This is a genomic window from Arthrobacter rhizosphaerae (genome assembly GCF_023062595.1).
Taxonomy (GTDB): domain Bacteria; phylum Actinomycetota; class Actinomycetes; order Actinomycetales; family Micrococcaceae; genus Arthrobacter; species Arthrobacter rhizosphaerae.
This window is the reverse complement of record NZ_JALLAN010000008.1, coordinates 57,139-114,809: the sequence shown is the minus strand read 5'-3', so window position 1 is coordinate 114,809 and position 57,671 is coordinate 57,139. Positions and strand designations below refer to the sequence as shown.

At 63.0% G+C, this 57,671-nt stretch carries 47 protein-coding genes (2 of these 47 only partly in view); 30 read left to right on the top strand and 17 right to left on the bottom strand.

Annotated elements, in window-relative coordinates:
- Positions 1–112, bottom strand: the beginning of a protein-coding gene (locus MU551_RS12595; RefSeq protein ID WP_247045001.1) for a leucyl aminopeptidase. The gene continues 1,415 nt to the left of window position 1, outside the view; only the first 112 of its 1,527 coding nucleotides appear in the window; the start codon lies at positions 110–112; its stop codon lies off the left edge, out of view.
- A gap of 304 nt (positions 113–416) precedes the next feature.
- Between MU551_RS12595 and MU551_RS12590 the strand changes: the two genes are divergently transcribed.
- The 4 genes from MU551_RS12590 to MU551_RS12575 all read left to right on the top strand — a co-directional run bounded on the left by MU551_RS12590 (position 417) and on the right by MU551_RS12575 (position 5,760).
- Positions 417–1,355, top strand: a complete 939-nt coding sequence (locus MU551_RS12590) for a proteasome assembly chaperone family protein (RefSeq protein ID WP_247044992.1) — start codon at positions 417–419, stop codon at positions 1,353–1,355.
- A gap of 35 nt (positions 1,356–1,390) precedes the next feature.
- Positions 1,391–2,725: an MFS transporter gene (locus MU551_RS12585; RefSeq protein WP_247044983.1), complete on the top strand. Its 1,335-nt coding sequence runs from the start codon at positions 1,391–1,393 to the stop codon at positions 2,723–2,725.
- Positions 2,726–2,867: 142 nt separating this feature from the next.
- Positions 2,868–4,166: a DUF4192 family protein gene (locus MU551_RS12580; RefSeq protein ID WP_247044981.1), complete on the top strand. Its 1,299-nt coding sequence runs from the start codon at positions 2,868–2,870 to the stop codon at positions 4,164–4,166.
- 283 nt (positions 4,167–4,449) lie between these two features.
- Entirely contained in the window at positions 4,450–5,760 is a 1,311-nt protein-coding gene (locus tag MU551_RS12575; protein ID WP_247044979.1) for an RNA polymerase sigma factor, read from the top strand.
- 204 nt (positions 5,761–5,964) lie between these two features.
- Here MU551_RS12575 and MU551_RS12570 read toward each other — a convergent pair whose 3' ends face one another.
- Positions 5,965–6,186, bottom strand: coding sequence for a DUF7455 domain-containing protein (locus tag MU551_RS12570; RefSeq protein WP_247044971.1), 222 nt, complete (start codon positions 6,184–6,186; stop codon positions 5,965–5,967).
- Between the two features lie 223 nt (positions 6,187–6,409).
- Here MU551_RS12570 and MU551_RS12565 point away from each other — a divergent pair, with 223 nt between their 5' ends.
- Entirely contained in the window at positions 6,410–8,518 is a 2,109-nt protein-coding gene (locus MU551_RS12565; RefSeq protein ID WP_247044969.1) for a DNA gyrase/topoisomerase IV subunit B, read from the top strand.
- Positions 8,519–8,573: 55 nt separating this feature from the next.
- Here the strand turns inward: MU551_RS12565 and MU551_RS12560 are convergent, their stop codons facing one another.
- A complete protein-coding gene (locus tag MU551_RS12560; protein ID WP_247044965.1) occupies positions 8,574–9,563 on the bottom strand; it encodes a M56 family metallopeptidase in 990 nt (329 codons plus the stop codon).
- A 6-nt stretch (positions 9,564–9,569) separates the two neighbouring features.
- On the bottom strand, positions 9,570–9,956 hold the full coding sequence (locus tag MU551_RS12555; protein ID WP_247044963.1) for a BlaI/MecI/CopY family transcriptional regulator: 387 nt from the start codon (positions 9,954–9,956) through the stop codon (positions 9,570–9,572).
- A 268-nt stretch (positions 9,957–10,224) separates the two neighbouring features.
- On the opposite strand from MU551_RS12555, the gene MU551_RS12550 reads away from it, so the two are divergent.
- The 4 genes from MU551_RS12550 to MU551_RS12535 are packed head-to-tail and all read left to right on the top strand — an operon-like array spanning position 10,225 to position 17,568.
- On the top strand, positions 10,225–11,847 hold the full coding sequence (locus MU551_RS12550; protein WP_247044961.1) for a cytochrome ubiquinol oxidase subunit I: 1,623 nt from the start codon (positions 10,225–10,227) through the stop codon (positions 11,845–11,847).
- Positions 11,848–11,868: 21 nt separating this feature from the next.
- Positions 11,869–12,918, top strand: a complete 1,050-nt coding sequence (cydB, locus tag MU551_RS12545) for a cytochrome d ubiquinol oxidase subunit II (RefSeq protein WP_247044959.1) — start codon at positions 11,869–11,871, stop codon at positions 12,916–12,918.
- A gap of 6 nt (positions 12,919–12,924) precedes the next feature.
- The gene (gene cydD / locus MU551_RS12540; RefSeq protein WP_247044951.1) at positions 12,925–16,515 is read left to right on the top strand and encodes a thiol reductant ABC exporter subunit CydD; all 3,591 of its coding nucleotides are present in this window, start codon (positions 12,925–12,927) and stop codon (positions 16,513–16,515) included.
- 9 nt (positions 16,516–16,524) lie between these two features.
- Complete coding sequence (locus MU551_RS12535; protein ID WP_247044944.1) at positions 16,525–17,568, top strand: GNAT family N-acetyltransferase; 1,044 nt, start codon at positions 16,525–16,527, stop codon at positions 17,566–17,568.
- Positions 17,569–17,594: 26 nt separating this feature from the next.
- On the opposite strand, the gene MU551_RS12530 is transcribed toward MU551_RS12535, so the two are convergent.
- From MU551_RS12530 to MU551_RS12520, 3 genes are all read right to left on the bottom strand, one after another.
- Positions 17,595–19,019, bottom strand: a complete 1,425-nt coding sequence (locus tag MU551_RS12530; RefSeq protein ID WP_247044942.1) for an FAD-binding oxidoreductase — start codon at positions 19,017–19,019, stop codon at positions 17,595–17,597.
- Positions 19,020–19,191: 172 nt separating this feature from the next.
- A complete protein-coding gene (locus tag MU551_RS12525) occupies positions 19,192–19,710 on the bottom strand; it encodes a DinB family protein (protein WP_247044940.1) in 519 nt (172 codons plus the stop codon).
- A gap of 32 nt (positions 19,711–19,742) precedes the next feature.
- On the bottom strand, positions 19,743–22,259 hold the full coding sequence (locus MU551_RS12520; protein WP_247044932.1) for a DNA gyrase/topoisomerase IV subunit A: 2,517 nt from the start codon (positions 22,257–22,259) through the stop codon (positions 19,743–19,745).
- Between the two features lie 113 nt (positions 22,260–22,372).
- Here MU551_RS12520 and MU551_RS12515 point away from each other — a divergent pair, with 113 nt between their 5' ends.
- The 4 genes from MU551_RS12515 (at position 22,373) to MU551_RS12500 (ending at position 27,852) form a co-directional block, all read left to right on the top strand.
- Entirely contained in the window at positions 22,373–25,066 is a 2,694-nt protein-coding gene (locus MU551_RS12515) for a bifunctional acetate--CoA ligase family protein/GNAT family N-acetyltransferase (RefSeq protein ID WP_247044924.1), read from the top strand.
- Between the two features lie 66 nt (positions 25,067–25,132).
- Positions 25,133–25,885, top strand: coding sequence for a DUF5998 family protein (locus MU551_RS12510; protein ID WP_247044919.1), 753 nt, complete (start codon positions 25,133–25,135; stop codon positions 25,883–25,885).
- A gap of 1 nt (position 25,886) precedes the next feature.
- Positions 25,887–27,125, top strand: coding sequence for an alkaline phosphatase family protein (locus tag MU551_RS12505; protein WP_247044911.1), 1,239 nt, complete (start codon positions 25,887–25,889; stop codon positions 27,123–27,125).
- Positions 27,118–27,852: a thymidine kinase gene (locus MU551_RS12500; protein ID WP_247044909.1), complete on the top strand. Its 735-nt coding sequence runs from the start codon at positions 27,118–27,120 to the stop codon at positions 27,850–27,852. The genes MU551_RS12505 and MU551_RS12500 overlap by 8 nt, the downstream gene beginning before the upstream one ends.
- Before the next feature lie 31 nt (positions 27,853–27,883).
- Here MU551_RS12500 and sepH read toward each other — a convergent pair whose 3' ends face one another.
- Entirely contained in the window at positions 27,884–29,374 is a 1,491-nt protein-coding gene (sepH, locus tag MU551_RS12495) for a septation protein SepH (RefSeq protein ID WP_247044907.1), read from the bottom strand.
- 290 nt (positions 29,375–29,664) lie between these two features.
- Here sepH and MU551_RS12490 point away from each other — a divergent pair, with 290 nt between their 5' ends.
- Entirely contained in the window at positions 29,665–29,964 is a 300-nt protein-coding gene (locus tag MU551_RS12490; protein WP_247044892.1) for a DUF4193 domain-containing protein, read from the top strand.
- Between the two features lie 9 nt (positions 29,965–29,973).
- Here MU551_RS12490 and MU551_RS12485 read toward each other — a convergent pair whose 3' ends face one another.
- Positions 29,974–30,456, bottom strand: coding sequence for a DUF3093 domain-containing protein (locus MU551_RS12485; protein ID WP_247044890.1), 483 nt, complete (start codon positions 30,454–30,456; stop codon positions 29,974–29,976).
- Between the two features lie 105 nt (positions 30,457–30,561).
- Between MU551_RS12485 and dut the strand changes: the two genes are divergently transcribed.
- The 4 genes from dut (at position 30,562) to MU551_RS12465 (ending at position 33,088) form a co-directional block, all read left to right on the top strand.
- Complete coding sequence (gene dut, locus MU551_RS12480; protein ID WP_247044888.1) at positions 30,562–31,092, top strand: dUTP diphosphatase; 531 nt, start codon at positions 30,562–30,564, stop codon at positions 31,090–31,092.
- A 115-nt stretch (positions 31,093–31,207) separates the two neighbouring features.
- On the top strand, positions 31,208–31,921 hold the full coding sequence (locus MU551_RS12475) for a DUF3710 domain-containing protein (RefSeq protein ID WP_247044880.1): 714 nt from the start codon (positions 31,208–31,210) through the stop codon (positions 31,919–31,921).
- Between the two features lie 34 nt (positions 31,922–31,955).
- Complete coding sequence (locus MU551_RS12470) at positions 31,956–32,267, top strand: hypothetical protein (RefSeq protein ID WP_247044879.1); 312 nt, start codon at positions 31,956–31,958, stop codon at positions 32,265–32,267.
- Complete coding sequence (locus tag MU551_RS12465) at positions 32,264–33,088, top strand: DUF3159 domain-containing protein (RefSeq protein WP_247044877.1); 825 nt, start codon at positions 32,264–32,266, stop codon at positions 33,086–33,088. Before MU551_RS12470 ends, MU551_RS12465 begins: the two co-directional genes overlap by 4 nt.
- Here the strand turns inward: MU551_RS12465 and MU551_RS12460 are convergent.
- Together MU551_RS12460 and MU551_RS12455 are read right to left on the bottom strand one after the other, a co-directional pair.
- Positions 33,055–33,813: a potassium channel family protein gene (locus MU551_RS12460; protein WP_247044875.1), complete on the bottom strand. Its 759-nt coding sequence runs from the start codon at positions 33,811–33,813 to the stop codon at positions 33,055–33,057. The two genes, MU551_RS12465 and MU551_RS12460, sit on opposite strands and share 34 nt — an antisense overlap.
- Complete coding sequence (locus MU551_RS12455) at positions 33,814–34,485, bottom strand: potassium channel family protein (protein ID WP_247044872.1); 672 nt, start codon at positions 34,483–34,485, stop codon at positions 33,814–33,816.
- 154 nt (positions 34,486–34,639) lie between these two features.
- On the opposite strand from MU551_RS12455, the gene MU551_RS12450 reads away from it, so the two are divergent.
- The 12 genes from MU551_RS12450 (at position 34,640) to MU551_RS12395 (ending at position 49,878) form a co-directional block, all read left to right on the top strand.
- Entirely contained in the window at positions 34,640–36,616 is a 1,977-nt protein-coding gene (locus MU551_RS12450) for an APC family permease (protein WP_247044870.1), read from the top strand.
- Positions 36,613–37,980: a class I SAM-dependent RNA methyltransferase gene (locus tag MU551_RS12445; protein ID WP_247044868.1), complete on the top strand. Its 1,368-nt coding sequence runs from the start codon at positions 36,613–36,615 to the stop codon at positions 37,978–37,980. Before MU551_RS12450 ends, MU551_RS12445 begins: the two co-directional genes overlap by 4 nt.
- Before the next feature lie 162 nt (positions 37,981–38,142).
- Complete coding sequence (acnA, locus tag MU551_RS12440; RefSeq protein ID WP_247044866.1) at positions 38,143–40,971, top strand: aconitate hydratase AcnA; 2,829 nt, start codon at positions 38,143–38,145, stop codon at positions 40,969–40,971.
- A gap of 196 nt (positions 40,972–41,167) precedes the next feature.
- Complete coding sequence (gene dxs / locus MU551_RS12435; RefSeq protein WP_247044864.1) at positions 41,168–43,141, top strand: 1-deoxy-D-xylulose-5-phosphate synthase; 1,974 nt, start codon at positions 41,168–41,170, stop codon at positions 43,139–43,141.
- A complete protein-coding gene (locus MU551_RS12430) occupies positions 43,138–43,755 on the top strand; it encodes a DUF402 domain-containing protein (protein WP_247044853.1) in 618 nt (205 codons plus the stop codon). Before dxs ends, MU551_RS12430 begins: the two co-directional genes overlap by 4 nt.
- On the top strand, positions 43,752–44,312 hold the full coding sequence (locus MU551_RS12425; RefSeq protein WP_247044844.1) for a hypothetical protein: 561 nt from the start codon (positions 43,752–43,754) through the stop codon (positions 44,310–44,312). Before MU551_RS12430 ends, MU551_RS12425 begins: the two co-directional genes overlap by 4 nt.
- 33 nt (positions 44,313–44,345) lie before the next feature.
- Positions 44,346–44,573: a helix-hairpin-helix domain-containing protein gene (locus MU551_RS12420; RefSeq protein WP_247044842.1), complete on the top strand. Its 228-nt coding sequence runs from the start codon at positions 44,346–44,348 to the stop codon at positions 44,571–44,573.
- Positions 44,574–44,628: 55 nt separating this feature from the next.
- Positions 44,629–45,606, top strand: a complete 978-nt coding sequence (locus tag MU551_RS12415) for an aldo/keto reductase (RefSeq protein ID WP_247044829.1) — start codon at positions 44,629–44,631, stop codon at positions 45,604–45,606.
- Positions 45,606–46,655 (top strand): nucleoside hydrolase, encoded by a 1,050-nt coding sequence (locus tag MU551_RS12410; RefSeq protein WP_247044823.1) that lies wholly within the window; start codon positions 45,606–45,608, stop codon positions 46,653–46,655. Before MU551_RS12415 ends, MU551_RS12410 begins: the two co-directional genes overlap by 1 nt.
- Positions 46,656–46,720: 65 nt before the next feature.
- The gene (locus MU551_RS12405) at positions 46,721–47,539 is read left to right on the top strand and encodes an ECF transporter S component (RefSeq protein ID WP_247044822.1); all 819 of its coding nucleotides are present in this window, start codon (positions 46,721–46,723) and stop codon (positions 47,537–47,539) included.
- Between the two features lie 3 nt (positions 47,540–47,542).
- A complete protein-coding gene (locus MU551_RS12400) occupies positions 47,543–48,325 on the top strand; it encodes an energy-coupling factor transporter transmembrane component T (RefSeq protein ID WP_247044820.1) in 783 nt (260 codons plus the stop codon).
- On the top strand, positions 48,322–49,878 hold the full coding sequence (locus MU551_RS12395; protein ID WP_247044818.1) for an ABC transporter ATP-binding protein: 1,557 nt from the start codon (positions 48,322–48,324) through the stop codon (positions 49,876–49,878). Before MU551_RS12400 ends, MU551_RS12395 begins: the two co-directional genes overlap by 4 nt.
- A 63-nt stretch (positions 49,879–49,941) precedes the next feature.
- On the opposite strand, the gene MU551_RS12390 is transcribed toward MU551_RS12395, so the two are convergent.
- The 6 genes from MU551_RS12390 to MU551_RS12365 form a co-directional block, all read right to left on the bottom strand.
- On the bottom strand, positions 49,942–52,131 hold the full coding sequence (locus tag MU551_RS12390) for a 3-hydroxyacyl-CoA dehydrogenase NAD-binding domain-containing protein (protein WP_247044816.1): 2,190 nt from the start codon (positions 52,129–52,131) through the stop codon (positions 49,942–49,944).
- Positions 52,128–53,420, bottom strand: a complete 1,293-nt coding sequence (locus MU551_RS12385) for a thiolase family protein (protein ID WP_247044810.1) — start codon at positions 53,418–53,420, stop codon at positions 52,128–52,130. The genes MU551_RS12390 and MU551_RS12385 overlap by 4 nt, the downstream gene beginning before the upstream one ends.
- Before the next feature lie 166 nt (positions 53,421–53,586).
- Positions 53,587–54,942, bottom strand: a complete 1,356-nt coding sequence (locus tag MU551_RS12380; protein ID WP_247044808.1) for an HRDC domain-containing protein — start codon at positions 54,940–54,942, stop codon at positions 53,587–53,589.
- 52 nt (positions 54,943–54,994) lie between these two features.
- Complete coding sequence (locus tag MU551_RS12375; protein ID WP_247044800.1) at positions 54,995–55,648, bottom strand: DUF3000 domain-containing protein; 654 nt, start codon at positions 55,646–55,648, stop codon at positions 54,995–54,997.
- A gap of 61 nt (positions 55,649–55,709) precedes the next feature.
- On the bottom strand, positions 55,710–56,846 hold the full coding sequence (locus tag MU551_RS12370) for a threonine aldolase family protein (protein WP_247044798.1): 1,137 nt from the start codon (positions 56,844–56,846) through the stop codon (positions 55,710–55,712).
- Positions 56,847–56,957: 111 nt separating this feature from the next.
- Positions 56,958–57,671, bottom strand: partial view of an SDR family oxidoreductase gene (locus MU551_RS12365; protein WP_247044796.1) — the 3' portion only. It continues 9 nt past the right edge of the window; the window shows 714 of its 723 coding nt (coding positions 10–723); its start codon lies off the right edge, out of view; it ends in the stop codon at positions 56,958–56,960.

The following is a 57,671-nucleotide window of genomic DNA, read 5'->3' as shown; positions in this document are numbered from 1 at the left end:
GCAGGACGGGACCGTCCGGTCCCTGCCCCACGCCGATAACAAGGGCTTCGCTAGGGGATTTCTTCAGGTCCCGGGCGATGGCGCTAAGTTTGATCTCAGTATTCTTGACCACGAGGATCAGTCCTCAATTCTCTGTGATTGCTTGGCAGGGAGTACATGTTGGGCGCCCCTGCCGGGGACCGGCCTGCATCGGTTTGTGACGCAACCCGGAGTCTTCCTGCCGGATATAAGGCCAGTTCCGATCGTAGCCTCTCACTGGAGTGCACACTGAATTCCATGAGATGTTCGGCACACCGGACGGGAGGAATGGTTGGCGCTTTTTCTACGTTGTAAAGATTAGTCCGGCGTGCCGGTCCTCCGGCCCGCCCCGTGCGGTGTCACCATCCTCCCCACCGCAACCGTGAAAGGAACATGCCATGCTTGAACGGATATCCGGCTCGCTGCTGGACCCCCATGCGCTTTATGCAAGCAACAGCGAGCTGTTCCACGACCCCGCCAACCGCGGGCTGGACATGGTCATGGGGTTTACCGGCTTTGCCGATGCAGGTCATGTGGTCAAGCAGATCACCACCGAACTCCTCGAAACACTGGAATCGGAACTCGTGGCTGTCTTCGACGCAGACCAGCTCATCGACTACAGGTCCAGGCGCCCCCACGTCAGCTTCGTGGAGGATCATTTGCAGGATTACCAGGCCCCAAGCCTCGCGCTGTACAGGCTGGTTGACGGTCTGGGAAAGCCGTTCCTGTTGCTGGCAGGGTTCGAACCTGACCTTCAATGGGAGAGGTTCGCCCGTGCGGTCCTGCACATCGTGGAGCAGCTCGAGGTCAACCTGGTCACCTGGATCCACTCCATTCCCATGCCGGTGCCGCACACCCGGCCCGTAGGAGTCACCGTTCACGGCAACAGGCCGGAGCTCATTGAGGGCATTTCGGTCTGGAAGCCCACTGTTGAGGTGCCCGCCGCAGTGGGCCATGTTCTCGAACTCAGGCTGACGGAGGCCGGGCGCAAGGTGGCTGGATACGTTATCCATGTCCCTCACTATCTGGCCGAGGCGGAGTACCCTCCCGCGGCTGTCGCAGGATTTGAATACCTCGGCGCAGCGATGTCGCTGATGCTCCCGACCGACCGTCTTCGCGAAGCGGGTCGTGAAGTCGGGAGGCAGATTGCCGAGCAGATCGAGGCCTCGGAAGAGGTGCAGAATGTCGTGTCGAGGCTGGAGTCCCGGTACGACGAGAAGGCCGAGGGTACGGTCCGACGTTCCCTGCTCGCCGACGAAAACGACCAGCTGCCGAACGCCGACGATCTTGGCGCAGCTGTCGAGGCCTACCTTGCCAGCAAAGAAGCTGGTCAATAAATACGACTTATCCCTTCCGAAGGCATAATGGAGGGGTGACTGCACCCCGCGCCTGGCTCATTTGGACCATCGGTGTGTTTGCGTACCTGGTAGCAGTCAGCCAACGGACGTCCTTCGGCGTCGTGGGCCTGGAAGCAACAGAACGCTTCCAAGCCAGCGCCGCAGAGATTTCGTTCTTTACCGTCCTTCAGCTGCTGGTTTACGCCGGCCTGCAGATTCCGGTCGGGATACTGGTGGACAGGTTCGGCTCACGTGCCATGATCGCAGGCGGAGCCATCCTGATGTGCCTGGGTCAGCTTCAGCTCGCGTTCGCGGTCAACATTCCCGGCGGTGTCCTCGGCCGTGTACTGGTGGGTGCCGGAGACGCTATGACCTTTATCTCGGTGATCCGGCTTATTCCGCTCTGGTTTTCGCCAGCGAGAGTTCCCCTTATTACGCAACTCACCGGAATGTCAGGGCAGCTCGGCCAGCTTGTCAGTGTTGTGCCGTTCGCCCTGATACTTCATTTGGCGGGCTGGACTCCTGCTTTCCTGACGTTGGCGGGAATGTCCGGCGTCGCCGTCGTCCTGGTCCTTGCCTGGCTGCGGGATCTGCCGCCGGGACATCCACGCCCGGAGAAGGTCCAGGGACTTCGCGCCACAGGCGCTTCCTTATCGCGGGCCTGGCGGCAGCCTGGGACCAGGCTGGGCCTTTGGAGCCACTTCACTATTCAGTTCAGCGGCACTGTATTTGCCATGACCTGGGGTTACCCGTTCCTCATCTCGGCACAAGGCCTGGACACCGGCGCAGTCTCGGCCCTGATGGCCCTCTACGTTGCCGCGGCAATGGCCACCGGCCCGCTCATCGGCAGGTTCGTCTCCCGGCATCCCTTGCGCCGCTCCACCATGGTGCTCCTGATCGCGGCCGCCACAGCCGTGGCGTGGGGAGCCGTGCTGCTCATGCCCGGAAGGTCCCCGCTCTGGCTCCTTGCCGGACTGGTGGTGGTATTGGCGATCGGCGGACCCGGCTCCATGATCGGATTCGATTTTGCCCGCACGTTCAATCCTGCCCACAGGATAGGAACGGCTACAGGCATCGTTAATGTGGGTGGTTTCATTGCCGCCCTTGTCTGTATCTACCTCGTCGGACTTGTCCTCGACATCCTTTATTCCACTGGATTCTCGCGTGGGGAACTGTACGGCCTCGAACCTTTCCGGATCGCCCTCTGCGTCCATTTCCTGTTGCTGGCCTTCGGTGCCACCGCGGTCCTGGTGTGCCGGCGCAAGGTACGCCGCCAGTTGGCGGCACAAGGTGTGGTGGTTCAGCCGCTGCTTAAGTCCATGGCGCAGCAGCGGCTGCGGAATGCGGAGAAGCGGCGCACACCGGAGTAGCCACGAAGATTGCTGGCCGTCCCCGCCGTTCCCTTCCTCCACAGGGGGTTGCCGGCAGGGTGGTCCATGTTTCCCGCCTGGTTGTCCACATAGGTCAAGGCTGGTCTCGCGGAGCTGGCGGTTGCTTCGGAAAGCTGGGGGCATGACACGAGACCATCTCAAAATCAGCGGCCCTGAAGATATTCTCGGCTTCATTCCCCATACCCTGGGCTATTGGCCGTGCAACAGCCTGGTTGCGATGACCATGCAGGGCAAGCGGCTGGGCGCGACGCTTCGGGTGGATCTTCCACCGGAGGATCAGGCGGACGTCCGGCATTATGCCCAAACTGTGGGTGACTATCTTGAGGCCGACGAGGACGCTGACGGGTCGTTGCTCGTCATCTTCAGCAACGACGGCTGGGAAAAACGCGACGGGGAGGCCAGGCCCGACGTGTCTCCCCGGCCCGTTGAGACTTCCGCTGCCCCGCACTCCGAACTCCTGGCTGCAGTGGAAGAAGTCCTTGAACGCTCAGGCACGCCCGTCCGTGATGTGTGGCTCGTGGGAGATGACTACTGGCGGAACGCCCACTGTACGGACGATTCCTGCTGTCCGCGCCCGGGCCGCTCACTGGATGAGATCCGCGACAGCCGGTTGAATGCTGAAATGGTGTTTCGGGGGAGCAGCATCGGTCCCGGCCCGGACACTCCCGCGGGACGCAGCGCCCAGGTAAAACAGGGCACCCCGGATCCATTAGTGGCAGCGGCTCAAGCCGCATGGTCGGGTGCGTTCGCGCACCGCAGGGCCAGCCGGCGGCAATTCGACGCCGTCCTCGAGGCCTGGAATGCGGTTCTGGCGGAATCGCACGTCCAGCCGCCACCACCGGCGGTCTCGGGCTTCCTTCGCGCTTCGCTGTGTATCCCGGCCTGGCGTGATGCCGTGCTCGTGATGGCTGCGGCAGGAGCCCAGACGGCTATTCAAGGTGCTGCAGAATTCGGAGTATTCCAGGCCGAGAGCGATGACGACGAAGATGGCGCACCCTACAGTCCCGAACTTACCGGCCAACTTACGGGCGGCATTCCAGCGGCCAGACACAGCACAAGGGAAGAGGCAGCCCGACCACTCCCAGGAAGCCCCGTTCCAAACTACGGCGAAGTCCTGCTGGGAGTAGCCCCGCGCGTTCCGGACTGGACGTCGATGGACAGGCTTGAAAAGCTGCTCGTGCAACTGGATGAACCGAAGGGTGGGGAAGCAAGCGCGGCCGCCCTGACAGGGCGGGGTTGGATCGAATGGTGCCGGGGCCGGGGTTCGTATGCCCATTCGCTGCTCGGGCAGGCAAGCGACATCCTCCCTGGCTATCGGCTCGCAGATCTGCTGAACGAGGTGGTGCGGCGGGGAACGGTTTGCGGGTGGGCAGGACGACGGGAGGCAGCTTGGCAGAAAATCGGTTCTGAGGCTGCCTGAGCAGATAAGGGGTTGCCGGGAACGCTGCGGAATATGCGGTAACAAGGGATTCATGAGGGGTCGATTCCGAAATCCGTGAGACAATGGTTGCCGAGACCCGGTTGGGTCCGTGAATCAGGTGCGAGCGGTGTACCCCGAAACGGGAACATTGCAGCCGTCCCGGCAGTTCTACTTAGTGGCCCTGCCGGCCGTGGTTGCACCTGATGTGAATCACGGACTTGACAGGGTCATAGTGGTGTTGCCCGTATGGTGATTCCACAGACCGCCGCTAGAAAGGTTTTCTGTGACCCCGTCTTCCGCGAAGAAGGAACCCGCCGACCAGGCCGAATTGTCTCCAGAGGAGAAGAAGGCGGCCACGAGCGCGAAGCGTGCCGCCACCCGTGCAGCCAACAAGGCTGTCAGAGGCGGCGACGACACCGTGTCCGCAGCCGAACCCAAGAAGCGCGGGCCCAAGCCCGGCGCCAAAGCGGCAGCGGAAGCTGCCGGCAAGTCGCATGACGACGATTCCGACGACGTGGACGTCGAGGAAGACCTCGACGACGTCGTTCCTGACCCTTCGGAACTCACCGAGGAAGGCGAAGAGGGAGCCGGCAAGGCTGCCGGTGCCGCCACTGGTTCCGGATTTGTCTATTCGGATGCCGATGACGACGACGCCCCTGTCCAGCAGGTCATGTCCGCCGGCGCTACAGCTGACCCTGTCAAGGACTACCTGAAGCAGATCGGCAAGGTCGCCCTGCTGAACGCGGAGCAGGAAGTCGATCTTGCGCTGCGCATCGAAGCCGGACTCTTTGCCGAAGAGAAGATCAACGCCGACGACGGCAGCATGGATCCGAAGTTTAAGCGTGAGCTTGAATTCGTGATCCACGACGGAAAGCGCGCCAAGAACCACCTGCTGGAGGCCAACCTCCGCCTGGTTGTTTCGCTGGCCAAGCGCTACACCGGCCGTGGCATGCTGTTTCTGGACCTCATCCAGGAAGGCAACCTGGGCCTGATCCGCGCCGTCGAAAAGTTCGACTACACCAAGGGCTTCAAGTTCTCGACATACGCCACGTGGTGGATCCGCCAGGCCATCACCCGTGCCATGGCTGACCAGGCGCGTACCATCCGTATTCCGGTGCACATGGTTGAAGTCATCAACAAGCTTGCCCGCGTGCAGCGGCAGATGCTTCAGGACCTTGGGCGTGAACCTACCCCCGAGGAACTGGCCCTTGAACTGGATATGACTCCTGAAAAGGTCGTCGAAGTTCAAAAGTACGGCCGCGAACCCATCTCGCTGCACACCCCCCTGGGTGAGGACGGCGATTCCGAGTTCGGTGACCTGATCGAAGACTCCGAGGCCGTTGTTCCTGCTGACGCCGTGAGCTTCACGCTGCTCCAGGAACAGCTCCACTCCGTCCTGGACACCTTGTCGGAACGCGAAGCCGGTGTTGTGGCCATGCGCTTTGGCCTGACAGATGGCCAGCCGAAGACTTTAGACGAAATTGGCAAGGTCTATGGCGTCACTCGTGAACGCATCCGCCAGATAGAGTCCAAGACGATGTCGAAGCTGCGCCACCCGTCACGGTCGCAGGTCCTGCGCGACTACCTCGACTAAAACGCGGCGTCCTGAACGCTGCTGCACTAACGCCAATGGCCTCCGTCGGAATCCCCGATGGAGGCCATTGCTGTTCCCGGTTGTCCCCGTCCGCCCCGGAGGTTCCCGTCCGCCCCGGCAGGTCGCGGGAATCCTGCGACCCTGATCAGAAAAAAATCAGGGCCCCTCCACAGTGGAGGAGCCCTGACATGATCAGTGGGGCAGCTAGTCGACTGGAACCGGTTCCTTCTCGTGAAGCCGGCTCGTTTCATCGTGCCAGTCGGAGCTCAGCGGCTTCAGGGTGGCTTCGACCGCGCGTGCGTGGTGGCCGCAAAACAGCAACTCACCGCCGGAGGAACCGAGAACAACCCGGACGTATGCCTGTGCCCCGCAACGATCGCACCGGTCCAGTGCGTTTAGCGTGCGGTCCGCTACTGCTGTTGTCATTTCGGCCTCCTTAGTAGATCGGTAACTCTATATAACCAGCATTCGTTGCTGATCCACGGCAAGGATTGATCAAGTTCGCTGTCCGCGTATCACATGTGCGTAACGAGTCGTAGCGTTACGAAGCCTCAGGGGAGTGGCAGCCAAGGGCAGGCCAGCGGGGCGACTACCCTAGAGAGAGCATTTCAACCCCCAGCTATTCCGTCACTGAAGGAGTTCACCACCCGTGACACCCAGTTCTGATTACACTGCCCGGCACCTCTCCGTCCTGGAAGGCCTGGAGGCCGTCCGGAAGCGTCCCGGCATGTACATCGGCTCTACTGACTCCCGCGGACTGATGCATTGCCTCTGGGAGATCATCGACAATTCAGTCGACGAAGCCCTGGCTGGTTTTGGCCACGACATCAAGGTCATCCTTCACGCTGACAATTCAGTGGAAATCCACGACGACGGCCGCGGCATCCCGGTCGATGTGGAACCCAAAACGGGGCTCAGCGGCATCGAGGTGGTTTTCACGAAACTTCACGCCGGCGGAAAGTTTGGCGGCGGCTCCTACACAGCATCAGGCGGCCTTCACGGGGTGGGCGCGTCAGTGGTCAATGCCCTGTCAGCCAGGTTGGACGCTGAAGTGGACAGAGGCGGCAAAACGTACCGCATGTCCTTCCGCCGGGGCGAGCCTGGCCGGTTCCGGGATGTCGGAACCAAGCCGGACCCCTCGGCCGTGTTCGAACCTTTCGTTGAAGATTCAGTGCTGGACATCATCGGCAAGGCCAAGCGCGGAGTTACCGGTACGCGGATCCGTTACTGGGCCGACCGCCAGATCTTTACTCCGGATGCCCGTTTCTCCTACGAAGAACTCGCTTCACGTGCCCGCCAGACGTCGTTCCTTGTCCCCGGACTCAAACTGACAGTCCGGGACGAGCGGCGCCTTCCCGGTACCCCAGGCGAATCCGGTGCGCATGAGGAAGTCTTCCACCATGACGGCGGCATTTCGGAGTTCGTGGAGTTCCTCGCTGCCGATCCAGGCGTGACCGATGTCTGGCGCCTCCATGGCTCGGGCAAGTTCAAGGAGACAGTTCCGGTCCTTGATGAACGCGGCCACAGCCAGCTCGCCGAAGTTGAGCGCGAATGCGAAGTGGACGTTGCCTTGCGCTGGGGCATTGGCTACGACAGCACCGTCCGCAGCTTCGTCAACATCATTTCCACGCCCAAGGGCGGAACCCACCAGTCAGGCTTCGAGCAAGCCCTGGTGAAGACGTTCCGCAAGGCTGTTGAATCCAACGCCCGCAAGCTCAAGGCAGGGAACGACAAGATTGAAAAAGATGACATCTTCGCAGGGCTGACCGCCGTCCTGACGGTCCGCTTGGCCGAGCCGCAGTTTGAGGGCCAGACCAAGGAGATCCTGGGCACCTCCGCAGTCCGGGCAATTGTCGCCAAGGTGGTGGAGCGGGAAGTGACCGCGCGGCTCAACTCCGCCAACCGCAACGACAAAGCCCAATCGGCCCTGCTGCTGGAGAAGATCGTCAGCGAGATGAAATCGCGGATCTCGGCCCGGGTTCATAAAGAGACCCAGCGGCGCAAGAATGCGCTGGAGACGTCGTCGATGCCGACTAAGCTCGCTGACTGCCGGACGGACGACGTCGGGCGCTCCGAACTCTTCATCGTGGAAGGCGACTCGGCCCTCGGAACCGCCAAACTGGCCCGGTCCTCGGATTTCCAGGCCCTTCTGCCCATCCGCGGCAAGATCCTGAACGTACAGAAAGCCTCTGTGGGTGACATGCTCTCCAACGCCGAGTGTGCCGCCCTCATCCAGGTTGTAGGCGCCGGGTCCGGCCGCAGCTTCGACATCAGTGCTGCCCGCTACGGGAAAGTCATCCTGATGACGGACGCCGACGTCGACGGTGCCCACATCCGCACCCTCCTGTTGACATTGTTTTTCCGGTACATGCGTCCGATGGTCGATGAAGGCCGCGTCTTTGCCGCCGTTCCGCCGCTGCACCGTGTGGAAGTCATCAATGCCGGCCAAAAAGCCAACGAGATGATCTACACCTATTCTGAGGCTGAGCTTCATGCCCTGCTGGGAAGGTTGGCGAAGGAGGGCAAGCGCTACAAAGAGCCCATCCAGCGTTACAAGGGGTTGGGCGAAATGGATGCCGAGCAGCTTGCCGAAACCACCATGGACCCGCGGCACCGCACGCTGCGGAAGGTGGGGATCGAGAACGCCAAGCAGGCCGAGGACACCTTCGACCTTCTGATGGGATCCGACGTGGCTCCGCGGAAGGACTTCATCATCGCCGGTGCAGCCAGCCTGGACCGCGAACGTATCGACGCCTAAGCGGCCTACCGACGCCTGAGTCCGACTGGAGACGTTCCTTTGCGCAGGAGTGGCCCTAGCCGAGCAGGCCGGGAACTATCAGCAAGGCAGTGGGAACAGCAAGCAGCAGCACGCACGCCGCGAGAACCAGGCCTCGGAAGGCTGCGGAAAGCGGCGGTTCGGCCGAAAGCAGACGGCTGACCCGGGTTGCCGTGGTCAGCGCCGACCCCGCACCACCGGTCGTCCCATCAGGCTGGGCTTCGACGTCCGGTGCGATCTGCCCGGTGAATCCGGAACCGGCGTTGGGGGAAGGAGCCGGTCCGCTTGCCACAATGGCGATTGCCTTGATGAGGGTGGCTTTGCTCTCGGTCCTCAGGGCGACGTCGTCGGCCAGCATCTCGATCAGGGAGTTGACCGCTTCCTGGGCAAGCCGGGTGGTGGGCAGCCAGGGGAGGGCCTGCCGCCACGCTGCGAAAGCCCACAAGAGAAGGTGGTGCCGCTGGTCCAGGTGCGCGTTCTCATGATCGAGGACGGCTCGTAGCTCCGCAGGCTCGAGTGCGGACATCAGTCCGTCTGACAGGACAGTGACCGAGCGCGCCCCGCCGGGAAGGCAATAAGCAACAGGGGAATCGTGACTGATCACGACAGTTCGGGGACCATCTGCGGAGGGAGATGCAAGGAGTGCCAGGAGTTCCCGATGCCGCCGGCGCTGGCGCTCGATCCGGTAGTACGTCAGCAACAGGGTAAACAGCAGGTGCGCCGTCAGGAGGGCTGCAGCGGACAACGCGAAGATGTGCCAGAATCCCAGCTCGGTAGTGGGAGCGTTGTGCAGGACCATGGCTGCAAGCGCGTTGAGTCCTGCCAGGAGGTTGTCGCCAAGCGGTTCCAGGCCATAAACCAGCATTGCGCCGATCATCGAAAGGCCACCAGCCAAAGCTATTGCCTGCCACAACAGCATGGCCGTAAAGGGCGACCTGGCAGGCCACCGCGCACGGGAAAGAAGGATAGGCACCGGCCACGCCAGCGCTATCGCCAGGACCGCCAGAAAATACGAGGTCCAGAACATGGCCTGCTAAATGTGGCCGAGCAGCTTGCGGAGCGTTTCAGCTTCACTTTCAGTGACCGATCCAATGAAGCGGGCGAGGACTGCTTCGCGGTCCGGCGCAGAGCCAAGGACCTCATGCATGAGTTCGGCCGTATGGTCCTCCCTGCTGGACACCGCCTGGTAGCGATGAGGGCGTGTGCCACGTTCGCGCTCCACAAGACCCTTCTTTTCCAGCCGGGAGAGCACCGTCAGCACGGTGGTCACGGCAAGGTCCTTGCCCACATGACCGGCTGACCCGCCGTGTGCTTGCGTGCTCTGCGCCAGCAGATCGCGAAGCCTGTTCGCAGTGGCTGCCTCCTGGCCCGCCCAGAGCAGGTCCATCACTGCCCGTTCCAGTTCCCCAAGACTTGCCATTCGTACATCCTTCTGGTCCCGCCGGCGCCCGGGCCGGGTTTTCGACCAGGGCGCGATTCTTAAAAGCTTCAGCTCCAAATCTACCCGGTTTCCCGTTTTCTTTCTACATGAGGTAGAACACCTCTCCGGCGTGTCGGCCCGATTTTTCGCCGTGTGAGAGTGCAGCTTCCGGACTCACCGGATTTGTTCTACACTTTGTAGAAGTTACATGTTCTACGCCCTGTAGAAGTTTCAACCGTTGATAGCCCGGCCAACAGTAGGGACCGCCTTGGACGCCTTGGAAATCGCACGCTGGCAATTCGGAATCACCACCGTCTACCACTTCATGATGGTGCCCCTCACAATTGGCCTTGGACTCGTGGTGGCGGTGATGCAGACACTGTGGCACCGCACGGGCAAGACCGAATACCTGCGGATGACCAAGTTCTGGGGCAAGCTTTTCCTGATCAACTTCATCATGGGCGTTGCCACCGGCATTGTGCAGGAATTCCAGTTCGGAATGGCATGGAGCGAGTACAGCCGGTTTGTGGGTGATGTGTTCGGCGCCCCGCTGGCCATGGAAGCACTGCTTGCCTTCTTCGTCGAATCCACCTTCCTGGGCTTGTGGATCTTTGGCTGGAAACAGCTCAAGCCCGCCGTCCACCTTGCCTGCCTATGGATTGCGGTGGTCGGCTCCGTTTTCTCGGCGTACTTCATCATCGTCGCCAACAGCTGGATGCAACATCCCGTTGGAGTGGAGATGATCAACGGCAGGCCGGTGATGACAGACGCCTGGGCCGTTTTCACCAACAACACAGCGCTTGTCGCAGTTCCCCACACCATCTTTGGTGCACTGGCCGTAGCAGGAGCTTTCCTGCTGGGGATCGCCTGGTACCACCTCTGGCGCCGGCGGCATGACGGCATCGACACCGTAGGGCCCGACGGAAAGGTCATTCCCGGTCAGGCGGACATTCCCGGCCGCGATCTCACCGACCACAGTGTCTGGATCCGCTCGCTGCGGATCGGGGCCGTCGTCGCGATGATTTCCTTCGCCGGAACAGCCCTGACGGGGGACCTGCAGGGCAAACTGATGTTTGAGCAGCAGCCCATGAAAATGGCGGCAGCCGAAGCAGCCTGCCATGACGGCACCGGCTTCTCAGTCCTCAGCGTGGGCAACGTGGGCTCCCAGAACTGTGACGATATTGTCGCCGTCATTGAAGTCCCGGGCATCCTTTCCTTCCTGGCCAAGGGCGATTTCACCACCGAGGTCAAGGGCGTGAACAGCCTGCTCCCTGAATATCAGGCCAAGTACGGCACCAACCTCCCCGATAACCCTATTTACGGTGACCGGGCCGGCCAGGAAATCGAGTACGTCCCCGTGATGGAGGTGACGTACTGGGGTTTCCGCATGATGATCGGCTTTGGAGGAATGGCGGCTTTCGCGGCACTCCTGGCTCTTTGGGCCACCAGGAATGGAACCGTTCCGGCCTCCCGGGGCCTGATGCGCCTTGCCGTCTTCGGGATCCTGGCTCCGTTCGGAGCCAACGCCGCTGGCTGGATCTTCACGGAGATGGGCCGCCAGCCCTTCGTGGTTGCACCCAATCCGGACCCCAGCGGCATTGACCAGGTGTTTATGTTCACCGCCGCGGCCGTTTCGCCCGGGGTTTCCGCCGGAGAGCTCCTGACATCCCTTGTAGTCCTGGCCTCCATCTACGCGGTGCTGCTTGTGGTGGAGGTGAAACTGCTGGTGAAGTACATCCGCGGAGGTGTGGCTTCAGCCATGCCGGAGCTTGCGCACGGACGGACCCGTGGCCAAGAACCCGGCGACGACGATGAAGGACCGGGGGCGTCCGGTTCCACCAAAGACGGCAGGCCCGGCGCTCCGGACGATGTCCTCGCCTTCGCCTACTAAGAACAGCAAAGGAATCTGAGCATGGAACTGCTACCCACCATCTGGTTCGTCGCCATTGCTTTGCTGTGGACCGGCTACCTCTTTCTTGAAGGCTTCGACCTCGGCGTCGGCATGCTGATGAAGCTCTTCGCTCGCAATAACACGGATCGGCGCGTCCTGCTCAATACGATCGGGCCGGTATGGGACGGAAATGAGGTGTGGCTCCTGACCGCGGCAGGTGCAACGTTCGCGGCCTTCCCGCTCTGGTACGCCTCCCTTTTTTCGGCCCTCTACCTGCCACTTCTGTTGGTGCTCGTGGCGCTCATTTTCCGCGCCGTTGCCTTTGAGTACCGGGGAAAAGTGGACACTGAGCGTTGGCGTACCGGCTGGGACCTGGCGATTGCCGCTGGGTCGTTCGTGGCCGCCTTTGGCGTCGGCGCGACTTTGGCCCTCACCACCACAGGCCTGCCCCTCAACGCAAACGGGGACCGGGAAGGCGGCCCGTTTGCCTGGTTCAGCGGCTACGCGCTGCTCGGGGGATTCGCCGTCGTGGGCTTCGCGATTGTGCACGGCCTCGCTTTCCTGGCCCTGAAGACGGACGGCGAAGTCCGGCACCGCGCACGGCGCTGGTTTGTCCGGCTGTTGCCCGTCCTTCTGCTGCCCCTGGCAGCGTGGGCGGTCAGTGTCCAGCTGCTCAGCGGCGAACCCTGGACGTGGGGTGCCGTTGTTGTCGCGGTGGTTGCGGCGGTCCTGGCGTGGAGCTTCGCCCGGCGCGGCTCAGAAGGCAAGGCATTCCTGGCCCTTGGCGTCTTCCTCGTCGCGGGTACCGCCTCGATCTTCGGTGCTGCTTTCCCGGTAGTTCTCCCGTCCACCATCAATCCGGACTTCAGCCTCACGGTGATCAATGCCTCCTCCTCCGATTACACTCTGGGGCTGATGAGTATCGTTGCCGCCATCGGGCTTCCCCTGGTCCTCGCATATCAGGCGTGGACCTACTGGGTGTTCAGGCGCCGCGTAAGCGCCAGTCACATCCCCGAGGCGCACAGCTTCCTTCCCGCGATCGCTGCCAAAGCCATGGTCATCAAGGACTGATCCGTCGTGAGACCCACCTTCCCCTCCGGGCCGGCCACCAGATCCGCCATCTACCTGCTGGGACTCCTGGCTGCCCTGAAAGCATTGTCACTTGTGCTGATGGCCCAGGCAGTTGCCTCGGTACTTGCAGGACTGATGGCCAACGACCCGGCCTGGGGCCAGCAGCTGGCCTGGGGAATGGCCGGTGTTCTACTGCGTTCGCTTACGACGTGGGCCCAGTCCGTCGCGGCCCGGCGCGCGTCCTTGGGCGTGAAAGAACAACTGCGGTCCGAGCTCCTGGATAGGGCCCTCCGGACCGGGACCCGTAGTGCCGGCCCCTCCGATGGAGGACTCGCCATTCTGGCCACCCGGGGACTGGACGCCCTGGACAGCTACTACACCCAGTTCCTGCCGGCGCTGGTCAATTGCGCCGCGGTTCCTCTCTTGCTGGGGGCGCGCATCCTCTTTGCCGACTGGGTCAGCGCAGCAGTCATTGTGCTAACCGTCCCGCTCGTCCCTGTATTTATGGTTCTGATCGGCCGGTATACGGAAGACCGCGTCAGGGAAGCCCAAACGGCACTCGCCCGACTGTCCGGACACATGCTCGAACTTGCAAAGGGCCTGCCGGTCCTGGTTGGCCTGGGACGTGCCAGTGCGCAGAGGAAAGCCCTCGAAGAGATCTCTGACGAATACCGCGTCCGCACCATGGGCACCCTGCGCACCGCGTTCCTCTCCGCCCTGGCACTGGAACTGATTGCCACGATCTCCGTGGCCGTCGTGGCCGTGTTTATCGGAGTGCGCCTGGTCCACGGGGAGATGCCTCTGGAGGCGGGGCTCCTCGCGCTGATCCTGGCCCCGGACTGCTATCTCCCGCTGCGGGAGCTGGGCACCGCCCATCACGCCAGCGACGACGGCCGGGCAGCGCTCGCTGAGGCAACGCTGGTCCTGGATGCGCCACAAGCGGTACCGCTTGAAGCGGGCCAAGCGGACCACCATAAGAACGACGACGGCGGTCCGCCAGCAGTCGTCGTCCGCGGCCTGGAGGTGAGGTTCAGCGGAAGAGACATTCCCGCCGTCGCGCCATTGAGCTTTGAGGCAGCAGCCGGAAGCATAACGGCCCTGGACGGAGTAAGCGGCGCGGGAAAGAGTACTGTTCTGGGGGTGCTGGCAGGCACGGTGGGAAACGGTGGTTCCACCGCGGTCCGCGGCGGAATAGCCGGCTTTGATCGAGCTGATGTGGCATGGGTGCCCCAGCACCCGGTCATGGTCGCACCGACAGTGCTGGATGAAGTGAAGCTGTACCTGACAGCCTCGGACAAGGGATTCCTGCCCGCCGAGGGCACTACAGAAATGGCGGAGCGCTGCCTTGCTTCCGTGGCGGCGGCCCACCTTGCAAATAAGCATCCAGCGGAGTTGAGCCCAGGGGAGCTGCGGCGGGTAGCTCTGGCCCGCGGACTGGCCAGGATCGAGGCCGGGGCCACGCTGCTACTGCTGGATGAACCCACTGCCCATCTGGATCCTGAGACAGCTTCCATCATCAACCACGCCATCCTGGCATTGCGGGGCCAAGTGACAGTCGTCCTTGTTGGCCATGATCCGACCACCCGCCAGTTGGCCGACAAGATTGTTCCCGTGGCACATGAACCTGGCGCCCGTGCGGTCTCCGTTGCGCAGGCCCCAATTGCTGAGCCGCCATCAGCTGAGCCCAGTTCCGGCCCAGTCTCCTCCGCTGCCGCTTCTGTATCGTCTACCGATTCGGTAAAGCGCACCATCTCCGCCCCCACAGTCAAAGAGTGCCCACGCAGGGGGAACACCTTCAGGGCATTGCTGAGCCTGCTCGCTCCGCAAGCCTTGAAGTTCACCTCAGCGGTTACCGTCGGCGTGCTTGCCTCACTGTTCGCCGTCGCGCTCGCAGGGCTGTCCGGCTGGCTGATCATCCGGGCGGGCGAGCAGCCACCCATCCTGTACCTGCTCACAGCTATCGTCGGTGTACGGTTCTTCGGCATCGGCCGTGCCGTCCTGCGGTACTGCGAACGGCTGCTCCTGCACGATGCCGTGTTCGCTGCTTTGACCTCACTCCGCGGACGGCTATGGGAATCGCTGAGCAGACGGGCGCTGGCAGTCCGGAAACTGCTGCAGGGCGGACACGTGCTCGGATCTGTCATTGATGACGTTGACACAGTGCGCGATCTGCTGCCCAGGGTTGTGCTGCCCCCGTTGACCGCAATTGCCGTGGCAGCAGGGGCTGTTCTGGCTACCGGACTCCTGCTTCCGGCGGCACTGCCGGCCACCATGGGTGCAGCCTTGGTGTCACTGCTGGGGTCTCCCGCTCTGGCTCTCCTTGCCGACAGAATGTCAGCCAGGGCCGAACAGCGGCTTCGCACCGGGGTGCTTCGGGACGTGGCGGCGGCGCTGGATGCCCGGATGGAACTGCAGGCAAACCATGCCGCCGGACCGGTGCTCTCGGCAATCCAGGACGCTGACCGTGCGGCCACAGCCGCCTCCGTCCGCTCGGCGTGGGCTGAGGGCCTCGGGCAGGCACTGACCGTTCTGGCCTGTGGAGCAGCAGCCCTGATCTCCGCCGTGCTCGCCGCACCAGTTGTGATGACGGGAGCTGTGGAACCTGCGACGGCGGCAGTTCTCGTATTGATTCAGCTTGCCCTTGTGGAGCCCTACTCAGCCATGGCAAGTTCGGTCCGGCAGTATCCCGCCCTCCGCTCCGTACTGCAGCGCATCAGCGGAGCCGGCGTTTTGGGCGCTCCTCTTGGAGAGAATCCTGCCTCGGTAGGCACCGCTGGGGAGCACCCTGCCGGGGAGAGCTGTGCCAGGGAGAGCCGTGCCGGAGACGCAACAATCATCGATGGCCTGGTTCCGGTGCCCGGCCGGGCAGGGGAGCGGCCGGGAGTTGAGCTGGACGGGCTCACCGCAGCCTGGCCGGGAGGGCTGCCGGTTTTTGAGGAATTGTCCGCCGTTGCCGAACCAGGTACGTGGTTGGCCGTCACCGGGACTTCGGGATCGGGTAAATCCACCCTCTTGTCCGCCATCCTTGGCTTCCTGCCGGCCAGGAAGGGTCGCGTTCTCGTCACCGGAAAAGTGGCGTGGTGCCCTCAGGAGGCGCATCTCTTTGATTCCACGATCCGGGGAAACCTGATGCTGGGACTGCCTGGTTGTGAAGACGCCGGCTCAAAGGATGAAAGCGGGCAGGGCGAAAGTGTGGATCAAAGGGCTAGGGGCGGCTCAGCGGATGCTGCGATGAAGGCAGCCCTGGCCGCGGTGGGGTTGAGCCCACTGATAGACAGGCTGACCGAAGGTATCGAGACAAGGATCGGGCCCTCCGGGTCATTCCTGAGCGGTGGCGAGCGTCAGAGGCTTGCTGTGGCACGGACACTATTGACCGGGGCGGATGTCATCCTGTTGGACGAACCCACGGCACATCTGGATGCCGCAGCGGGGCGAGCCATGCTGGCGGACCTCCGCAGCGGGCTCAAGGACAAGACCGTTGTTCTGGTGAGCCATAATCCGGCCGACATCCACTCGACTGACCACGTTATCCGTCTTGAGGAGCACGCGGGCCACACCACGAGGGCCATTCTGGCGCGGGCAGGAGCCGGACGCTAGCCTATTGCCATGAATCACGATGCCGGCGACTACCGCAATCCACGCCCGCAGGCCGGAATACTCCCACGACTGCTGTCATGGCGCCCAGCCACGCTGCAGGATCTCGATTCCTGGGCTGGACTGATTCAACGGACCGCAGCTGTGGAACAGCCCGTCTGGTTCGAAAAGGAGGAGGATCTGGTCCAGATCCTGGAGTCAAAGAAAAACCGGCCTGCAGCCAACACAATCATCGGTGTGGAGCGCGAGGGGATCCCCCGGGCATATGCACGCATCACCAAGAACCCGGAGGGGGACAAGGCCTACGGGTTCGGCTGTGTGGACCCGGAGTGGCAGCGAAAAGGAATAGGAACGGCTCTGCTTGCTTGGCTGGAAGCACGGACCGTGGACAGGTTCGCTGAGGACCGGGCCGCCAACGGAACGGGCCCAGACCAAACCCAGGCGGCTCCGCGTCCCCGTCTTCGCGTCCATATGGAAGAGCAGCACCGCCATCAGGCTGGACTGTTTGGCCGGTCCGGGTTCGTCGTCGTCCGGTACTACAACGAGATGCACCGGCCGCTGAATACGCCGCTACCCGGCTTTCACCTCGATAGCGGTCTGGAGCTTGTGGGGATGGCCCCGCACCTCAACGAATCCGTGCGGGAGGCCCACAACGATGCCTTCAGGGACCATTGGGGGAGCGAACCCCGGGATGAGGAATCGTGGGCGGACACCGTGAACGATCCGTTGGCCCGCCCGGACCTCAGCGCCGTTGTCCTGGATCGCGCCACAGGACAAGTTGCGGGCTATCAACTGGCCACGCATGATCCCCACATTGCTGTGTCCCGGGGTTTCACAGAGGGGTACACCGATTTGCTGGGGGTCAGACGGGACTACCGCGGCCGGGGCATAGCCAGCGCACTCCTTGCAGACGCCATGAGAAGGTTCGCGGCGGCCGGGCTGGACAAGGCCTCGCTGGATGTCGACTCCGAAAATCCTACAGGTGCCCTCGCGCTCTACACGAAGATGGGCTACACCGTTGTGAACCGCAGCATGGCGTGGGACAAGGAATTGTAGGCCAGATCAGTGGTGCAGCATGAGAGTCAGGACCCTTGCCCAGGGCTGATGTTGTGGTTGAGGCGGAAGATGTTCTGCGGGTCATAGCGCTCCTTGATGGCCACGAGCCTCTGGTACTTATCCTGACCATAGGCCTGGCGCGCTGCATCTTCCTCCCCGGTAGGAAGTTCGGCTCCGAGGAAGTTGACGTATTCACCATGCTCGGCAAAGGGGCGCATGAGGGCGTGGGCCTTCCGGGCGAACGCGGTAAGCCGTGCGTCCTCCTCCGGATCGCGCCAAAATCCGTAGACATTGAGCCAGTAGCGGGCTGACCGGGTGGGGAAAGCGGTAGCGTCCTCGGCCACGCGCCCAAAAGCGCCTTCCATATGGTGGATGTCGATCCCGGTGCCGTGCCAGGTCACCTCGGAAGCGAATCCCACCAGGACCTTGATCACCTCCTCGTCAAGCCGTGAGAAGGACAGATTCTTCCAGTATCCCCGTGAGCCTTTTGGGAAGACGCTGTCCATGGCGCTCTGCCATTCAACCCACCGGACCGGCCCCACCTCCTGCTCGTCGGGCGGCGCCTCCACCGCCAGCTGCTGGACCAAATCAAGCCCGGCCTGATGGTTTTCGCTCACCCAGGCAAATCCGATAATCATCCATGGTTCCCCGCCCATGCCGAACTCAGGCGGAAGCACCAGAAAGGAGATGATCGGGTTCATTTCCTCTGGCAGACCGCGCGTCCACGAACCGAAGGCGGCCAAGGCCTTCTCCCAGTGCTCGGGACGATAGAACAGGTTTCCGCCCAGGAGAGAAGCAGGAAGCCGGCGGGCCCGGAAGGTGAAGGAGGAGACCACACCAAAGTTCCCGCCTCCGCCCCGCAATCCCCAGAACAACTCAGTGTTCTCCTCCCTGCTGGCATGAAGGTGCTCCCCTTCCGCGGTGACGACGTCGGCGGATTGCAGGTTGTCCAGACTCAGTCCGTAAGAGCGCGTCAACCATCCGACACCGCCGCCCAGAGTCAGCCCGGCTACACCCGTAGCGCTGATTACACCGAAGGGAACTGCCAGATCATGTGCGGTTGTCGCGGCGTCTACTTCTGCCAGAGTCGCCCCTGGCTCGACGGTCACGAGCTGCTGCTGCGGATCCACGGTCACGTTACGCAATTGACCCAGGTCCAGTACGAGGCCACCTTCGACGGTGCCGTGGCCGGCGACGTTGTGTCCTCCGCCCCGGACGGCGAGGGTCAAGCCGGATTGCCGGACGGCGTCAAGCACCGCATCGATGTCAGCTACTGCTCCCGCCCGGGCGATGGCACGGGGACGGAGATCGACCATTCCGTTCCACACGCGACGGGCGTCCTCGTACTGCAGATCCTGCGGCTCGATCAGCGATCCCGAAAGCGCCCCGCGCAATTGCTGCAGTGCACGATCGATCGTGGATTCCGGGTCACCTTGATGGGGTGTTGTCATCGATTTCTGCTTCCGCGCGAATGGATGAACCCTCAATCGGACATTGAGAGGTGACATCGCTGAGCCGATCGTAGTGGCGTTGCCCCCGAGTCTAGGATTACCGGCCGGACCGGTCAACGATTCCGGAGGTCAATCCGAGGACTCACCCGTCCACGGCTCATCCATCCCCATCTCAGCCGTCCACATCGTGGAGATGATGCACCACGTCATGGAGGAAGTACTGCGCCAAGGTCAGCACAGTGAACTCCGAGCCGTTGCTGCGGATGCCGCGGCGGACCCATTGTTCCTGGCGCACCCCGGCAAAGGACTCAGCTACCTGCTGCCCCTCTGCTGTGAGCTCAGAGCTGACCACGGCAGGATCTGCATTGGCGTAGTCCTTCTCAATGGCCGTCCGGTCCTGGTCCCAGTTCTCGAAGCGGGCGTTGTCCTCCGTCAGCATCTGGTTGAGCCTGCGGTCGAAGAGGCTGAAAACATCCCTCACATGCGAGGCATACTCAAGCACAGACCAGGTGGCATCGTCAGGACGCTCAGCTACATCCGGGCGGCGCAAGGCTGCGCGCCACCGCGGGAGCATGTTGGTCACCGTCCCCGGAACGGTGGAAGGAGTCACCGTCGAAGCATCGAAACCGCACTCGGGGCAGGGCCGGGACAGCACCCAGGTCCAGTCTTTTTCATCGGGGATGATAGGCATGCCAGTAGTCTAGGGCCCGGACGGTGATGGACTCAGGAAGCAGCCTCGGCGGTGTCGGACCACGTCATGCTTGGGCCGATCGCGTCGATGGCTTGAGACAGGGGAATCCCTGAACCGTCCCTTCGACCGTGCTCCTGGGGAAGCGACCGTGCCACACCAGCCAGCGACGAGGCCCTGGCGGGACCGTGTCCGGCCCATCCAAGCAGCAGCACGTCTTCCCCTTTGAGGAACCGGTGCGCACGGACACCTGCTGTGGCACGCCCCTTCAGGGGATATTCGGCCAGCGCTGTAACTTTCGCGGTTCCGGGAGCGGTGCCGGGCAGGGCACCGTTGGTGCCCGCAATGGTGACGACGACGGCGTCGTCGTCATCCGGGCGAACGGTGCCGAAGTGCACTACTTCATCGCCGTCGGCCAGTTTGATTCCTGCCATGCCGCCCGCTGTCCTGCCCTGCGGACGGACAGCGCCTGCACTGAACCGGAGCAGCTGTGCCTGGCGCGTCACAAAGACGAGGTGATCGTCGTCGGCAGCGGATTCCACGCCAACCACGGTGTCCTTGTCCTTGAGCGTGATCACTTCCCAGTCCTCGCGGTTCAGGGGGTAATCGGGCTGGACGCGTTTGACCACTCCAAGCGCTGTTCCGATGGCGAGCACTTCGTCCAGGGGCGCGAATGCCACCAGAGCCTCGCCTTTGAGCAAGGTGATGAAGTCTTTCGCCGGCACCCCGCCAGCCAGGTTGGGAAGGCCTGAGGTCGGAGGCAGCACCGGCATATCCATTACCTGGACACGCAACATCCTGCCCAACGAGGTCACTGCAGCGACCTCACCCCGGGCAGAGGTTTTCACGACGGAACGGAAGACGTCATGCTTGGTCCGTGGTCCTGTCTCTGAAAGATCGTCCCGGTTGGACGTCCTGGCGATCTGGCCCGAGGCGGTCAGGATTGCCCAGCACGGGTCGTCCGCGATTTCCAGAGCCAGCGGAACTGCCTTGCCTTTGGCTCCCGGACCGGCGGCAAGGGCTGCAGCAACGGTAGGGGAGACGGCCTCTGATTCCAGCAGCACCGTCCGCCGGGGGGTACCGTACTTCTCCGCGATCTCCGCCAGTTCGCTGGATACGAGGTCGCGGAGCCGCTCGTCCGAAGCCAGGATAGCCTCGAGCTCCTCAATCTCACGGCGGAGCTGATCCTGCTCTTTTTCAAGCTCGATGCGGGAGTATTTAGTGAGTTGCCGGAGCCTGAGTTCCAGAATGTAATTCGCCTGGATTTCGGAGAGGTCATAAATCGACATGAGTCGCTCACGGGCCGCCGACGCTTCATCTGACGAGCGGATGATCTGGATGACTTCATCGATGTCGACGATGGCAATCAGGAGGCCTTCGACCAGATGCAGCCGGTCCTTCTTCTTCCCGAGCCTGAACGCGGTGCGCCGCCTGACCACGCTGATGCGGTGACCAACGTACACCGATAGGAGCTGCAGGAGTCCAAGCGTTTGCGGCTGACCGTCCACCAGGGTCACATTGTTGATGCCGAAGGAGTCTTCCATCGGTGAGTATCGGTAGAGCTGCTGCAGTACGGCGTTGGGGTTGAAGCCGTTCTTGAGCTCGATGACCAGCCGCAGTCCGTGCTTCCGGTCGGTCAGGTCCACAACGTCGCTGATGCCCGTCAGCTTTTTGCCGTTGACCGCGTCCTTGATCTTTTCTATCACTTTTTCGGGACCCACCATGTAAGGCAGTTCCGTGACCACCAGGCCCGTGCGGCGGGCTGAAAGCTGCTCGACCTCCACTTTGGCCCGCGTCTTGAAGGAGCCGCGGCCAGTGGCATAAGCGTCGCGGATCCCGTCCAACCCAACAATCCGTCCGCCCGTAGGGAGATCGGGTCCGGGCACGAATTTCATGATGTCGGCGAGAGTGGCATCAGGGTTGGCAATCAGGTGACGGGCCGCGGCAATGATTTCCACGAGGTTGTGCGGAGCCATATTCGTGGCCATGCCGACGGCGATGCCCGTGGCGCCATTGACCAGGAGATTCGGGAACGCGGCGGGCAGGACCTCCGGCTGGGTCAGCTGGTTGTCGTAGTTGGGAATGAAGTTGACGACGTCTTCGTCGAGATGGTCTGTCAGCGTCAAAGCCGCGGCCGCGAGGCGGGCCTCGGTGTACCGCGGAGCCGCGGGGCCGTCGTCGAGCGATCCGAAGTTGCCATGGCCGTCGATCAGCGGCAGCCGCAGTGAAAAGTCCTGAGCCATACGGACCATGGCGTCATAAATGGCTGTATCCCCGTGCGGATGGAGCTTGCCCATCACTTCACCGACGACGCGCGCGCTCTTCACATGGCCACGGTCAGGACGGAGGCCCATCTCGCTCATCATGAACAGAATCCGCCGCTGGACCGGCTTCAGGCCGTCCCTGGCATCAGGAAGGGCGCGTGAATAGATCACCGAGTAGGCGTACTCAAGGAATGAGCCTTCCATTTCGGAAGTGACGTCAATGTCAACAATGTTCTCGGTGTAGTCCTGCACTAATGCGGCTGCGGCGGGAGTTTGGCGGCGTGCCATGGGGCTGGAGGTTCCTCTGTATCTTGCGGGTTAGTACCTGTATGAAGCTGCGGATAAAACTGCGTATCAAGCCGTGGCGGTGCGCCGCGGGAGTTTTTGGCTAGGCTAAGCCTATGGTGGATCAGCCCGGGGACGGCGAATATCCGGAATATTGGGAAGCCGATGTCGTCCTCAGGGATGGTGGGACAGCTCATCTGCGCCCTATTCATCCCTCTGACGCGGACGCCGTGCAGACCTTCCATACCGGGCAATCGCAGAATTCAATCTACATGCGTTTCTTCGCGTTCAAATCCCGCTTGAGCGCCAAGGAGCTCAAACGCTTCACAGAAGTCGACTACCAGGACCGGGTTGCGCTGGTCATCACGATCGGCGGCGAAATCATAGGTATCGGCCGGTACGACCGGCTGGATGATCCGGTTGAAGCCGAAGTCGCCTTCAATATCGCCGACGCCCACCAGGGGCGGGGGATCGGGTCGATCCTGCTCGAGCACCTTGCAGCGGCCGCAAGGGAAAAGGGAATCCGCAGGTTCAGTGCAGAGGTCCTGCCGGAGAACCAGAAAATGCTGATGGTCTTCTCCGACGCCGGCTATGACGTCAGGCGTCATTTCGATGACGGCGTGGTCAGCCTCGAATTCAACATCGACCCCACGGACAAATCCCGGGCAGTCATGGAATCCCGCGAGCACCGAGCCGAGGCAAGAAGTATCCAGGAACTGCTGGCGCCGTCATCCGTCGCAGTCATCGGCGCAAGCCGTAAATGGGGCTCTATCGGCTATCAGCTCCTGGAACACATCATCGAAGGCGGGTTTACCGGGCCTGTTTATGCCATCAATCCTGAGGCACTTGAGCTGGCCGGCATGCTCTCCTTTGGCAGGCTGTCCGAGGTTCCCGACGCCGTGCGGCTGGCCATTGTGGCCGTCCCACAGGACGAGGTCACAAAGGTCGTCGACGAATGCGCCGCTGCCGGGGTCAAGGGGCTTGTGGTGGCGACCGCCGGTTACGCAGAAGCGGGCGAAGCGGGGCTCGCCCGGCAACGCGAACTGGTCCGGCAGGCGAGGGCCAACGGCATGAGGGTCATCGGGCCGGCCTCCCTGGGCATCGTGAACACCAACCCGGCTGTCTCCCTCAACGCATCGATGGCGCCAAGCCTGCCCCTCCGGGGAGGGCTTGGACTCTTCAGCCAGTCTGCGGCTATCGGAGTCTCGCTCTACGCCGCGTCCAGCCGCCGGCGGCTGGGAATCTCCACCTTCCTGTCCGCAGGCAATCGGGCGGATGTATCCGGTAACGACATGATGCAATTCTGGGAGGACGACGCCGACACCGCCGCCGTGGGCCTCTATCTGGAGTCGATCGGTAACCCGCGCAAGTTTTCGCGTCTCGCCCGGCGCCTGGCGCTCACCAAGCCGGTCATCGTGGCCAAGTCCGGTTCCATGGGCCTTCAATTGCCACCCGGCCACGCGGTCCGGACCACTCAGGCACCCGCCGGCGCGCTGGACGCGATGATGCGTCAGGCCGGAGTGATTCCGGTGGAAACCATTGAACAGCTGATGGATGTTGCCCAGGTTGTTTCCCGCCAGCCGCTCCCGGCAGGACCGGGCATCGCAGTGGTCAGCAACTCCCAGGCCTTGGGGAAGGTAGTAGCGGACAGCGCCACGGCCCACGGGCTAGCCGTGGAGCAGACCGTAACGGACGTGGATCTGGACGCAGGGATGTCTGTTGCCCTTCCGGCCCTGCGTCGGGCGCTCGCCGAAGCGCTCAATGCAGAATCCGTTCATTCGGTGCTGGTGGCGTTGCTGCCTGCACGTGGGCTGACGGTGGAGAACATTGCGGGGGTGCTGGCCGAGTGCTCCACCGCGGCCGGCAAGCCTGTCGTCGCCGCGTTTACGGGCATTCTGGATCCTTCAATTTATGTGGAAGGGATGGTGGCAGCCGAACCGCCGGCCAGCCTTCCCTTGCCGTGCTTTTCCAACCCCGAGGCGGGAGTGGCCGCGTTGGCTGCCGTTGTCCGCTACGTGCAGTGGGTGAACCGCGACCAGGGGCTTTTTGTGGAGCCGGCGGGCTGTGATCCCGAGGCTGCCCGTACCATGCTGGACGGGTTGCTCCACGGCGTCAGTGGCGAGCAGCTCGTCCGGTTGGACCAATCCACGGCGGCGCAGCTACTGGGGCATTACGGCATCCGGTTAGTGCCGTCAGAAGGATTTTCCACCGTGGATGAGGCAATGGAAGCGGCCGGAAGGCTGGGCTGGCCAGTTGCACTGAAAACAACGGACTCCACGCTTCGGCACAGGCTGGATCTTGGCGGCGTCCGGCTGGATATCCAGGACGCAGACTCGCTCCACCGGAATATACGGGAGATGCAGCATGTACTGGAGCCGTACGGTTCCACAACCCTGGAGGTGCAATCGATGGCGCCGGTGGGGCAGGCGTGCACGTTCCGTGCCATCGAGGATGCATTGCTGGGACCCGTCGTTTCCTTTGGCCTCGCGGGCGACGCCGTCAACCTCCTGGATGATTGGGCCCACCGGGTGCCTCCGCTCTCGGCGTCGGACGTTCACGAATTCATTCGTGCCCCGCGGGCGGCCCGGAAACTTTTCGGATACCAGGGACTTCCCGCCGTCGACGTGGCGGCATTGGAAGACCTGGCGGTTCGCCTGACGATGCTTAAGGACAATCATCCCGAAGTTGCCCTCGTGGAGTTCAATCCGGTCCTCGCGGGCGCCTCAGGGCTTTCCATCCTGGCTGCAGACGTACGGATTGCCAACGCCTCCAAGCGCACGGATACGGCCCGCAGGATCATGCTGGGATAGGTGCCGCAGCGCACTCCCGCACCCCCGCAGTTAGCAACTCCCCAGCCGATCTGTGAAAATGGGGTCATGAGCTCCCAGCCTCCCACCTCGAAGCCGCAAACGCCCGTGACCGGGAACCAGCAAGGCCAGCAGGTCCCGCATTCCCACAGCTCACACAACCACAGCGTCCAAGGACAGAGCCTGGAGGGAGCGCTTCAGCAAGCCGGGTTTTATCCTCGGCTCGTGGCAGACGTCGTTGATGACGCCCTCGACGGGCGGGACTGCGTGGCCCACCTTGTCCATCTCGAAACGCACTTCGACCGGGCCGAAGTACGCCGGCACATTACAGTTCTGGTCCTGACTGACGACATGCTGGTCATCACCCACGTGGATGATCAGCAGCTCGACGAAGCCGGCGAGCAGATCGTTGCCCAAATTTCCACGGAGTCCGTTCCCGTCGCGCAGATCCGCTCCGTGGTGCTCAGTTATATGTACGCCCAGCCGCAAAACTATAAGTCATCGGATCCTGTGCGGGAGGTAACTCTCTCAATTGCCTGGTCAGGGGGCCAGCGGCTCGACGTCGGGCCAGCCAGCTGCGGCGATCCGCAGTGCGAGGCAGACCACGGCTACAGCGGAACCATCGCCCAGGAGGACATTGTCCTTCGGATCAGCGCCGAAGCTGACGGGCTCCAGGCCGTCCAGGACGCAAAGCTGTTCGCCCGTGCCCTGCGTGCCGTGAACACCGGATCTTCCACTCCCACGGCCCATGCCGGCTCGGCACATCCGCGACCAAGGATGGGTGTCTTCGGCAACCGCCTGAGCCGCGGGCACCAGCGTTAAGATGGCGCCTGCGCAAAGTCCTGGTCCAATCCCCGCCACAGCACCCCCGGTTACGTCCGGCGCTCTCTCCCTTCCATCCCCACCGGCTTTCGGAAGCCGCTCTGTGGCCGAAGTCTTTCCGAGTGCAGCGGCAAGCCTGGGCGTTGAGGGCTTTGACAACCGTCTTAGCATCCCGCAGGGACAGCGGATCTGCGTCATTGTTGCTGACGGACTGGGACGCGGCCTGCTGAAGCAAAAACTTGCCCACACACCGTTCCTGCGCAGCCTCGTCCTGGCTGGACAGGGCTCCGTTCCCGTTGTGCTGGATGCAGCGTTCCCCTCCACCACCGCTGCTTCCCTTGCCAGCCTTGGGACAGGGCTTGAGCCGGGTCAGCACGGCATGGTGGGCTATGACATCCTGGATCCTGACCAGGACAAAGTGGTCAACATGCTCGGGAACTGGGACTCCGGGGTTGATCCGCAGACGTGGCAGCCTTTCCCGACAGTGCTGGAGCGGGTGGCTGAGCACCTGGAGGTGATCACCGTCAGCCTTCCCCAGTTCACCAGCTCGCCCATGACCCAGGCTGCCCTGCGCGGTGGCCGCCACGTTTCAGGAATCACCGCGCATGCAAGGACAGAGGCCGCCGCGGAAGCGATGGAAAGTACGGACCGCGCCCTCATGTACTTCTATGTCAACGAACTCGACAAGGCAGGGCACAGGCACGGCTGCCAGTCTGCGCAGTGGGAACATCAGCTGGAAGAACTGGATGCCACTGTCCGCAGGCTCAGCTCCACGCTTCCGGCGGGCACCACCATGCTCCTCACTGCAGATCACGGGATGCTGGATGTTCCCGAGTCCCAACGGCTCGACTATTCCGCAGATCCCGCCCTTATTGCGGGGGTGCGGCATACAGCCGGTGAGCCCCGGATGCTCCATCTTTACCTCGAGCCGGATCTCGGGCAGCTGGGGCAGGACCGGTTGCTCGCGGCCTGGCGCTCCAGGTTTGGAGAACGCATCTGGGCTTTCACCCGCGACGAAGCCATCGCCTCGGGACTCTTCGGCAGGGTACGCGAACAGGTCGTTCCCAGGATCGGTGACGTTATGATCGCCGCCAGGGACGCCCTGGCGCTCTACGACACCCGCAGGGTACGGCCCACGGCCCTGGAGGTAGTGGGCCAGCACGGCTCGCTGACTAAGGCCGAACGTGAAGTTCCTCTGCTGTGCTTCCAGGCTGAAGGCAGAAAGGGCAGGCGTGGCTGAACTCGTCTTTTTCTCGGGAACCATGGACTGTGGTAAATCGACGCTCGCCTTGCAGATGGACTACAACCACCGTGCGCGTGGCCGGGACGGGGTCAGATTCAGCCGCAATGACCGTGCTGGCGTCTCCCGTATATCGAGCCGTTTGGGACTTGAAACAGACGCTGTGGAGGTTCTTGATTCCACAGATTTCTGGGACGAGGTGGTGCGGCGACGCACTAAAGGCGGCCGCGTTGACTACCTGATCTGTGACGAGGCCCAGTTCTATTCGCCCTTGCAGGTGGAACAGCTGGCCCGTGTTGTGGATGAGATGGAGCTCGACGTTTTCGCGTTCGGGATCACCGCTGATTTTCGTACGCGGCTGTTTCCCGGCTCCCAGCGTCTCATTGAGCTTGCCGACCGGGTCCAGGTCCTCCAGGTAGAGGCACTGTGCTGGTGCGGGCGGCGGGCCACCCAGAATGCCCGCACTGTTGACGGCGTGATGGTCGTTGAAGGCGAGCAGGTAGTGGTGGGCGACGTCGATCGGGGCACAGGCGGCGGCGCAACCGCAAGTACAGACTCACACCTGCTCCCGGTGGTGGGGTACGAAACACTTTGCCGCAGGCACTATATGCGCCGGGTTACTGCCCACGGGGCCAATGTCCTGGCCCAACATGACCAGCTTCTGCCGTTTGATACTGACGCCTGCGTCTGGAATGCAGCAGGCCCGCCGCCTGCCAAAGAATCTTAGGAACAGAGCGCCTTTAACTGGCGGGATCCGCTCAATCGCCGCGGGTTCCGAACACAATCTCATCCCAGCTCGGGACACTTGACCGTTTGGGTTTTGATGGTTGCCGCTCGGGCTGGTCCCCGTCCCGCTCACGGATTCCCTCGCGTTCCCGGTTTCCGTCGCGATCCCGTGCGCTGCCGGAATCGCTGGCGGAGCGGCGGCCTCCGCGTCCGCCCAGCAGCTCGTCGAGGCCGACACTTTGTGTGCCGCCGACACCTCTTGTCCCTTGGGCCGGAGACGGATCACGTGATCCATCTCCGCCGGATTCAATTCCGGGGCGTGACGGGGCATCACTCAAACCCGGACCGCCACTCTTAGTTGCGCTGCCGGCGTTTCCTGCACTGCCGGCCCCGCCCGTGCTGCCCGGGTTTCCGGGACTGCCGGGACGGCGGGGCGCAGGAATGATAGTGATCTCACGTGTGTCCGTGCTGACGCCGTTCTGCAGTTTCAACGAATCTTCATCATCGCCCTGGGGTCGGGGGGCGAGGCTGAGGCGCGACAGCATGGACACCCTGCCATCGCGTTTACGGTCGTGGAGATCTGAACGTGCTGCCGGCGCGGCTGCATCCTCATCGACGTCGGGCCCTGCGGCCTCGGGTTCGGCATCCGGTTCAGCCACCACTTCCGAAGGCCTCGGGTGCGCGGCCGGAACCCCGTTGGTCAGCAGGAGCGCCAAGGCGTCGTCGCTGTCTTCGTCAACGCCGAGTCGTTGTCCCCGACGGGAACGCAACATGTCGAGCAGCCCGTCGGAATCCTTCCCGTGCTTTCCCGAAGCATTCCGGGCCGCACCGGCATCGGTTTCAAAATCGAAGGGCCGGTCTGAGACGGCGGTGAGCCTGCGGGTAGGAAGCGGTCCGTCCAGCGGCTCCAGTTCGCTCAGTTGCTGCGCCCAGCGGTTCGCATTCTGCAGGGACTTCCTGCTTGGACTGAATGTCCACATCGCGGGGGGCTCCTCGCCGATGTTCGACGGACCGCCCGTTCTTGCCTCGAACCTGGCGACAACCGTCCATGTTCCGTCCGGCCTGCGCCAGGAATCCCATTCGACAGTGGAAGGCTCAACTCCATAGGCGGTCAAGCGGTGGGCGACCATTTCGCCGAGGGAAGCCGGGTTGTCCCCGAAGGCTGAGCGATAGATGTCGTGACCGGGAGCTGGAGCTGCAACTTCGATCTTGCGGGCCTGCTGGGCGACGTATTCGCGTTCAGCAAGCACCGGGCCCTCATACCGTTGCACTTTTGCAAGGGGTATTCCGGACAAGTCAGCAACTTCGGCGGCTGTTGAACCGCTCCTGATTTTGGCCTGGATGTCGCGTGGAGACATGGCAATGGGCGCAGTCGCTGCGCGCGCTGCTGCATTCGCGGAATTGCGGCTGGCCGCGACACGGAGTGCTTCATCGATCGGCAGCCGGAACATCTCGCCGCCGGTGCCGCTCAACAGGAGATGCTCTCCGTCGTCGTGGACGCCTACAAGCCGTAGATCCTGCATACAAATCCTCCACCCTGGCATTACTAACAATCGAAACTCTGCCACTCGGCAGCACCAATTGCTGTTAGGACGGAGGGCGCGCCGCGATATTCCGCGACTTTCCGCCCCTGGCCGGCGTCGGGAAAAAAGGAGCGGCGGGGGCTCTGGCTTTCCGTTTCCTCTTAGGGAAAAATAGCGCGGAAATCGGGCACAAAATCCGATGGCGCAGCGTTTACATCGGTGAACCGGCCACAGGTTCCCCTGCGGCCGGGGATCCAACCGAACCATTGCGGAGTGTGAGCAAACAAATCATGGCGACAGACTACGATGCGCCACGGAAGACGGAAGAAGACCTCAGCGAAGATTCCCTTGAAGAACTGAAGTCACGGCGTACGGACAAGCCAACCGCCGTGGTGGACGAGGACGAATCTGATATTGCCGAGGGCTATGAACTCCCCGGTGCGGACCTTTCCGGGGAAGAGCTCCTGGTTCGTGTCCTGCCTCCTCAGGCAGACGAGTTCACCTGTGCGTCCTGTTTCCTCGTCCGGCACCGATCCCAGGTGGCCCGGGAGAAGGACGGAATGAAATTCTGTATGGAATGCGAAGGCTAGGCCAGCAAGTTATTCGCGAAGTGCTGCAAGCAGTTCTTCGGGATGCCTGGTGGATGCAAGCCAGTAAGGGGTCCGGTCCGAGGGATCGGTGATTTCGACCCGCACCACCGGGTCCACCCAGCCCCGGATGCAGAGGTAGGCGAGGCCGTTCAGACGTACGCCGCGTTCCGCCGTTGCCTCTTTGCCACGGAAGGCTGTTGCGTCCCCAACGAACCGTCGTTCAATTGTTGCCCGGCCCACCTGAAGGGTTTCAGGGGTGACTGTAATGGTCGGCGTCGACGTCATCAGCAGAACCGCCATGATCACGAACAGCACGGCGGCCGCCGTGAATCCGGCAGCCAGGCTGATAGGAGCAAACACGAGGATGCCGGCACCCGCCAGTCCCACCGCAATCAGCCAGATCCAGAAAGTGGGCCAAAGCTTTTCGCGGAAAAGTACAGTGGCGCTGGGAGTGCTGTTGGGGGCAGGCGAACCTGCATTGGATTCCGGCATGTGCCAAGCTTTCCACTTTTCGCAGGCTAATTCATCTTTGCCCGTCCTTCGTGCCCAGGGAGGCGGCTAGGCCGATTTCCGGGGTGGGCGATAGAGTGAGTGACTGTGACTGATGAACTAGCAGCGGTGCGGACAGTGCCCGAAGATGCGCCGGTGGCCTCTTCCTCTTCCACCGGTAAGAGGACTTTGACGGTGCAGCTGAAAATGCTCGACGACGGACTGGAAGCTCCGTCGTACGCCCACCCCGGAGACGCTGGCGCCGATCTCCGCTCGCGTGAGGACGTGGTGCTGGCCCCGGGTGAGCGCCGCCTCGTTCCTACCGGAGTGTCCATTGCCCTGCCTGAGGGTTACGTCGCCCTCATTCATCCCCGCTCGGGTCTCGCCACAAAGCACGGCCTGACCATTGTCAATGCCCCCGGAACCGTCGACGCCGGTTACCGGGGCGAAATCTCCGTGACGCTTCTGAATACCGATCGCGAACACGCCATTGAACTGAGTCGCGGCGATAGAATTGCACAGATGGTCATCCAGCGCGTGGAGTATGCGGACTTCGTTGCTGTGGGGGAACTCAGTGATTCTGTCCGCGGCAGCGGCGGGTTCGGCTCAACCGGTGGATTCGGTCAATCCCCGGTCTAATCCCCACCCGGCAGCAGGTTTCAAAGAAGCCGGGCGTCGGCACCGTAACCGGCTCTTAGGGGCACGGACAGGCGTCCTCCCCATGTGGGACAAGAACAACTAAGGAGACAACCCCATGGTTTTTGGGCGTGGCAGGAAAGCCAAGAAGGAACAGGCGGCAGAGTCCGCAGAGTGGCCGGAAACCGACGACGGATCGTCCGAGGGCGACGAGGAGTCAACCGTCCGACGCGCCAGCGGCCCTTTCGATGCCTCCGAGATTGAGAACCGGGACGGCTACGTTGACCTCGGGGCCCTCCTCATTGCCCCAACGGAAGGGCTTCAGCTTCGGCTGGAGGTGGAAGAGGCCACGCAGCGGGTAGTTGCCGTCACCATGGACCTTCAAGGGTCAAGCCTGCAGCTCCAGGCATTCGCGGCTCCGCGGTCCGAAGGACTGTGGGATGAGATCCGCGAACAGATCGGCCAGTCCGTCAGCGGGCAGGGCGGTCAGGTGGAGGAGGTGCAGGGCGGCTTCGGGACGGAGCTTGTTGCCAAACTTCCTGCCGGTCAGGCCGACGGCAGCCGTGGATACCGGGTGGCGCGGTTCATCGGTGTGGATGGTCCCCGCTGGTTCCTGCGGGGAGTTCTGGGCGGGGAGGCCGCCGTCGACCGTGAAGCCGCAGCGCCCCTTGAAGGGCTTTTCCGGCAGATCGTCGTCGTTCGCGGTGACAACCCGATGCCGCCGCGGGATCTCCTGCAATTGCGCCTGCCCAAGGATGCCACCACCACGCCACAAGGCGCCCCTGAATTCCAGAAGCCTGAACGCGGACCCGAGATTACGCAGATTGGTTGATCGCGTGCAGGCACCGGAAGGGCCCGTTCTGTCAGTGAGTGAACTGCCGGAGAGGGGAAGAGTCGTGTGCCACGGCTTCATCGAATCGGTGACCTTTGTTCCCGCTTCCGATGTCGCCTCCTTTACTGCAGTGGTCCGGGACCGCCATACCACTGCAAGCAAGGTCAAGGGGGGTACTTCTGCAGTTCCCGCCAGGTTGCGCGTCACTTGGCTCGGCCGACGCCGGGTCCCCGGCATTGCTGCCGGCGTAGAACTGCAGCTTCAGGGGATGCTGACCCTCCGGGACGGTCTTCCCACCATGTTCAACCCCCGCTATGAAATACTTTCCCGCCAGGAGCACGAATGACCGAGTCCGAAACGCCCAGTCCGGCGCCAAAGCCGCAACAGGAGCCGTCTCAGGATCCGACTGTGCTCACGCCGGTTTCAGGCGACCCTGCACGCGATCCGGAAGGCCCCTCACCAAAACCAACAGTGGCGGCCCTTGCAGAGGGCTATGCCGCAAAGGCCGGACTCCACCGTCACAGCGACGGGCGCATCAACGTCCTCAAAACGGCTGGTGGGGCCCAGGGGATTGCCGAAAGCATCCTTCCCGGCCTCGTTTTCCTTGTGACTTTTACCGTCACTGCCAATCTGACGGTTTCCCTCGTAGCTGCCCTGTCAGCAGCTGCCCTCTTCACCGTTGCCAGGCTGATCCAGAGGCGGCCTTTGACCCAGGCCTTCGCGGGGATTGTGGGCGTTGCCATTTCAGCGTGGCTGGCCAACACCACGGGGAAGGCTGAGGACTTCTACGTCCCGGGCTTCTTCACAAACGCCGCCTACATCGTTGCCATGATCATTTCCATTGCTGTTAAGTGGCCGGTGGCCGGACTGCTCTTTGGATTCATCCGCAACGAAGGGCTTGATTGGCGCAAGGACCCGGTACGCGTCCGGGCTTACTCCCTGGGCACCTGGGTGATTGTCGCCGTCCTCGCGCTTCGCCTCCTGGTTCAGGTTCCGCTGTATTTCATGGGCGACGAGGGCCTCGCGGCACTGGCCACGATGCGCCTTATTATGGGCGCGCCCCTCTACATCCTCGGCATCTGGGTGGCGTGGCTGATTACAAAGCCCGTCCCCTTGCCTGAGGCGGAGAGCGCTCAGCCGTCGAAGCCGTCGTCCTCGGGAGCCTGACCAACCTCGGCAGCCCGATCAGCGCCAGCGGAAAACTCTGCTGGACCTTCCTCCTGGTCCTGGGCTGACTCCGGAGACAACAAGGCACGCAGTTCATCCTCGGCAGCGATGGTGGTGACGAAGAACAGTTCGTCGCCGCCATCAATGACGTCATCACGGGTGGGCGTGATGGGTGCCTGGTCACGCAAGATAGCTACCAGTGTTGAGTCTTCAGGCCAATCAATGTCGCCAACGGTCAGCCCGATGGCATACGAGTCGTGCGGCACGGTGAATTCGACGAGGGACGACACACCTGTCTGCAGGGTGAGGAGCCGGACAAGGTCCCCGATCTCCACCGCTTCCTCCACCAGCGCGGTCATGAGTTGCGGGGTGTTCACTGCAACGTCGACTCCCCAGGAATCATTGAACATCCAGTCGTTTTTGGGGTTGTTGACCCTGCCAACAGTGCGCCCGACACCAAATTCAGTTTTTGCCAGCAGTGATACCACCAGGTTGACCTTGTCATCTCCGGTGGCCGAGACCACGACGTCGGCATCTTCCAGCCTTGCATCCTGAAGAGTGCTCAGCTCGCAGGCATCGCCAACAAGCCAGTGCGCTCCCCGTAACCCGCTTCGGCCGATCACTTCCGGCTTCAGGTCAAGAAGCAGGATTTCGTGCTTGTGGGCCAGGAGCTCGCGGGCGATCGAGGAACCAACGCTTCCCGCTCCGACAATAACGACTTTCACTCAGGACTCCTTCAGAGGTGCTTTGGCAAGGAGATGCGCCACTTCGGCACTGCGCTCCACCCGGAGCATGGCGTGGACAGTGTCACCGTCCTGGTAGGACATCGCGGGCGTGGGGAGAACGCCCTCGCCGAACCTGGTCAGATACGCAATCCTGATGTCGGCTGCCCTTTCGATCTGGGTCAGGGAGTGTCCGACCCATGCAGGGTCCAGTTCGATCTCTGCCAGTACGAGCCTGCCGGAGGGCTCGCGGAAATCTCCTGCCAGGTGCTGTTCAGGGAGTATGCGCCGCAAGACCTGGTCCGCGCTCCAGCGGACTGCTGCAACAGTGGGGATTCCAAGCCGCTGGTAGATTTCGGCCCGCCCGGGATCGTAGATCCTGGCAACAACATGGGGAACATGGAACGTTTCCCTGGCTACCCGGGTGGCAAGGATGTTGGAGTTGTCACCGCTGGAAACGGCCGCAAACGCGTAGGCATCAGCGACGCCAGCCTGCTTGAGGGTCTCCCGGTCGAACCCTACTCCGGTGACTTTCCGTCCGGAAAAGCCACTGCGAAGGCGGCGGAAGGCGCGGTCGTCCTGGTCAATGATGGCCACTGAATGGCCGGCATCTTCCAGCGTGTGCGCGAGCGTCGCCCCTACACGTCCGCAACCCATAATGACGAAGTGGGCCACCGGTTCCTCCTCAATGCTGATCCTGCTGCCGGTACGACTCTACCGGCAGCGGGGGCAGTGCCGGTCAGCAGGGGCGGGGCGGGGAGCCGGGTCATATCCGTCGTTGGGTGTTGGCCGTCATGACATCACGCCCGAATCCGACTAGCTTTGTCTGGTGCTGACAATTCTGAACGCCGTCAAGAGGGTGCTGGTGGGGAGGCCCGTCCGGAATGACCGGCTGGCCCACACCCTGCTGCCAAAGCGGATCGCTCTTCCCATTTTTGCCTCTGACGCATTGTCCTCAGTGGCGTATGCCCCGGACGAGATACTCCTGACCCTCGCGCTGGCGGGCGTCAGCGCCGTCGCATTCTCGCCTTGGGTGGGACTTGCCGTCATGGTGGTCCTGCTTACCGTGGTGGCCTCCTACCGGCAAAACGTCCACGCGTATCCGTCCGGTGGCGGTGACTACGAAATTGCCAACGTAAATCTTGGCAAGTATGCCGGCCTGACGGTGGCCTCGGCACTTCTGGTGGACTATGTTCTGACAGTTGCCGTCTCGATGTCTTCGGCGGCCGCCTACCTGGCCACGGCGGTGCCTTCCCTGCATGGGCAGCAGGCGATGCTGGCCTCGATCGGCGTCGTTATCCTGGCGCTGGTGAATCTCCGCGGGATCAAGGAGGCCGGTACGGTTTTCGCGGTGCCAACCTACATCTTCATGGCCTCCATCCTGGGCATGACCGCCGTCGGCCTCTTCCAGGCGGCCACCGGCCAGCTCGGCGAAGCGCCCTCGGCCAACTTCACCATCATCCCGGAAGAGGGATTCGACGAGGGCCTTGTCGGCCTGGCCGGCGCTTTCCTGCTGTTGCGCGCCTTCTCCTCCGGGGCCGCTGCCCTGACGGGTGTTGAGGCCATCAGCAACGGTGTACCGAACTTCCAGAAGCCCAAGAGCAAGAACGCCGCCACGACGCTCCTGCTTCTAGGCGTCATCGCTTCCGCCATGCTCGCCGGCATCATCTACCTGGCCAACGCAACCAAGGTGCACATCGTCCTTGATCCGGCCACCGAGTTCCTGGTGGATGGCAAGGCACCGCCGGCTGGCTATATCCAGACACCTGCCATCGGACAGATTGCCGAGACCATCTTCGGCGACGGGTCCATCTTCTTTTACATCGTCGTGGCTGCCACCGGAGTGATTCTCGTTTTCGCCTCGAACACAGCCTTCAACGGGTTCCCGGTTCTTGGCTCGATCCTTGCCCAGGACGGATACCTGCCCCGTCAGCTGCGGACGCGAGGAGACCGCCTCGCATTCAGTAACGGCGTCCTCGCCTTGGCCGCAGGGGCGCTGGTCCTGATTCTGGCGTTCAACGCCGACGTCACCAAGCTCATCCAGCTCTACATCGTTGGTGTTTTCATCTCGTTCACCATGAGCCAGCTCGGAATGATCAGGCACTGGGGGCGGGAGCTGAAGCTTGTGCGGGACAAGGCTGTCCGCAGGCGGATGATCAAGTCCCGGACCATCAACACCATCGGCTTCGGCATGACGGCTCTCGTACTGACGATCGTGCTGATCACCAAATTCGAGCAGGGGGCATGGATTGCGCTCCTGGCCATGTTCGTGCTCTTCCTCATCATGTGGAGCATCCGGGCGCATTACGACAATGTGGCAAAGGAACTCGCGGTTGACGAAGATTCCTCGCCCCGTGCGCTGCCGACCCGTGTTCACGCCGTACTGCTGGTGTCACACGTGCGTAAACCCGTATTGCGCGCCTTGGCCTATGCCCGTGCCTCCCGCCCCTCGCGCCTGGATGCCGTCACTGTTGACATCAGCCCGGAAGAGACAGCTCAGACACTGGCGGACTGGCAAAAACTCGAGATTCCCGTCCCTTTGACGGTGCTGGCCAGCCCGTACAGGGAAACGGTCACCCCGATAATGGAATACATCAAGAACATGCGGCGCGATTCACCCCGCGACCTCATTGTCGTCTACATCCCGGAGTATGTCGTAGGTAAATGGTGGGAACAGCTGGTCCATAACCAGACTGCCCTCCGCATCAAGACCCGGTTGCACTTTGAGCCGGGAGTCATGGTTGCCAGCGTCCCCTGGCAGCTGAAATCATCCGAGGAAGCCAAGAAACTGCAGGATATCCAATGAGTCACGCTACCCAGACCCGCACCCCTGCGGACCTCGTCGTCGACGTCGGATCCGTGGCTCACGGGGGCCATTGCGTCGCCCGGCATGAAGGCCGCGTGGTGTTCGTCCGGCACGGAATCCCCGGCGAAAAGGTCCGGATCCGGCTGACCGACGCGGGGGAGTCCTCCAAGTTTTGGCGGGCCGACGTCGTCGAGGTCCTTGAGCGGTCCCCTGACCGCGTTCCGCACTTCTGGCATGTGGCAGATTCACTGCGGTCCTGGCCGCACGGACATCCTCCGGTAGGCGGGGCTGAGTTCGGTCATGTGTCGCTGGAACGCCAGCGGCGGCTCAAAAGTGATGTGCTCGGCGAACAGCTCAAGAGGCTCGCCGGCATCGAGCTTGTCACCGAGGTCGAGCCGGTAGGTGCCGCTGCTGCCCAAGCCACCGCCGCTTCCCACACCGGTATCCCCGGCCTCGCCTGGCGAACGCGCGCGAGCTTCGCCGTCACCGCCGGGGGCAAGCTCGGCATGCATGCCCACCGCTCCGACCAGGTGATCCCCATCCAGGACATGCCGTTGGCCGTCGAGGGCATCACCTCGCTCAACCTCTGGGACATCGATCTGCAGGGCATAGAGCGGGTGGAGGTAGCCGCCCCGGCCAATGGATCACGGCGTCTCGTGCTGTTGGCGCCCGCCCCGGGAACCAAAGCAAAACGGATCAGCGCGATCATTGCGCAACTCCCCGACGACGTCTCGGTAGCGTCTGTTGATCCCGTTACTGGCGATCTCAAGCAGCTGAGGGGCCGCACCTGGGTGCAGGAAACCGCCGTCGGCCATGAATTCCGCGTGACTGGAGACGGGTTCTGGCAGATCCACAGGGATGCACCTGAAACGCTTGTGGGAGCGGTGACCGGCTTCCTTCACGACGGCGGGTTCCTCGACGCAGGGGCTGTCGTTGCTGACCTTTATGCCGGTGCCGGGCTCTTTACGGCCGCGCTGGCGGACATCGTGGGCACAACGGGCTCAGTGCTTTCGGTCGAAGGCGCCGCCGGCACCAGCCGGGATGCGAGGAAGAACCTGCACGGTGCTCCCCAGGTGGAGATCGTCCAGGGGAAGGTGGAACGCGTGCTCCGGCACAAGCCACGGAACTTCGACGCACTGGTTCTGGACCCGCCCCGTGCGGGCGCAGGCAAGGCCGTTGTGGGCCAGCTGGTCGAGGCAGCTCCGCGGGCCATCGCCTACGTGTCGTGTGACCCGGCGTCCTTTGCACGTGATCTCGGTTACTTCCAGGACAGGGGCTGGGTCCTGCAGGAGCTACGGGCCTTTGACCTTTACCCCCATACCCATCACTTGGAGACTGCGGCGTTGCTGACTCCCCGGGGATGATGCCACTAGGATGAGCGTAGTAGTCCCGCGTCGCGAGCCGTAATCACGGCTGACCTCCTGCAATTCGTAAGTCCTTGACTAATTAGCAGTAATTAGGAGGACCTAACTAGCAAGCGGTCTACCGCGCGACAAAGATGAAACTGTTGCGAGAGGAGTCCTGCGATGAGCACAGTGGACAGTTTCGGTTCAAAAGGCAAACTTAATGTAGCCGGAACCGAATATGAAATTTTCCGGTTGAACTCCGTTGAAGGTGCAGAAAACCTTCCGTTCAGCCTCAAGGTATTGCTAGAGAACCTGTTGAGGACCGAGGACGGCGCGAACATCACTGCCGATCACGTCCGTGCCTTGGCTGGTTGGGATCCTGACGCCCAGCCCGATACAGAGATCCAATTCACACCGGCCCGAGTCATTATGCAGGACTTCACCGGTGTGCCCTGCGTAGTCGACCTCGCCACCATGCGCGAGGCCGTCAAGGAGCTGGGCGGTGACCCGAAGAGGGTCAACCCGCTTGCTCCCGCGGAAATGGTCATTGACCACTCCGTACAGATTGACGCGTTCGGCAACTCCGGCGCCCTTGAGCGCAACATGGAGATCGAGTACCAGCGCAACGGCGAGCGGTACCAATTCCTCCGCTGGGGCCAGACTGCGTTTGATGACTTCAAGGTGGTTCCGCCGGGCACCGGCATCGTCCACCAGGTCAACATCGAGTACCTTGCACGCACCATAATGACCCGCGAAGTCGGCGGCGTTCTTCGTGCATACCCCGACACCTGCGTCGGTACTGACTCGCACACCACCATGGTCAACGGCCTGGGCGTACTGGGCTGGGGCGTTGGCGGCATTGAAGCTGAAGCAGCCATGCTCGGCCAGCCTGTCTCCATGCTGATCCCGCGGGTTGTGGGCTTCAAGCTGACGGGCTCCATTCCCGCCGGTGCCACCGCCACGGACGTCGTGCTGACCATCACCGAACAGCTGCGCAAGCACGGCGTTGTCGGCAAGTTCGTGGAGTTCTACGGCGAAGGTGTTGCCGCGGTGCCCCTGGCCAACCGCGCCACCATCGGAAACATGAGCCCTGAATTCGGCTCGACCGCCGCAATGTTCCCGATCGACGACGTCACACTCGACTACCTGCGCCTCACCGGCCGCTCGGACGAGAACGTGGCGCTTGTGGAGTCCTATGCGAAGGAACAGGGCCTCTGGCACAACCCTTCCAAGGAAATCCGCTTCTCGGAGTACCTTGAGCTGGACCTGTCCACCGTAGTTCCCTCGATCTCGGGTCCGAAGCGTCCCCAGGACCGTATTGAGCTGACCGATGCCAAGGAACAGTTCCGCAAGGACATCCACAATTACGTCGCCATCGAAGACGGCAGCGTGGACGAGTCCTTGGACGAATCTTTCCCGGCATCGGATGCCCCATCCTTCACGCACGCTGACTCGCACACCACCGAGACCAGCCGTGTTATCTCCGCCGCCAACGGCTCCCACGGACGCCCGTCCAGCCCGGTGCACGTGGTAACTGAAGACGGCCGCGAGTTTGAACTGGACCACGGCGCGGTTTCCATTGCCTCGATCACGTCCTGCACCAACACGTCCAACCCCTCAGTGATGCTTGCCGCCGCACTGCTGGCGCGCAACGCCGTCGAAAAGGGCCTCGTAGCCAAGCCGTGGGTCAAGACCTCCGTTGCCCCGGGTTCCAAGGTTGTCACCGACTACTACGAAAAGTCCGGTCTGACACCATACCTGGAGAAGCTTGGCTTCTACATCGTGGGCTATGGCTGTGCTACCTGCATCGGCAACTCGGGCCCGCTGGACGCCGAGATCTCCGAGGCCATCCAGGCCAACGACCTGTCGGTCACCGCGGTGCTTTCCGGTAACCGCAACTTCGAAGGCCGCATCAACCCGGACGTCAAGATGAACTACCTGGCCTCACCGCCGCTGGTCATCGCCTACGCCCTGGCCGGCACCATGGACTTCGACTTCGACACCGACTCCCTGGGCAAGGACGAAGCCGGCAACGATGTGTTCCTGAAGGACATCTGGCCGAACCCGGTCGAGGTCCAGCAGGTCATCGATTCCTCCATCGACAAGGACATGTTCGCCCGCGGCTATGAGGGTGTTTTCGACGGCGACGAGCGCTGGAAGGCTCTCGACACCCCTGCCGGCGATACCTTCGCTTGGGACCCGAACTCCACGTATGTCCGGAAGCCCCCGTACTTTGAGGGCATGAAGGCACAGCCGGAGCCCGTGACTGACATCGCCGGCGCGCGTGTGCTGCTGAAGCTGGGCGACTCTGTCACCACCGACCACATCTCCCCGGCCGGTTCGTTCAAGTCGGACACCCCGGCGGGACAGTACCTGCTGGCCAACGGTGTTGAGCGCAAGGACTTCAACTCCTACGGCTCACGCCGAGGCAACCACGAAGTCATGATCCGCGGTACGTTCGCCAACATCCGCATCAAGAACCAGCTGCTTGCCGGCTTCAACGACGGCGCCGGTGTTGAGGGTGGCTTCACCCGCGACTTCACGCAGGCTGATGGCCCGCAGGCCTACGTCTACGACGCCGCGCAGAACTACCAGGCAGCCGGCACCGCGCTGGTGGTCCTGGCAGGCAAGGAATACGGTTCAGGTTCCTCGCGTGACTGGGCAGCCAAGGGCACCGCGTTGCTGGGTGTCAAGGCAGTCATCGCCGAGAGCTACGAGCGCATTCACCGCTCCAACCTCATCGGAATGGGCGTCCTGCCGCTGCAGTACCCGGCAGGGGAGTCAGCGGCGACGCTGGGCCTGACGGGCACGGAGGTCTTCGCGGTTGAAGGTGTGACAGCCCTCAACGAAGGCACCACGCCCAAGACGCTGAAGGTTACAGCCACCGCCGAAGACGGTTCAGTGAAGTCCTTCGACGCTGTGCTCCGCATCGATACCCCGGGTGAAGCGGACTACTACCGCAACGGTGGCATCCTGCAGTACGTGCTGCGCCAGATCTCCGCGAACTGATCAGCACGCTTTGAGCTGTACCAGGTGACTGCACCAAACTGAGCTCCGCTATGTGGGGAGAACAGAGAGAGTGTAGAGCCACCACCGAAGGCCCCGGCCGGTCCAAGACCGCCGGGGCCTTCGGCTGCAGCGGCACGGCGCTTGGGTCCAAGGCGGTAGAGTTAAACGGCATGTCTATCATCCGAAGGAGGGGCCGTTGGGAATTTTGGACACCATCCGGGATCCGCAGGACCTGAGTAAGTTCTCCGACGAACAGTTGGAACAACTGGCGTCAGAAGTCAGGAGTTTCCTGATCGGCAGCGTCTCACAGACCGGCGGCCACCTGGGTCCGAATCTGGGGGTCGTGGAGCTCACCATTGCCGTGCACCGGATTTTCGACTCTCCCCGCGACAGCATTGTTTTTGATACGGGACACCAGTCCTATGTCCACAAGCTGCTGACCGGACGCCAGGATTTCACCACACTGCGCCAGGAGGGCGGCCTCTCCGGCTACCCGGACCGCGCTGAATCCGAGCACGACATTGTCGAAAGCTCCCACGCATCTTCCTCCCTGTCCTGGGCCGACGGGATTTCCCGCGCCCGGCAATTGACAGGCCAAGGCGACCGTTACGTCGTCGCGGTAGTGGGCGACGGCGCCCTCACCGGCGGCATGGCGTGGGAAGCCATCAACAACATAGCCGCCGATAAGCGCCGCCGCGTGGTGATCGTTGTCAATGACAACGGTCGCTCCTACGCGGCTACCGTAGGCGGCTTCGCAGACTACCTCGCCTCGTTGCGTCCCACCATCGATTCGTTCCGCGCTGCGCCCGCCTACGAAGGCGCCATGGACTGGTGGAAGAAGAGGCTGCAGAACGGCGGCACGGTGGGCCAGTTCACGTACCGGAGCCTGCACGCCATGAAGAAGGGCGTCAAGGACTGGTGGGCCCCGCAGGGAATGTTTGAAGACCTCGGCATGAAGTACATCGGCCCTGTTGACGGCCACAACCTGCAGGCCATGGAGCACGCCCTCTCGACCGCCAAGCACTACGGCGGACCGGTCATTGTGCACGCCATGACCGAGAAGGGCCACGGCTACGCGCCCGCCCGCGCGCACGAGGCTGACCAGTTCCATGCGGTCGGGATCATCGACCCCGAGACAGGGGAGCCTACGGATCCAGTCGGAGCGAAATCCTGGACTTCCGTATTTGCCGATGAGATCGCTGACATCGCCGATGAGAGGCCGGACATCGTCGGCATCACCGGCGCCATGCTCATCCCCGTCGGGCTGCACAAGTTCGCCGAGCGGCACCCGGAGCGGGTGTTCGACGTCGGCATCGCTGAACAACACGCGCTGACGTCTGCTGCCGGAATGGCCTTCGGCGGGCTTCACCCTGTTGTGGCGGTCTACGCCACCTTCCTCAACCGTGCCTTCGATCAGCTCCTGATGGACGTTGCACTGCACAAGGCAGGCGTCACCATTGTGTTGGACCGCGCCGGCGTCACGGGACCAGACGGCGCCAGCCATCACGGCATGTGGGACATGGCCATGGTGCAGATCGTTCCGGGGCTCCACTTGGCTGCCCCCAGGGACGCCACCCGGCTCCGGGAGGAGCTCCGGGAGGCCGTGGCCATCAACGACGCACCAACCGTGGTTCGATACTCGAAGGGCAGTGTTGGTGCAGAGGTAGAGGCCATCGAGCGGCTTAGCGACGGCGTGGATATCCTGGCCCGCCGCCCGTCCGGCTCCACCGAGAACGACGTCCTGATTGTCAGCGTCGGCGCCATGTCCGAACTTGCGCTCGATGTCTCCAACCGCCTCGGTGCCCAAGGCATCAGCTCCACCGTTGTGGATCCCCGCTGGGTGCTTCCCGTACGCCGGTCCATCGTCGCCTTGGCGGCCCGGCACCGCCTGGTGATCTGCATCGAGGACGGCGTCCGTGCCGGCGGTGTCGGCTCGCGGATCCGGCAGGAGATGCGTGCAGCCGGAGTGGACACCGCCCTGAACGAGGTTGGCTTGCCTGTAGAGTTCCTGGATCACGGCTCACGGAGCCAGGTCCTGACGCGCGTGGGATTGACTGCCCAGCAGATAACGCACGACGTCGTGGCCCAGGTCCTGGGGACCAAAGTGCCTTTCGCCCGGCCCCTTCCCGGCCAGGAACACCCCACTACCGGCAGCCTGCCGAAACTGTGAGGGAAGAGGACAGGCTCAAGTATCCCGGGGCATGGGGAGAAGGCGAGATCCGGCAGCATCAAGGCACAACCCGTATCCCTGCAGGCCTTCAGCCCGGTCAGCTCGTGGTGGCACGGAACAGGAAATGGAACGGTAAAGCCCACTGGGTGGTCCCTGGCACCTACCTTGGCGAGGACATCCACGGTTGGTGGATCTTTCAGGCAACCAACCAATTCTGCTCGCGACCGGGAGCTGCCTTTTACGCAGAGTCCGATGCTGTGCTGCTCATTCCCCGCTCTGGCGACTGGGTGGCCACGTTCTACGATGACGCCCACCCCAACGGGGTCCGGGTGTACGTTGACCTGGCCGTCGCCCATGAATGGAGCACCATCAGGCCTGGCGTCACCGAGTTCCATGTGATCGACATGGACCTGGACGTCGTGCGCACAACTAACCGCGGCGTATATATCGACGATGAAGACGAATTTGCCGAGCACCGCCTGGCCATGAATTACCCGGCCTATCTGGTGGAATCCCTCCAGAGCGATGCGGACCACCTCTATCAGGCCGTCAAGGCACAGCAGGCACCCTTCGACGGCACCGACGTCGATTGGTTCACGAAGGGACGGGCATGAGCGGAATCATCCGGGTTTACAAGCGCGACGACGAGGGAATCCTGAATTTCAGGGAGGCCTGGTTCGATGAAGACTACAGCCAGCTGGTCATGAACTACGGCGTGGTTGGCCACCAGAGCAAAACCGAAGAGACCGACGTCGCCGACGCCGAGGCAGCAGAGGGGCTTATGGCAGCCTTCGCCGCTCAATGCGCAGAGGACGGGTACGCAGAAATCCCCGACGAGGAGCAGTTCTGGGTGGTGGCACAATATGCCCTCAAGACCAAGGATGGCACCGACCGGGACCGGTATCTCGAGGAGAAGGCCAAGGACGCGCTCATCAGCCACCTGGCCTGGAGGGGGCTCGGCATTGTTGACCGGTCAGAATTCGGGGACTCGAAGCTTAATATTTTCTGCCTGTGTCCCGATGTCAACAAAGCCGTAAATGCCATCAAAGTATGCATTCGCGGGGAAGACCTGGACTTCACCAAGCTCAGCATCGGGGCGGCCCCCTTCACCGATCCGGAAGCTTTCAGGCTCAAGCACTCGCCCAAACCGGCTTCGGGCTTTACCCTCTAATAGGGGGTATCAAACCACTGGAAGGGATCTGTTATGACGCCAAAATCCATCCAACCAGGCCACACACCACTGCCTCAGGGCATCGGTGCCCCGGCACGAAGGGCCCTCGCCCACGCGGGAGTGGTAACCCTGGAGCAGGTAGTGCAGTTCGGTCATACGGACCTGACAAAACTGCACGGGATGGGCGTCAAGACTATGGCCCAACTGGAAGACGCAATGGATGAGCACGGACTGACGTTCCCTTCCCGCCAAACGGGCTGAACACCCGTAGCCATACCTTGGGCGGGCGTCCGTGCAGGCGTTATAGGGTGAATTCATGACTCAATATCGCCGGCTTGGAACCTCCGGACTCACTGTCTCCGTCGTGGGGCTTGGCTGCAATAATCTGGGCCGGGCAAACACCCTGACCGAATCCCAAGAGGCAACAGACGCCGTCGTTCATGCCGCGCTCGACGCCGGGATCACCCTTTTCGATGTCGCGGACGTCTATGGTCGGGATCCCGGCCTCAGCGAGACGATGTTGGGCAAAGCCCTGGCCGGCCGGCGGAACGACGCCATAGTCGCCACCAAATTCGGTCTGGACATGCGGGGCGCCAACGGCAACGACTTCGGTGCCCGGGGCTCGCGCCGTTACATCATCCAGGCGGCAGAGGCTTCCCTCCGCAGGCTCGGGACGGACTGGATCGACCTCTACCAGTACCACACCCCGGATCCGCTCACGCCCATTGAAGAGACCCTTGCTGCCTTGGACCACCTCGTCACAAGCGGCAAGGTGCGGTACATCGGCCACTCCAACATGGCCGGCTGGCAGATTGCCCAGGCCGAATACGTGGCACGGAGCCTGGGCGGAGCGCGCTTCATCTCCACCCAGAACCACTACAACCTGCTGGACCGGAGAGCCGAGCTCGAGGTCATCCCGTCCGCGAAGGCCCTGGGCCTCGGCGTGCTGCCCTATTTCCCCCTGGCCAACGGCCTCCTCACCGGAAAGTACAGTCCTGGCAACGCGCCGGAGGGTTCACGCCTGAGCCATACCCGGACCCACCTGGTTCACGAGGCGGACTGGGACCAGCTCAGCAGATTCAGCATGTTTGCCGCGGAACGAAACCTCACAGAAGTCCAGGTTGCGTTCTCATGGTTGGCGGCGCAGCCGCGCGTGGCAAGCGTGATCGCGGGTGCCACCCGGCCTGAACAGGTCCGCGAGAACGCCGCAGCTGTGGCCTGGGTCCCCACAGACGGGGAACGCGCTGAACTGGACGATATTTTCCCGCTCACGCCGAAGGTCGCCCTCTTCTGATGCAGCAACTCCTGGTGGACGTTGACACCGGCATCGATGACGCATTGGCACTCGTTTACCTGCTGTCCCGTCCTGAAGTCCACATCCGGGCCATCACCTGCACCGCCGGAAACGTCGGGGCCCGCCAGGTGGCCTTAAACAACCTCGCACTGCTCGAACTTTGCGGGGCCGCGGACATCGAGGTTGCCATCGGCGCGGAGGTTCCCTTGGAGATCCCGCTCCGCACCACCGAAGAGACTCACGGCCCGCAGGGGATGGGCTACGCTGTGCTGCCTGCTCCACACCGGAAGATCTCTGAACGGCACGCTGTGGATATCTGGGTTGAGGAGGTGCGCGCCCATCCTGGCGAGATCACCGGCCTTATCACCGGACCGCTGACAAACTTTGCGCTGGCCCTGCGCCGCGAGCCGGAGCTGCCCCGCCTGCTCAAAGGCCTGGTGATCATGGGCGGATGCTTCAACTATCAGGGAAACACCACGCCCACCGCCGAATGGAACGTCTCGGTGGACCCGCAGGCGGCCAAGGAGGTCTTCGCTGCCTACCGGGGCGTTGCCCAGGACAAGCTGCCGATAGTCTGCGCCCTCGAGTCCACCGAACGGATTGAGATGCGCCCCGAGCACGTCCGGCGTTTGGGGGAAGCCGCCGGGGTGCATGAGCCGGAACTGGTACTGCCGGAGCAGCCGGAGGGCCAACGCAGCAAGTCAGCCAATCCACTTGTGGCGTGCTTGTCAGACGCCATCCGCTTCTATATGGAGTTCCACCGCCTCTATGACCAGGGTTTCATCTCCCACATGCACGATGCTTTCGCCGCAGCGGTGGCGGTTGGACGGACAGAGTTCAGCACCAGGCTGGCCACCGTTCATGTTGAAACTGATTCCCCGTTGCTGATGGGCACCACGGTGGCGGATTTCAGGGGCATCTGGGGCCAGCCGCCGAACGCCCGCATTGTTTCAGCCAACAACCCCGAGCAGTGCTTCGATGAGCTGATTAATTCCGTGGGCCGGCTGGCGGCCAGCCGGTATCATGGTACCCGCGCCGAGGTGACATAGGCGGATCGTTGTGCCCTGCCAGTACCGGGAAATCCCTGCGTACGGCCCCAGCCAAAGGAACCACCATGTCGCAGCAGTCCCTCACTCTTCCCGCTCCTGGCGCGGCGGCGGACAAAAAACGCCGCCTGCTTGAGCTTCTGGGTGCCGCTTCCATCGCGGCCACCTTTATTTTCCTGGTCCTTGCCCAGCCGGCGGATATCACCAACGGTGTGGGGAGCGCCTCCACCCTCGTGGCCTTGGGCGGTTTCCTTCTCGGTGCGATTCTCCTGATCCTGGGCGTGCTCCCGACCCTGCCCACATCCACGCTGGTCCTCATCCCGGTTGCGCTGGTCCTGAACATTGCCTTGGGCCAGATCATGGGCACCACGGGCCTGCCTTTCTACTTCGACGCAATCGGCACCGTACTGATAGCCGTCCTGGCGGGACCAGCGGCCGGAGCTGCCACGGGGGCCCTGAGCAGCATCGTATGGTCGTTCTTCAACCCGACCGTCCTGCCGTTCGCCGCAGGAGCGGCCCTCATTGGTTTCCTGGCCGGCATGGCGGCCCGTTACGGTTTGTTCCGCCGCTTCTACCTGGCTCCGGTTGCAGGGTTCGCCACCGGCATCATCGCCGGAGTGGTCTCGGCTCCCATTGCGGCCTTTGTTTTCGGCGGCACTTCCGGAGCCGGGACAGGCGCCATTGTCAGCGCTTTCCGCGCCATGGGGGACACCCTCCTCGCGGCGATCACCAAGCAGGCCCTGATCTCTGACCCGATGGATAAAGCCATTGTGTTCGCGATCGCCGCCCTGCTGGTGTACGCACTTCCGCGCCGGGCCACTTTCCGCTTCCCGTTTGTGCGGCGCTTCAACGTCCTCGCAGGCAAGGACCCGGCAGCCGCTTCCTAGCCCGTGCTTTCCCGCCTCAATCCGCTCACCACCCTCGCCGCTTCCGGCGCTGCCATCGCCCTCACGATGGCTGCCTCGAACTGGCCCGTGTCCGTTGCCGTAGCGGCGGCTGTGCTCGCTGCAGGCACGGGTGCCGGGGTTATGCGCCGGGTCCTCGCTGCCTCCGCTGTCATCCTCTTGCCGCTCTGGTTTTCCCTGCTGGTGCTGCACGGACTGTTTTTTCCGGAGGGCCGCATCGTCCTGGCGGGATGGGGGCCGGCCCGCATCACAGTCGAGGGGCTTGCCTTCGCCCTTGAGATGGGAACGCGCACCACTGCCTGCGTTCTGGTGCTGCTGCTGTTTTCATTCGTGGTTAACGTTGCTGATCTTGTAGCAATGATGACCACCCGCAGGATCCCGCCGCAGTTCGGCTACGTTCTGGCTTCCACTCTCACACTGGCTCCTGCCATCACGGATCAGTTGAGCAGGATCCGGCAGGCCCAGGAAGCCCGTGGGCTGGTCCTGGGCGGCAGCCTGCTGCAGCGCGTGGCCGCTGCACGTTTGCAGATGGTTCCGTTGGTCCTGGCACTCATCCAGGAGGCAGCCGAACGGGCCCACGCCTTGGATGCGCGTGGATTCAGTTCTCCGGGCCCCCGCAGCACGTATCGTGAGGTGGCCGATTCACGGGGGCAGCGCACATTCCGCCGTGCAGTTCTGGGGCTGGCTGCGGCGGCGGTGATCCTGAGGCTGTGTGCTTCCTGGTTTGGTGTGCCGGTTCTTCCTTCGCTGTCGGCAGGAAACGCATGACGACGCCGGTTCTTGACGCATACATCGAAAGTTTCAGTTTCCATGGGGAGACAGCACCGGCGGTGCACGGCGTAGGCCTCGCGGTGCAGCCTGGAACGCTGGCGTGTGTGCTGGGCGGGGCCGGCAGCGGCAAATCAACGCTCGGCAGGCTGCTTGCAGGCTGGCTCCGAAGCGCTGATGGTCAGCTGAGGGGACGGTTGTCGCTGAGCGGTGACGGCGTCCCCAACGGCGCCCAACGCCTTGACTTCGCCGGTACCGAGGACGATCCCAGGATCAGTCCGGCAGCCTGGTCCAGGCACGTGGGCTATGTGTCCCAGGACGCCGCTGCCATGCTTTCCGGGATCCGCTCCACAGTGGCGGAGGAACTCGCATTCGGGCTGGAAAACCGCGGCATGAATCGCGACAGCATGCACCGTCGGGTAGCTGACGTGGCCTCGAAAACAGGTCTTTCCCCCTTGCTCGACAGGGACCCGGGGAGCCTTTCGGGAGGCGAGCTGCGGCGCCTCGCCATCGCCTGCTGTGTGGTCACCGACCCGGCCGTCCTCATCCTGGATGATCCCTTGTCCTCCTTGGATGGCGAGGGCGCCGAACTGATTCGGGACCTCATCGCGGGGCTGGTTGCCCGGGGGGCCGCCGTCGTCCATCTCGGACAAGTGGCGGGCCTCCTTTTCAGCCAGGCAACACACTGCATGGTGCTCGACGGCGGTACGGTGACCGCCCAGGGGACGCCGGCTGACGTGCTGCTCAGCAGGGGCCTGGCCGAGTCGGGCGTAGTGGTGCCGTCGGAGGCAGTGCGCCACGGACGTTACCGTCCTGAAGCGACCGCCCCGGAACCGGTATCCGGGAGCGCCGCGGCCTCGAACAAGGTTTCCTCGGGAGCCGGAACCGGAGAGTCCAGCCTGAGTTTCCGGAACGTCACGTATTCCCTGCCTGCCGGGCAAGGGGCGCAGCGTGCCGTTCTGACGGAGGTGGACCTCGAGGTAGAACCCGGCCAGACTGTGGCTATTACGGGTCCTAACGGAGCGGGAAAATCCACGTTGCTGCGCCACGTCAACGGGCTGCTACGCCCTGAGCACGGGGAAGTGTTGGTGGCAGGACTTCCCATCCGGGGAAAATCAACCGGGGCCATCGCCGCGGATGTCGGCCTGCTCTTCCAGCATCCGCGGGACCAACTGTTCGAACGGACCCTGGTGCGGGAAGTCGGTTTTGGGCTTGACCGCCTGTTTGGTGCTGAAGCGGAGGCGCATGCCGTCCAGGCGTTGGAGGACGTTGGCCTGGCACATGTTGCCTCCGCCCATCCCCACGATCTGCCGGCTTCAGGCCAGCGCCTTCTGGCCCTGGCCACGGTGCTTGCCCGGCAGCCCGCTGTCATCGCCCTGGACGAACCAACGGTGGGATTGGACCGCCACGGCCTTGCCCGCCTGCAAACAGCCCTTGACACGGTCACCCTCCGCGGAGCTGCAGTCCTGATCGTCACGCATGATCTCGCCTATGCCAGGACAGTAGGCCACCGCGTGCTCAGGCTGCAGGGTGGAAGGCTCCAGGATACTTAGAGGAGCCTTCCACCCTGCGTCCGCGGTCCTCCAACGGTCCTCCCGATGGCCATAGGCGATGCGTCAGGCGGGGCGGGAAGCGATCCCGGGCGCGAGGAAGCGCTTGCCGTTGACCCGCTCGGATGCGCCAACCCGGTCAAGATACGGGGTGATGCCGCCAAGGAACATCGGCCAGCCGGCCCCCATGATGACACACAGGTCGATGTCCTCCGGGCCTGCCACCACTCCTTCGGCAAGCATGAGCCCGATTTCCTCGGCAAGGGCGTCCTGGGTGCGGCGCAGGACTTCCTCGGCAGTGGAAGGGGAAGAGCCGAAGGACATCAGAGCCAGCGTCTCTGCCGGGATGACCGGCTTGCCGTCGGGGCTCGTCTTCTCCGAACCTGGCGCCCAGATGGACTTGATCCCGTTGTCGATGAGCTTCTGCAGGTTCTGCGATACGGCAAACCGGTCGCCGAAGGCTGCATGCAGCGATTCCTGGACGTGTTGCGCCACAGGCAGGCCCACCATGGCCCCGAGGGTGAAGGGAGTCATGGGGAAGCCCATGGGCCGCAGGGCATTGTCAGCGACGTCGGCAGGTGTGCCCTCATCGAAGGCGGCGGTCACCTCGCCCATCAGGCGCAGGAGGATGCGATTGACCACGAAGGCCGCCGCGTCCTTGACGAGCACGGCAGTCTTCTTCAGGCCCTTGGCGAGCTCGAAGGCGGTGGCCAGCACAGCGTCGTCGGTCTTGGGCGCGCGGACAATTTCCAGCAGCGGCATAACGGCCACCGGGTTGAAGAAGTGGAAACCGACCAGCCGCTCGGGATGCAGGAGGTCCTCGGCCATGGCTGTGACGGACAGCGAAGACGTGTTTGTGGCAAGGATGCAGTCCGGCGAGACGATGGCCTCCACTTCCGCAAAAACCTGCTTCTTGACGTTGAGTTCCTCAAAGACGGCTTCGATGACGAAATCGGCGTCGGCGAAAGCTTCCTTGGAAACGGAACCGGTCACCAGGGCGCGGGTACGGTTCGCCGCGTCCGGACTGATGCGCTTCTTTGCCAGCAGTTTGTCCACTTCGGCGTGGACGTAGCCCACGCCCTTGTCCACTCTGGCCTGATCGATGTCCGTCATAACAACAGGCACCTTGAGCTGACGGGCGAACAGCAGGGCCAGTTGGCTCGCCATCAGCCCTGCACCCACCACGCCGATCTTGGTCACGGGACGGGCCAGTTTCCGGTCGGGAGCACCGGCTGGGCGCTTGGACCGCTTCTGCACCAGATCCAGGAATGCGTAGACGGTGGACCGGAATTCATCGGTCTGCATGAGGTCCGCGAGCGTATCGCATTCCAGCTCCGCCGATTCCTGCTGCTGCATAGTCCGGTTGGCTGCCATGATGTCCAGGACCTTGCCGGGCGCCGGGGAAGCGTTGGAGGTTTTGGCCTCCACAAAAGAACGTCCTGCAGACACCGCGGCTTCCCACCGGCGGGCAACATCCGAGTCAGAGGGATCGACGGCGTTGGACCGCTCAGGAGTGACCTCACCGGAGATGACTTTGGCTGCCCACGCTACGGACTGCTCCACGAAGTCGGCGGGTTCGAACAGCGCATCGGCGACGCCCAGCTTGAAGGCCTCGGGTCCGGAAAGGCTGCGATTGTTGCTGAGGGGGTTCTCGATCATGACCTTGACGGCATTTTCCGGACCGATGAGCCTCGGCAGGACGTAGACCCCTCCCCAGCCAGGGACCAGGCCGATGAAGGCCTCCGGCAGCGCGAGTGCGCCGGCACCGGTGGAAACCGTGCGGTAGGTCGATTGCAGGGCGATCTCAAGCCCGCCGCCCAAAGCCACACCATTGATGAAGGCGAAGCTCGGGACGCCCAGATTGGCCAGCGTGGCGTAAACGTCGTGGCCCAGCTGGGCCATCCACAATCCATGTTCGCGGCTGTCCAGGGATTTGACGGCGGAGAGATCCGCGCCGGCCACAAGGTAGTACGGCTTTCCGGTAACCCCGACGCCGACGATCTCTCCGCGGGCTGCGCGCTCCCGGAGGCCCTCAAGAACAGTACCGAGCTCAACCAGGGTGTTGGGTCCGAGGGTGGTGGGCTTGGAGTGGTCGAGGCCGTTATCGAGGGTCACGAGGGCGAACGTGCCAGGACTTTGGCCTGGGGTTCCGTCCTTTCCTGCTGCAGGCGGCAGCAGGATGTCCTGGACATACGAGTGGGTAACTGTCTCGTTCGGAAAAAGATCCGCAAGCTTGCGGAAATCTGCGGCGCTCATGCTGCGGCTCCAGTCTCTGTAGTGGTCTCATCAGTGTGGGCGTCAGCGCCGGGACGCGTTCCGCTGTAGTCGGCGTGATGGGGGTTTTCCCAGATGACCGTGGCCCCCATGCCAAGACCGATGCACATGGTGGTCATGCCGTAGCGGACAGAGTGGTCCTCGTCGAATTGGCGTGCCAGCTGGTTCATGAGCCGGACCCCGGAGGATGCCAAGGGGTGACCCACGGCGATTGCACCGCCGTAGCGGTTGACCCGGGGGTCGTCGTCGTCGATGCCGAAATGGTCCAGGAAACTGAGGACCTGCACCGCGAAGGCCTCATTGATTTCGAACAGCCCGATGTCATCAATGCCCAACCCTGCGTTCTTGAGGGCCTTTTCAGTGGCAGGGACAGGTCCGATGCCCATCACCTCCGGCTCGACGCCGGCGAACGCGTAGGTCACAAGCCGCATCTTTACCGCCAGGCCCAGTTCCTCGGCCGCGTCGGCCGAAGCGAGGATTGCTGCCGTTGCGCCGTCATTGAGTCCGGCGGCGTTACCCGCCGTTACCCTTCCGTGCGGACGGAAAGGCGTCCGCAGTGAGGCGAGGTCCTCCAGCGAGGTGCCCGGCCGCGGCGGTTCGTCAGTCGAGTGGAGAGTCCAGCCCTGGCCCGGTTTCATCGTTGCCACGGGGACCAGGTCTGGCTGGATCTGGCCGTTTCCGTAGGCTGCCGCCAGTTTGTTCTGGGAGGCGACCGCGTAGGCGTCCGTCCTGTCCTTGGTGATGGCGGGGAAGCGGTCGTGAAGGTTTTCCGCGGTGTTGCCCATGTTGAGTGCCGCGGGATCCACGAGCCGTTCGGACATGAAGCGGGGATTGGGATCAGCCCCTTCGCCCATGGGGTGGTTGCCCATGTGCTCCACACCGCCGGCGATGACGACGTCGTAGGCGCCGAAACCGATGCCGCTTGCAGTGGTGGTGACTGCCGTCATGGCCCCGGCGCACATACGGTCAATGGCGAATCCCGGGACGGTCCGTGGCAGGCCGGCGAGCAGGGCGGCTGTCCGGCCGATGGTGAGGCCTTGATCGCCTGTTTGAGTTGTGGCTGCGATCGCCACCTCGTCAATTCGTGCTGCCGGGAGGGAAGGGTTACGCCGCATGAGTTCCCGGATGCACTTCACGATCAGATCGTCAGCGCGGGTGCCGGCGTAGATGCCTTTCTCTCCGGCGCGGCCGAATGGCGTGCGGACACCGTCCACAAACACTATGTCCCTGATGTTCCGGTTGGTCGGCGGATTACCGCTGCTTTGGCTCACGTGCTACTCCTCATCGAGACATGGGTGCCGCGGCACTGGTCCAGGGCCGAAATGACCACAGGCAGCAGTGAACCGGGCGACAAGTAACACTCATGTTACTCGCGAGTAACTTAGCTTGCAAGGGAGGAGTGTCGTGGTGGGCCCGCACTGAAGCCTCAGCCGTTTGTCAGGCCACTGCGGGACCGTCTGCGTTGCCTTTTACGCCCGGGGCTTCCTTCGGTTCCTTGAGGGGCAGCGGCTGTGGATTGAGGAATGCCTCTGTGATCAGTGGTGTCACTATCCCCACCTGCCAGTCACGGGCGCCGAGGGTGCGAAGCTCCTCGGCGATGGATGCCTCATTCATCGCGGCCGGGGGGCGCCAGGCCACGCGGCGCAGATAATCGGGTGTCAGCAGGTTCTCTACCGGGAGCTTGAGCTGGTCGGCCGCTTCCTGCAGCAGAGGGCGGGCCGTTGCAAGCCGCTGGGCTGCCTCTGGGTCCCTGTCCGCCCAAACCCGGGGAGGTGGGGGCGCGTTGGTGGGCAGATGCAGGGGAGGGAGTTCCTCGAGGTTCCTGGCGATGCTGATGCAGCGAAGCCAGCGGGGCGCTTCGCGTTGCGCCGCCCGGCCATGGAAGCCCTTGGTTCCCAGTAACTGCGGAACTGTCGAGGGCATGGCTTTGGCTGCAGCAACCAGGGCTGAGTCAGGGAGGAGGCGCCCGGGGGCAACGTCACGTTTGCGCGCCAGCGAATCCCGTTCCACCCACATTTCCCTGACAGCAGCCAACTGCCGGCGGTCCCTGATCTGGTGGAGGCCGGAGGTTTTGCGCCAGGGGTCAATCCGAGGGGGCGCCTGGCCGTTGGCGAGGATGGCGGCGAATTCCTGTTCCGCGAATTCGAGTTTGCCGTCTGCCTCCAGCAGGTCGATGAGCTCTTCCCGCAACTCGGTGAGCACTTCCACGTCCAGTGCCGCATACCTGAGCCACGGTTCGGGGAGCGGCCGTGTGGACCAGTCCGCGGCCGAGTGTTCCTTGGCCAGACCGAAGCCCAGCAGCTGCTCGATAACGGCGGCGAGACCTACCCGTGGGAGGCCGGCCAGCCTGGCCGCCAGCTCGGTGTCAAAAAGCTTGTCGGGCCACATGCCCAGTTCTGAGAGGCAGGGCAGGTCCTGGCTGGCCGCGTGCAGGATCCATTCGACGCCCTGCAGGGCGTCATTGATGATCCGCAGGTCCCCGAACGGTTCCGGGTCGATGAGCCAGGTGCCGGAGCCTTCGCGGCGGATCTGGACCAGGAAGGCGCGTTGCCCGTAGCGGAAGCCCGAGGCGCGTTCAGCGTCGACACCGGCGGGGCCTGTTCCGGCGGCTATCGCGGCGGCACAGCGTTCGAGGCCGGCGGGGGTTTCAATAACGAGCGGTACGCCGTCACGGGGGGAGTCAAGGTCAATGACTTCCGGGACGAGGCTGTCGAAGCCTTCCACCGTGATGTGCGGGTTGATGTCAGCAGCCGGGACGCCGGCTGTGGTGTGTTCCGGAATGTGAGGGGTCATGATTCCAACAGTTTACCGACAACGCACGGCAGGATGTCCTGCGCCCTCTCCATCACTGCCAATGGGTCCGCCTGCGTGGCAGGGCAGACACGCCGTCGGGCAGGGGCGGGAGGCCTGCAAAGGTACACACCATGTCAGACCACGCCTCCAGATGGCTGCGGACATCCGACGAGGCCGGGGTCCAGGATGCGCGGAGTTCGATATCGATCGACTCCCGGCGGTCAGAAAGTGTTCCGAAGCTTTCGGACAGGACCCGAGTGGCCGTTCCCCCGGCAGCACGGTAGGGGGCCCGGTGGTTTTCGAGGGCCTCGACCAGCCAGGTCCAGGCTACGGAACCGAGCATTTCGTCGTTTCCCATTTCCGGTTCCAACTGGGCGCGGATATACGTCACAATGCGGAATTCCCCGTCCCAGACTGCAGAGCCGTCAGGGTCATACAGGAGGATAAATCGTCCAGTAGCCAGTTCGTCGTCGGGCTCCTCCCCGCCGGATGCCCTTGAAAGGGCTGCGGCAGCCGGTCCATGGATCGACGCCGGTCCCGGACGATGGCTTGGCGCCATGACTTCGGCGCCCAAGGCCACCGCGTAGGGTGCCAGCCGTGAAGGCGCGGGAATCTCATCGAGCCGAAGTTCATTTCTGCAACGAGCTTTTCTAAGGGTCCCCAGAGCGTGGAGAAACTCTGCAGGAACCTGGGCGAGTGCGTTCACCTTCGCAGGGTACGCAAGCGCCGCAAGATTTTCCTGCAGGCTCGCCGTCGTGGTTCTTGGATCAACCGGCAGTCAACTCCCGTTTGATGGCTGCAACGAAAGAGTCCACGTCTTCTTCGCTGGTGTCGAAGGAGCACATCCATCGGACCTCGCGGGTTGCCTCGTTCCAGTCATAGAACCGGAACGATTTCCGCAGCCTGTCCGCCACTCCTGCAGGAAGGACGGCAAAAACCCCGTTGGACTCGGTATTTTGGGTGGGTTCGACGCCGTCGATGCCCTCCACACCGGCGCGCAACCGCGCTGCCATGGCATTTGCATGTGCTGCCGAGCGAAGCCACAGATCGCCGTCCAGGAGGGCAATGAACTGTGCGGATAAGAAGCGCATTTTGGACGCGAGCTGCATGTTCATCTTGCGCAAAAAGATCAGGCCGCTGGAAGCTGCCGGATTCAGCGACACCACCACTTCGCCGAAAAGCAGTCCGTTCTTGGTGCCTCCAAATGTGAGGATGTCCACCCCGGCGTCGCGGGTAAAGGCCCGCAACGGCACCTGGAGGTGGGCCGCCGCATTGGCCAGGCGGGCTCCGTCCATGTGCAGCTTCATTCCCTTGGCATGAACGTGATCGGCAATGGCCCTGACCTCCTCGGGGGTGTAGCAGGTCCCCATCTCAGTGGTCTGGGTGATGGATACGGCAAGTGGCTGGGCGCGGTGTTCGTCTCCCCATCCCCATGCCTCGCGGTCGATGATCTCGGGGGTCAGCTTGCCGTCGGCGGTGGGCACCGCGAGCAGCTTAATGCCGCCCACTCTCTCCGGGGCACCGTTCTCATCCATATTGATATGGGCTGTTGCGGCGCAGATCACGGCGCCCCAGCGGGGGAGAAGGGATTGCAGAGAAAGTACATTAGCCCCCGTTCCGTTGAAAACAGGGAAGCATTCGATGCCTTCACCGAAGTGCTGCTCCATCAACTGCTGAAGCCTGGCCGTGTAGTCATCCTCACCGTAGGAGACCTGATGGCCGCCGTTTGCCGCTGCCAGCGCCGCCAGGACCTCCGGATGCACGCCCGAGTAGTTGTCCGAGGCGAAACCACGCACGGAGGGGTCGTGCAGCTGCAGCTGACCCGGTTCCTGAGCAGCGGTTGCAGTTTGCGCGGCGGCAGAGGCGGGGGAAGTCTCTACTGTGGATGTCATTGCTTTGGTCACACTTTCAGTTTAGGGATGCACTGGATGTCTGTCCTCGAAGGCGCCTTCGACGGCGGGGCCCGGCGGGGAGGGCGGCCTCCTGTCTGGAAGCTGCCGGAGTTGCGGCTGCTGTCAGGGGACCAGAGGGAGTTTCCGCCCGTTCAGCTCCGCGGCCTCAGTCCGGAACAGGTCAACAGCGGCGGCGCCGAGTTCCCCGACGTCGGTGAAGCCCGGGAACGTCCGCTCCGGCGCTTTCGCGCGCATGGTGTCATCGACGAGTGCCTTGACCACAAACACGACGGCGGCGCTCTGCAATTCCGTTTCTTCGTTCCTGTCCGCTTCGAACCCCTCGGCCATAGCCATCGTCCAAACCTCAGCCGCAGCTTTGGCCGCCACGTAGCTTGCCGTCGCGGCGGTGGGGGAGGTGACTGCAGTGGATGACACCATTGCGAAGCGCCCTGTGTCCGATGCTGAGAGGTCGTCATAGAACACCCTGGAAACGTTCCTGAGGGTGGTCACGGCATTGCGTTCCAGGAAGTCCCAGTCCTCGTCGGTCTGGGTGGTGATGCCCTTGGCCCCGCGCCATCCGCCCACAAGGTGGATGACGCCGTCGATCCTGCCATGGGAAGCTGTCACTTCCGATTGAAGGGCCTGCACCTCGGCCAGGTTCGCGAGGTCACAGACCAGGGGGATGACGCCTTCGCCCGCCTCGGTGGCTGCAGCCACAATCCGCTGCTTGTCCGAGCCCACGGTGAGCACCGTGAAGCCGGCCTGCCAGAGGGCCCTGGCAGTCGCCACCCCCGAGGGCCCGCTGCCGCCAGTGACCAATACCTTCAGGGTGAGTCC

Excerpts from the sequence above, each read along its gene's own strand:
- MU551_RS12515 (WP_247044924.1), top strand. The coding sequence starts at position 22,373 with ATGGTGGATCAGCCCGGGGACGGCGAATATCCGGAATATTGGGAAGCC.
- MU551_RS12560 (WP_247044965.1), bottom strand. The coding sequence starts at position 9,563 with ATGTTCTGGACCTCGTATTTTCTGGCGGTCCTGGCGATAGCGCTGGCG.
- MU551_RS12490 (WP_247044892.1), top strand. The coding sequence starts at position 29,665 with ATGGCGACAGACTACGATGCGCCACGGAAGACGGAAGAAGACCTCAGC.
- MU551_RS12380 (WP_247044808.1), bottom strand. The coding sequence starts at position 54,942 with ATGACCCCTCACATTCCGGAACACACCACAGCCGGCGTCCCGGCTGCT.
- MU551_RS12555 (WP_247044963.1), bottom strand. The coding sequence starts at position 9,956 with ATGGCAAGTCTTGGGGAACTGGAACGGGCAGTGATGGACCTGCTCTGG.
- MU551_RS12420 (WP_247044842.1), top strand. The coding sequence starts at position 44,346 with ATGACGCCAAAATCCATCCAACCAGGCCACACACCACTGCCTCAGGGC.
- acnA (WP_247044866.1), top strand. The coding sequence starts at position 38,143 with ATGAGCACAGTGGACAGTTTCGGTTCAAAAGGCAAACTTAATGTAGCC.
- MU551_RS12510 (WP_247044919.1), top strand. The coding sequence starts at position 25,133 with ATGAGCTCCCAGCCTCCCACCTCGAAGCCGCAAACGCCCGTGACCGGG.
- cydB (WP_247044959.1), top strand. The coding sequence starts at position 11,869 with ATGGAACTGCTACCCACCATCTGGTTCGTCGCCATTGCTTTGCTGTGG.
- MU551_RS12415 (WP_247044829.1), top strand. The coding sequence starts at position 44,629 with ATGACTCAATATCGCCGGCTTGGAACCTCCGGACTCACTGTCTCCGTC.
- MU551_RS12390 (WP_247044816.1), bottom strand. The coding sequence starts at position 52,131 with ATGAGCGCCGCAGATTTCCGCAAGCTTGCGGATCTTTTTCCGAACGAG.
- MU551_RS12425 (WP_247044844.1), top strand. The coding sequence starts at position 43,752 with ATGAGCGGAATCATCCGGGTTTACAAGCGCGACGACGAGGGAATCCTG.
- MU551_RS12525 (WP_247044940.1), bottom strand. The coding sequence starts at position 19,710 with ATGCCTATCATCCCCGATGAAAAAGACTGGACCTGGGTGCTGTCCCGG.
- MU551_RS12535 (WP_247044944.1), top strand. The coding sequence starts at position 16,525 with ATGAATCACGATGCCGGCGACTACCGCAATCCACGCCCGCAGGCCGGA.
- MU551_RS12475 (WP_247044880.1), top strand. The coding sequence starts at position 31,208 with ATGGTTTTTGGGCGTGGCAGGAAAGCCAAGAAGGAACAGGCGGCAGAG.
- MU551_RS12395 (WP_247044818.1), top strand. The coding sequence starts at position 48,322 with ATGACGACGCCGGTTCTTGACGCATACATCGAAAGTTTCAGTTTCCAT.
- MU551_RS12410 (WP_247044823.1), top strand. The coding sequence starts at position 45,606 with ATGCAGCAACTCCTGGTGGACGTTGACACCGGCATCGATGACGCATTG.
- MU551_RS12530 (WP_247044942.1), bottom strand. The coding sequence starts at position 19,019 with ATGACAACACCCCATCAAGGTGACCCGGAATCCACGATCGATCGTGCA.
- MU551_RS12580 (WP_247044981.1), top strand. The coding sequence starts at position 2,868 with ATGACACGAGACCATCTCAAAATCAGCGGCCCTGAAGATATTCTCGGC.
- sepH (WP_247044907.1), bottom strand. The coding sequence starts at position 29,374 with ATGCAGGATCTACGGCTTGTAGGCGTCCACGACGACGGAGAGCATCTC.
- MU551_RS12445 (WP_247044868.1), top strand. The coding sequence starts at position 36,613 with ATGAGTCACGCTACCCAGACCCGCACCCCTGCGGACCTCGTCGTCGAC.
- MU551_RS12590 (WP_247044992.1), top strand. The coding sequence starts at position 417 with ATGCTTGAACGGATATCCGGCTCGCTGCTGGACCCCCATGCGCTTTAT.
- MU551_RS12570 (WP_247044971.1), bottom strand. The coding sequence starts at position 6,186 with ATGACAACAGCAGTAGCGGACCGCACGCTAAACGCACTGGACCGGTGC.
- MU551_RS12485 (WP_247044890.1), bottom strand. The coding sequence starts at position 30,456 with ATGCCGGAATCCAATGCAGGTTCGCCTGCCCCCAACAGCACTCCCAGC.
- MU551_RS12520 (WP_247044932.1), bottom strand. The coding sequence starts at position 22,259 with ATGGCACGCCGCCAAACTCCCGCCGCAGCCGCATTAGTGCAGGACTAC.
- MU551_RS12465 (WP_247044877.1), top strand. The coding sequence starts at position 32,264 with ATGACCGAGTCCGAAACGCCCAGTCCGGCGCCAAAGCCGCAACAGGAG.
- MU551_RS12505 (WP_247044911.1), top strand. The coding sequence starts at position 25,887 with ATGGCGCCTGCGCAAAGTCCTGGTCCAATCCCCGCCACAGCACCCCCG.
- MU551_RS12405 (WP_247044822.1), top strand. The coding sequence starts at position 46,721 with ATGTCGCAGCAGTCCCTCACTCTTCCCGCTCCTGGCGCGGCGGCGGAC.